This is a genomic window from Streptomyces sp. BB1-1-1, assembly GCF_031597775.1.
Classification (GTDB): domain Bacteria; phylum Actinomycetota; class Actinomycetes; order Streptomycetales; family Streptomycetaceae; genus Streptomyces; species Streptomyces thinghirensis.
In genome coordinates this window covers 1-57671 of the sequence record NZ_CP134203.1, presented here as the reverse complement: position 1 = coordinate 57671, position 57671 = coordinate 1, and the positions used below count along the sequence as shown (strand labels likewise).

General features: G+C 68.6%; 35 protein-coding genes and 1 pseudogene (1 of these 36 running past the window's edge). 17 read left to right on the top strand and 19 right to left on the bottom strand.

Annotation, left to right across the window (positions count from 1 at the left end):
- Window positions 1-3147: the 5' portion of a DNRLRE domain-containing protein gene (locus RI578_RS00185; protein ID WP_310869093.1), read on the bottom strand. Its footprint begins 321 nt before the window's first position; the window shows 3147 of its 3468 coding nt (coding positions 1-3147); the start codon lies at window positions 3145-3147; the stop codon falls past the left edge of the window.
- A 610-nt stretch (window positions 3148-3757) separates the two neighbouring features.
- Here RI578_RS00185 and RI578_RS00180 point away from each other — a divergent pair.
- On the top strand, window positions 3758-10816 hold the full coding sequence (locus tag RI578_RS00180) for a polymorphic toxin-type HINT domain-containing protein (protein WP_310869092.1): 7059 nt from the start codon (window positions 3758-3760) through the stop codon (window positions 10814-10816).
- A 26-nt stretch (window positions 10817-10842) separates the two neighbouring features.
- Window positions 10843-11307: a hypothetical protein gene (locus RI578_RS00175; protein ID WP_310869091.1), complete on the top strand. Its 465-nt coding sequence runs from the start codon at window positions 10843-10845 to the stop codon at window positions 11305-11307.
- A gap of 177 nt (window positions 11308-11484) precedes the next feature.
- On the opposite strand, the gene RI578_RS00170 is transcribed toward RI578_RS00175, so the two are convergent.
- The gene (locus RI578_RS00170; RefSeq protein WP_310869090.1) at window positions 11485-11916 is read right to left on the bottom strand and encodes a tyrosine-type recombinase/integrase; all 432 of its coding nucleotides are present in this window, start codon (window positions 11914-11916) and stop codon (window positions 11485-11487) included.
- Between the two features lie 724 nt (window positions 11917-12640).
- Window positions 12641-12919: a hypothetical protein gene (locus RI578_RS00165; protein ID WP_310869089.1), complete on the bottom strand. Its 279-nt coding sequence runs from the start codon at window positions 12917-12919 to the stop codon at window positions 12641-12643.
- Between the two features lie 296 nt (window positions 12920-13215).
- Between RI578_RS00165 and RI578_RS00160 the strand changes: the two are divergent.
- A pseudogene (locus RI578_RS00160) lies at window positions 13216-13760 on the top strand (transposase); the annotation flags it as partial.
- Window positions 13761-13771: 11 nt separating this feature from the next.
- Entirely contained in the window at window positions 13772-14539 is a 768-nt protein-coding gene (locus tag RI578_RS00155; protein WP_310869088.1) for a transposase, read from the top strand.
- Between the two features lie 84 nt (window positions 14540-14623).
- Here RI578_RS00155 and RI578_RS00150 read toward each other — a convergent pair whose 3' ends face one another.
- The 8 genes from RI578_RS00150 to RI578_RS00115 all read right to left on the bottom strand — a co-directional run bounded on the left by RI578_RS00150 (window position 14624) and on the right by RI578_RS00115 (window position 26144).
- Entirely contained in the window at window positions 14624-14797 is a 174-nt protein-coding gene (locus RI578_RS00150) for a hypothetical protein (RefSeq protein WP_310869087.1), read from the bottom strand.
- A 288-nt stretch (window positions 14798-15085) separates the two neighbouring features.
- Window positions 15086-15712 carry a chorismate mutase gene (locus RI578_RS00145; protein WP_310869086.1) on the bottom strand — a complete coding sequence of 209 codons (627 nt, stop codon included), beginning with the start codon at window positions 15710-15712 and terminating at the stop codon, window positions 15086-15088.
- 98 nt (window positions 15713-15810) lie between these two features.
- Window positions 15811-17130 (bottom strand): TIGR02679 family protein, encoded by a 1320-nt coding sequence (locus RI578_RS00140; protein WP_310869085.1) that lies wholly within the window; start codon window positions 17128-17130, stop codon window positions 15811-15813.
- Window positions 17127-21365, bottom strand: a complete 4239-nt coding sequence (locus tag RI578_RS00135; RefSeq protein ID WP_310869084.1) for a TIGR02680 family protein — start codon at window positions 21363-21365, stop codon at window positions 17127-17129. The genes RI578_RS00140 and RI578_RS00135 overlap by 4 nt, the downstream gene beginning before the upstream one ends.
- Complete coding sequence (locus RI578_RS00130; protein WP_310869083.1) at window positions 21362-22633, bottom strand: TIGR02678 family protein; 1272 nt, start codon at window positions 22631-22633, stop codon at window positions 21362-21364. Before RI578_RS00130 ends, RI578_RS00135 begins: the two co-directional genes overlap by 4 nt.
- Window positions 22634-22635: 2 nt before the next feature.
- On the bottom strand, window positions 22636-24213 hold the full coding sequence (locus RI578_RS00125; RefSeq protein ID WP_310869082.1) for a DUF2397 domain-containing protein: 1578 nt from the start codon (window positions 24211-24213) through the stop codon (window positions 22636-22638).
- A gap of 222 nt (window positions 24214-24435) precedes the next feature.
- Complete coding sequence (locus RI578_RS00120) at window positions 24436-24975, bottom strand: hypothetical protein (protein WP_310869081.1); 540 nt, start codon at window positions 24973-24975, stop codon at window positions 24436-24438.
- Window positions 24972-26144 carry an ImmA/IrrE family metallo-endopeptidase gene (locus tag RI578_RS00115; protein WP_310869080.1) on the bottom strand — a complete coding sequence of 391 codons (1173 nt, stop codon included), beginning with the start codon at window positions 26142-26144 and terminating at the stop codon, window positions 24972-24974. The genes RI578_RS00120 and RI578_RS00115 overlap by 4 nt, the downstream gene beginning before the upstream one ends.
- 564 nt (window positions 26145-26708) lie before the next feature.
- Between RI578_RS00115 and RI578_RS00110 the strand changes: the two genes are divergently transcribed.
- The 5 genes from RI578_RS00110 (at window position 26709) to RI578_RS00090 (ending at window position 36655) form a co-directional block, all read left to right on the top strand.
- Window positions 26709-28610: an ATP-binding protein gene (locus RI578_RS00110; RefSeq protein ID WP_310869079.1), complete on the top strand. Its 1902-nt coding sequence runs from the start codon at window positions 26709-26711 to the stop codon at window positions 28608-28610.
- 72 nt (window positions 28611-28682) lie between these two features.
- Window positions 28683-29852 carry an exonuclease SbcCD subunit D gene (locus RI578_RS00105; RefSeq protein ID WP_310869078.1) on the top strand — a complete coding sequence of 390 codons (1170 nt, stop codon included), beginning with the start codon at window positions 28683-28685 and terminating at the stop codon, window positions 29850-29852.
- Window positions 29853-29893: 41 nt separating this feature from the next.
- Window positions 29894-33247: an SMC family ATPase gene (locus RI578_RS00100; RefSeq protein WP_310869077.1), complete on the top strand. Its 3354-nt coding sequence runs from the start codon at window positions 29894-29896 to the stop codon at window positions 33245-33247.
- Complete coding sequence (locus RI578_RS00095; RefSeq protein WP_310869076.1) at window positions 33244-34278, top strand: hypothetical protein; 1035 nt, start codon at window positions 33244-33246, stop codon at window positions 34276-34278. Before RI578_RS00100 ends, RI578_RS00095 begins: the two co-directional genes overlap by 4 nt.
- A gap of 124 nt (window positions 34279-34402) precedes the next feature.
- Entirely contained in the window at window positions 34403-36655 is a 2253-nt protein-coding gene (locus RI578_RS00090) for a Helicase associated domain protein (protein ID WP_310869075.1), read from the top strand.
- Between the two features lie 433 nt (window positions 36656-37088).
- Here RI578_RS00090 and RI578_RS00080 read toward each other — a convergent pair whose 3' ends face one another.
- Window positions 37089-37361 carry a hypothetical protein gene (locus RI578_RS00080; RefSeq protein ID WP_310869074.1) on the bottom strand — a complete coding sequence of 91 codons (273 nt, stop codon included), beginning with the start codon at window positions 37359-37361 and terminating at the stop codon, window positions 37089-37091.
- Window positions 37362-37784: 423 nt separating this feature from the next.
- On the opposite strand from RI578_RS00080, the gene RI578_RS00075 reads away from it, so the two are divergent.
- Both RI578_RS00075 and RI578_RS00070 read left to right on the top strand, forming a co-directional pair.
- A complete protein-coding gene (locus RI578_RS00075; RefSeq protein WP_310869073.1) occupies window positions 37785-38051 on the top strand; it encodes a hypothetical protein in 267 nt (88 codons plus the stop codon).
- Window positions 38048-38749 (top strand): restriction endonuclease, encoded by a 702-nt coding sequence (locus tag RI578_RS00070; RefSeq protein ID WP_310869072.1) that lies wholly within the window; start codon window positions 38048-38050, stop codon window positions 38747-38749. The genes RI578_RS00075 and RI578_RS00070 overlap by 4 nt, the downstream gene beginning before the upstream one ends.
- A 131-nt stretch (window positions 38750-38880) precedes the next feature.
- On the opposite strand, the gene RI578_RS00065 is transcribed toward RI578_RS00070, so the two are convergent.
- Window positions 38881-40302: a Twin-arginine translocation pathway signal gene (locus tag RI578_RS00065; RefSeq protein ID WP_310869071.1), complete on the bottom strand. Its 1422-nt coding sequence runs from the start codon at window positions 40300-40302 to the stop codon at window positions 38881-38883.
- Window positions 40303-40509: 207 nt separating this feature from the next.
- On the opposite strand from RI578_RS00065, the gene RI578_RS00060 reads away from it, so the two are divergent.
- The 6 genes from RI578_RS00060 (at window position 40510) to RI578_RS00035 (ending at window position 46235) form a co-directional block, all read left to right on the top strand.
- Window positions 40510-40656: a hypothetical protein gene (locus RI578_RS00060; RefSeq protein WP_310869070.1), complete on the top strand. Its 147-nt coding sequence runs from the start codon at window positions 40510-40512 to the stop codon at window positions 40654-40656.
- A gap of 15 nt (window positions 40657-40671) precedes the next feature.
- Window positions 40672-41877 (top strand): JmjC domain-containing protein, encoded by a 1206-nt coding sequence (locus RI578_RS00055; protein WP_310869069.1) that lies wholly within the window; start codon window positions 40672-40674, stop codon window positions 41875-41877.
- Window positions 41874-42785 (top strand): aldo/keto reductase, encoded by a 912-nt coding sequence (locus RI578_RS00050; protein WP_310869068.1) that lies wholly within the window; start codon window positions 41874-41876, stop codon window positions 42783-42785. The genes RI578_RS00055 and RI578_RS00050 overlap by 4 nt, the downstream gene beginning before the upstream one ends.
- Window positions 42763-43617: a hypothetical protein gene (locus RI578_RS00045; protein ID WP_310869067.1), complete on the top strand. Its 855-nt coding sequence runs from the start codon at window positions 42763-42765 to the stop codon at window positions 43615-43617. Before RI578_RS00050 ends, RI578_RS00045 begins: the two co-directional genes overlap by 23 nt.
- A 130-nt stretch (window positions 43618-43747) precedes the next feature.
- Window positions 43748-45016: a hypothetical protein gene (locus RI578_RS00040; RefSeq protein ID WP_310869066.1), complete on the top strand. Its 1269-nt coding sequence runs from the start codon at window positions 43748-43750 to the stop codon at window positions 45014-45016.
- Window positions 45017-45137: 121 nt separating this feature from the next.
- A complete protein-coding gene (locus tag RI578_RS00035; RefSeq protein WP_310869065.1) occupies window positions 45138-46235 on the top strand; it encodes a hypothetical protein in 1098 nt (365 codons plus the stop codon).
- A gap of 77 nt (window positions 46236-46312) precedes the next feature.
- Here the strand turns inward: RI578_RS00035 and RI578_RS00030 are convergent, their stop codons facing one another.
- From RI578_RS00030 to RI578_RS00005, 6 genes are all read right to left on the bottom strand, one after another.
- Complete coding sequence (locus RI578_RS00030) at window positions 46313-47383, bottom strand: restriction endonuclease (RefSeq protein WP_310869064.1); 1071 nt, start codon at window positions 47381-47383, stop codon at window positions 46313-46315.
- Entirely contained in the window at window positions 47383-48066 is a 684-nt protein-coding gene (locus tag RI578_RS00025; protein ID WP_310869063.1) for a hypothetical protein, read from the bottom strand. Before RI578_RS00025 ends, RI578_RS00030 begins: the two co-directional genes overlap by 1 nt.
- Window positions 48063-50906, bottom strand: coding sequence for an RNaseH domain-containing protein (locus RI578_RS00020; RefSeq protein WP_310869062.1), 2844 nt, complete (start codon window positions 50904-50906; stop codon window positions 48063-48065). The genes RI578_RS00025 and RI578_RS00020 overlap by 4 nt, the downstream gene beginning before the upstream one ends.
- On the bottom strand, window positions 50896-54228 hold the full coding sequence (locus RI578_RS00015; protein WP_310869061.1) for a hypothetical protein: 3333 nt from the start codon (window positions 54226-54228) through the stop codon (window positions 50896-50898). Before RI578_RS00015 ends, RI578_RS00020 begins: the two co-directional genes overlap by 11 nt.
- Entirely contained in the window at window positions 54218-55387 is a 1170-nt protein-coding gene (locus RI578_RS00010) for a hypothetical protein (RefSeq protein WP_310869060.1), read from the bottom strand. The genes RI578_RS00015 and RI578_RS00010 overlap by 11 nt, the downstream gene beginning before the upstream one ends.
- A 1139-nt stretch (window positions 55388-56526) precedes the next feature.
- Window positions 56527-57096 (bottom strand): hypothetical protein, encoded by a 570-nt coding sequence (locus RI578_RS00005; RefSeq protein WP_310869059.1) that lies wholly within the window; start codon window positions 57094-57096, stop codon window positions 56527-56529.
- Between the last annotated feature and the right edge of the window lie 575 nt (window positions 57097-57671).

The following is a 57671-nucleotide window of genomic DNA, read 5'->3' as shown; positions in this document are numbered from 1 at the left end:
GGTGCGGTAGATCATGTCGGCGACTCCGTCGCCGGATACGTCTCCGACGGTGACGATGTCCCGCTCGTCCCAGAGGGTTGAGGTGAGCCGGGTGGCGCTGCTGATCGTTGCCCCGTGATACCCGACCAGTGCCCATAGTTCCGTGCCGGCGCGGGCGAAGAAGTCGGTCCTTCCGTCACCGGTGATGTCACCGGCTGCCACGATCTGGTCGATGGACGCGGGTGACGGGGCGCCGGCCGGAAGGATTATCTCTCTTCGTTTGTCGACGTTCACCGCGCCGTAGCCGTCGCCCGGGTAGACCCACAGCTTTCCGCCGACCCTGACGACGAGGTCCTGGAGACCGTCTCCGCCGTAGATGTCACCGTTGTGTGTGATCAGGGAGTCCTTGAAGTGACCGGAGGGTGCGGCGACGAAGCTGGGAAGACCGTCTTCGGAGCCTGGGTCCTTGGCGGGATTGGCTCGGTAGGCGCCAGGCATGGAGTAGTCGAGGTCACCGCTGGCGCGGGTGAGGTCGGGGGTGGCCTGGGACGGATAGAGTGCGAGATTGCCCGCGGCGGTCACGACCATGAGGTCGGCGAGGTCGTCGCCCGTGAAGTCGCCGGCGTTGTCGGCTTCGTCACGTGGGCTGACGTAGAAGAAGTAGAGGGTCGGGGTGGAGGCGTTGCCTGCCGCGTCGACGGCACGGATGTACAGGACGTTGGGTCCGGCTGTCGGGGGCTTGGCGTCTGTGATGGTGGTCGGGGTGGTGACGGCGGTGCCGGCGGTACGGCTCTTGGAGAAGTTGTAGTTGGAGCCGTTGAACGAGTACTCGAAGCGGACGGTGTCGGTGGAGCCGGCGTAGACGGTGAAAGCGCCCGCGGTACCGAACTTCAGTTTCGACCAGTTGGCGTCCTCGGCGTCGTTGCCGAAGCCGTTTTCCGAGCCGTCTGCGTCGGGGAAGTCGGTGGAGGTGACTTTGGGACGCTTGGGTGCGCTGGTGTCCAGGATGAACCGGCAGGGCGTTTTGGCTGGCGAGTAGCCGGATGTGGCGCCCTTGTCGTCGATGCTGCGGACCCGCCAGGAGTACAGGGTGCCGTTGGTCAGTTTGCTGGTGGAGAAGGCGGGCGTGGAGCGCAGGGCGTCGCCGCCGGCACTGCCGGTGGACACCTTGCCTGTGGAGCCGAGCACGTCGCCAGTGGTGCCCCACTTGCCGGTGGGCCAGAGGTCGAAGTCCAGGTAGTCGAGGTTGCTGTCCTTGTCTTTTGCCCGCGCGGTGAAGGTGACGCTGCCAGCGCCCATCCGGACGTACGGCTCGGTGGTGGTGCACTTGGCGTCGGGGGACAGGTCGAGGTTGGTGGGGGACGAAGGGCGGCGGTTGTAGACGAGTTCGAGTGCTGGGCCGTTGTCGCCGTTGGCCTGGAACTTCTTCCAGGCGTATCGGGACTTCTCGTCGCGGGCGCGCAGACCGAAGGTGATTTTGGAGCGGCCGAGGTCGGCGTAGTTCTGTGCGGCCTTCTTCACGTCGAAGGTCTCGTAGGCGTCGCGGCAGCCGGACTTGTAGCCGTGCGCGAAGCTGCGGGTCTGCAGTTTGTTGCCGTCGGTGAGCTTTGGGGCGTTCTTCCAGTTGGTCTTCTTGCTGATCGCTCCGGTGACGTGGACGCTCATCGACCGTGCGCTGCAGGACCAGGAGTACGTCTCCAACAGGCGCAGCTTGGCGCTGCTGATCTTCGCGCCCTTGAGGTTCTTGTCGAAGTTCATGTTGAAGAAGGAGCGCGAAGTGCCCCAGGTGTCGGACTCGAAGCCGACCCGGGCCTCGTGGGTGCCGCCCTTGTTGAAGCCCTTGCCGTTGTAGAAGGTGGCGTTGGGGTGCCGGCTGTAGGCGGTCGTCCAGTTGTCCATGTGCTTGGTGACGGACGGGTCGACGAAGACCGGGTAGGTGGTCTCGGGAGCGTTGAGGAAGTCCAGGTCCGGGGTGATGACCCAGTTGTCGCCCGAAAGGTCGGACTCCACGGTGTTGCCCAGGGAGTCCGGCGATGGCCCGTCGAGCAGTGGGAGCGAGAGCGTTGCCGCTGACCCGGTCTGCGACGGGCCGGGGGTGGGTTCGGCGGGTGCGGTGGTCGGGGCGGTTTCTGAGGGGGTGACCTCTGGTCCGTCGGTGGGTGTGGGCAGGCTTGGGGCTTCGGATTCCCGGTCGGTCTGCTCGTCCGACTCGGAGTCGTTCGTCGCCTCCTCGGCCGGCACCTCTTCCGGTATCCAGGACGCCGAGGCGCTGGGCTCGGGGCTCTCCGAGCCGGTCGGCTGGTCAGTGGCTCCGACCTGTCCGTCGGTGATGGCGGGCTGGCCGGTGGAGTCCCACATCAGCGGGGTGCCGGAGCTGGCCACGTCGTTGCCGTAGAAGGTCTCGGCCGTGAGGACGCCGGACAGCGGGTCGAGGCGGAAGGTCAGGTCTTCGGAGGTGATGCCGTACGAGAGCTGATGCGCCAGCGGGTTGGCCGCGGCCGCCCGGTTCTTGAGGACGAGGAGCTGGGCGAAGCCGTCGTTGTCCGCGGTGAGGACAAGGTCGGCGCCGGGAAAGATCTCCGGGTACAGGGCGCGAGAGCCGTCGATGATGGGTGCTGGAACCGGGCCCGGCCAGGTGAGCTGGATGGCGTACTCGCCGGCATCACCGACGTAGAGCGTGACGAGGTCGCTCGCTCCGGCCGCGGTCGACGCATTCTTTGCCAGTGACACACGCTGAACCCCGGCCCGGGAGGGCCGCTCCGCGTTCTGCTTGCCTGAACCTGCGGTGAACACCATCCGGGTGCTAGTGGCTGTGGTCTCCCAGCCGGCCTCGGTGCGCCGCAGGTCGGTGTTGATCGCGCGCCATGCGCCGTCCTTGTGGACCCGGATCGGTGAGGCGTGGAACCGCGTGGCGAGTTGGCCGTCCGGACGGGCCCAGGTGGTGGAGCGCTCGGTGCGGTCCGCTGTGACCTCGATCTGCTTGCCCGTGCGGGCGGCCTCGACGAAGGCGGCGGACTCGGTGACCGCCTTCGTCCGCTGAGGTGCAGCTTGCTGATCTCCGTCGGAGCGCGTGTAGCCGGCGTAACCGATGCCGGTCGCCGCGATTGCCGTGGCGAGGGCGAACGCCAGGGTGCGGCGTCCGGGCATACGGAACTGACTGGTTGGCATCGTGAGAGGTCCCTTTCCCCATGCCCGGCATACGGATGAACGTGTGCGGGCTCCTCCGGAACGATGTGGCCGGCCATGGCGAAGCGGACCGTTCCGTACGGGGGCGCGGGCATGGCGGGGCGAGCTGATGATGACTCATGAGCCGCCTGTCGTCACCCTGTGGATTCTTGCGCCAGGAACTCGTGCCGGGCGATGTCCGTTCTTCCGGGAGTCACCCTGCTGAGGTTGATGAGCGTCTACCGCGCCGAGAGCGGGTCTCATATCGGCACTAACTCCCCCTGGATTTCGGTATTTGAGCGCTATCAGGCTCAATCAAGTGAGACCGGGTCCATGTCGGTATGTGTCGCTTATCAGGCGGATGACACCCGATCGGCTCCCCTTCGCGAGTGATTCTCACGTTACGAACCGTGACGATGATCACTAATGGTCTGAGCCTCTAGCGTTTCTTCACATCGCTCTCACAGAATTCGCCCGATCTGTTTCGTCCTGCGCGAGGTCCCTCTCCGGCCCCGCTCCAAGTGGTCCGGGGGGACCCTCCGTGTTCGGTCGATCTCGCCTTTCCCGCAGCCTGCGCGCCCGCAGAGCTGTTGTCGCTGCAGCTGGTGCCGCGGTGCTTGTCGGTCTGCTGCCCGCGACGGCGGTGGCCGTGCCGCCGGTCCCGCCAGTCAACGGACCGGGACGCGAAGCGCTGCGCCTTGAGTCACTTGCCGAAGTCGTTCCGGCCGACGGCAACCCGGTCAATCAGGATGTCGAGAGCCTGAAGACCGATGTTCCGCAGGACAGGGAGGCGGCGCCGCCCGGCACCGCCACTCCGCTTCCCGCGTCGACCACGACAGTCACGTTTGCGTCCGGTGCCGCCCGGAGCTCGTTCGCCGCCGAGTCGCAGTCGCTGGGCCAGGTCCCGGTCACGCTCGCCCCTGCCGAGGGGCAGCCCACCCCTACCGGTGCGTGGGGTGTCACGGTGGATGCCCGTACCGACGTCACTACGCAGGGTGTGGATGGTGCGGTCATCCGCGTGGACCCGCCGGACACGGGTGCGGTGCCGGTTTCGCTCTCGCTGGACTACGACACCTTCGAGAACCTCTACGGCGCTGACTGGGGCTCCCGTCTGCGTCTGGTCCAGTTCCCTGCCTGTTACGTGGCCACTCCCGATGTCGAGGAGTGCCAGGCATACACGGAGCTGGAGACGGTCAACGACCCGGACACCAACACGGTCTCCGCGACCATTGATCCGGCCGCCGACGACGCGCTCGCCACGGCGTCCGAAGATACCTCCGCTCAGTCAGCGGGCTCCCGCCTGCTCGGCGCGGAAGGCAGCGGCGACTCCACCGTGATCGGCGCGGTCGATTCCGGAGCCGGCCCCGGTGGCTCGTTCAAGGCGACGCCCCTTGCCTCGACCGGCTCCTGGTCGCATGCCGGCAGCTCCGGGGCCTTCGTCTGGTCCTACCCGCTGACCGTTCCGGCGCCCCCGGCCGGTCCCGCTCCGACGGTCGGGCTCACCTACAACTCGCAGTCCGTGGACGGCCGCACGGGCGTCTCCTCCCCGCAGGCCTCGTGGATCGGCGAGGGCTGGGACTACGACCCCGGCCACATCGAGCGCCGCTACCGCAGCTGCAAGGACGACCGGAGAACCCTTGATGCCGGCGCCCCCAACAACACTGCCAAGACCAACAAGACCTCCGACCTGTGCTGGGTCTCGCACAATGCGGTGATGTCCCTCGCCGGCCGGACCACCGAACTGGTCCGCGTCGGCACTACCAACACCTACCGCCCCGCGTCCGACGACGGCACCCGGATCACGCTCAAGACCGGTGCGGCGAACGGCGACAACGACGGCGAGTACTGGGAGGTGACCACCACCGACGGAACCCTCTACACCTTCGGCCGCCACGAGGTCGGCGGAGGCCACGCCAACACCAACTCCGTCTCCACGGCTCCCGTCTTCGGCAACCACCCCGGTGAACCCTGCCACGCAACCGCCTTCGCCGACTCCCGCTGCGGAGCGGGGAAGCAGCAGGCATGGCGCTGGGGCCTGGACAAGGTCGCCGACGTCCACGGCAACGTGATGGTCGTCAACTGGAAGCAGGAGACGAACTACTACGCCGTCCGCGACAAGCGCAAAACCCCGGAAGGCTACGAGCGCTTCGCCTACCCCACCACCATCGACTACGGAATGCGCTCGGACGACCTGTCCAAGCCCTCCGCGCAGATCAGCTTCGGCGTCAAGCAGCGCTGCCTGAAGTCCACCACCGCCTGTGACGCGGCGAACTTCGCCAAGACCGACGACCCCGGCGCCTACCGCCCCTGGTGGGACACCCCCGGCAACCTCAACTGCAAAGCCACATCCAAGCTCTGCCCCGGCTTCCCGTCCTTCTGGACACAGATGCGCCTGGACACCATCACCACCCTCGGCGCCCGCCCCGGCGTGACCGGCCTCGCCAAAGTCGACGTCTACACCCTCCACCAGTCATTCCCCGCCGACTGGTACGACACCTCCCCAGGACTCTGGCTCAACTCGATCACCCGCACCGGATTCGGCCCCGGCGACACCACCGGCACCGTCCAGTCCAAGGACGGCGTGAGCTTCGCCGAGTACCGCGTCGGCTCCTCCTCACCGCTCCAGTCCCGCCTGCGTGACCGCCAGCTCCCCAACCTCGTCCGCACCGGCCCCAAGGACCAGCGACCCGCCTTCACCCGCCCCCGCATCGGCACCGTCGCCACCGAGGCCGGCGCCGACATCGAGGTCGAGTACACCGGCGGCTGTGCCACCCCGCCTTCTGAGGACAAGGAGAAGGCGAACGGAACCTGCTACCCCGTCCGCTGGTCCCCGGATGGCGACGAGCGGAACCCTCCCAAGCACTGGTTCAACAAGTACGTCGTCGCCTCCGTCGTCGAGACCGATAAGGTCACCAACCACGGCGTGCCGATCGTCACCAAGTACAAGTACACCGGCCCGGCCTGGGCCAAGTCCGATGACGAGTTCCAGCGACCGGCCCTGCGCACGTACAGCGACTGGCAGGGATACCGTCAGGTCGCCGTGACCAAGGGCAGCAAGACCACCTCCAGCAAGACCGGAAACGACGACCCGCAGTCGCAGTCCTACTCCGAGACGCGCTACTTCCTCGGCACCGGCGGTGAGGTCAAGGACACCACCGGCACCTACACCCTGGCCGGCGACGACGGCCGCCAGTACGCGGGCCAGGTCGCCGAAGCCCTCACCTACAAAGACTCAGGCAAGCAACTCGTCAAGCGCACCCTGAACTTCCCCTGGTCCAAGCAGACCGCCTCCCGCGCCCGGGAAGCGGAGGACGGCTCCGCCATGGACCCGCTCCTGGCCCACCGCGTCGGCATCAAGCGCACCGACGACATCCAGTCCCTCGACGACGGATGGCAGTCCAAGCGCACCCTCACCACCGCCGACGACACCTACGGCCTGGCCACCGAGGTCGAAAGCTTCGTCGTCAAACCCGACGGCAACGGCGGCGAAACGCGCTCCGAGCAGGAATGCACCCGCAACACCTACGTCCACAACACCGACGCACACCTGATCGGCCTGATCTCCCAGACCCGCACGATCGCCGTGCCCTGCACCCAGTACGTCGGCGCCAACTACGCCACCCACCTGCTGCGCTCCATCCGCACCAGCTACGACAATCTCGCCTACACCGCCACGCCGATCAAAGGCTCGCCCACCACCGTCGCCGAATCCAACGGCGACGGCGACGCACACAGCATCGTCACCACCACCACGTACGACCCGCTCGGCCGCATCCGCAAGGTCACCAGGCCCAATCAAGGAACGACCGAGAACGTCTACACGCCGGCCGATACCGGGGGCCCTCTCACCGGCCTCAAGACCATCAATGCCCTCGGCCACTCCACCACGACCGCCTTCGACCCCGGCCGCGCCCTCCCCCTCACCGTCACCGACCCCAACGGCCGCGTGACCCGGTACGAGTACGACGACCTCGGACGCCTGCTCAAGGGCTGGTCCCCGACCCGCTCCAGCGGCTCGCAGACCCCCGACGTCCAGATCAGCTACCAACAGGCCGCCGCCACCCCCTCCAGGACCAGCCCTGCCGCTGTCACGACCAAGACGCTTAAGGATGACGGCAGCTACGCCTCCTCGGTCACCATCTACGACGGTCTCCTCCGCCCGGTCCAGACCCAGAACGAGGCCCACGGCCCCGGCCGCATCATCACCGACACCTCCTACGACGACCACGGCCGCACCAGCATCGTCACCAGCGGCTACCTTGCCGCGGACCAGCCGACCACCACTCTGTTCCAGCCCAGGTCCACGACGCTCATTCCCAGCTACGTCAAGACCCAGTACGACGGCATGGGCCGCACCATCCGCCAAGCGACCTACCACGACGGCGACTTCCAGCACGAGACCTTCACGTCGTACGGGCCCAACACCGTCCACGTGAACCCCCCGGGCAACACCTCACCGGCAACTTGGACCACCACGGATGCCCTCGGCCGGGTCACTGAGATCGAGCAGTACACCGACGCCAACCAGTCGGAAACCCGGTCGACCCGCTACGCCTACGACGTCCGCGGCAACCGCTCGGAAGTCACCGACCCGGCCGGCAACAAATGGACGTACAAGTACGACGTCCGCGGCCGCCTAATGGAGGCCGCCGACCCGGACACCGGCATCACCAAGACGACCGCGTACGACGGCGCCGACCGTCCCCTCGCCACCCTCGACGCCAACGGCAAGTCCCTGCACACGACCTACGACGCCCTCGGGCGAGTGACCGCTGTCCGCGAGGGGTCAGCCACGGCCAACCCGATCAAGTCCTTCACGTTCGACGCCGCCGGCGCCCTCGGCATGCCGGTCGCCTCGACCCGCCACACCGCAGACGGCGACTACGTCGACAAGATCACCGGCTACACCACCGACTACCAACCCACCGGGCGGGACATCACCATCCCCGCCAACCCCAAAACCACCGGACTCTCCGGCACATACAGCTACACCTACGGCTACACACCTACCGGCAAGCCTCTCTCGGTCACCTACCCCTCCAAGGGAGGCATCTCCTCCGAGAAGGTAGTCACCCGCTACAACGAGGACGGCCTGCCCGAGTCCACGGCCGGCTCCAGCTGGTACACCGCTGACGTCACCTACTCCCCATTCGGCGAAGTCCTCCGCACCGTCTCCGGCTCCCAGCCCTACCGCGTGTGGACCACCAACTTCATCGACCCGCACACCGGACGCCTCCAGCGCACCGTCGCCGACCGCGAAACCGCTGCACCTCACCGCATCACCGACAGCTACTACTCGTACGACGCCACCGGCACCATCACATCGAATGCCCGCAAGCTGAGCGAAGCCTCCGGCTCCACGTGGGACACGCAGTGCTACACCTACGACGCCCTCGGTGAACTCGTCCACGCCTGGACCTCCAACATCACCCCCACCGGCACAGGCAACGGCTGCAAGACCGCAGGCGGTGCCACCTTCGGCTACCGCACCGACTACGCCGACTCGTCCGGCCCAGTCGCGGACGCCCCGAACGCGGCCACCGACACCTCCAGCCCGGACGCCTCACTGACCAGCACGCTCGCCGCAGCCGCCCCGGCCCCCGGCACGGTGGCAACTTCCGCCACCGCCTACCGCCAGGCATTCAGCTACGACTGGCTCGGAAACCGCTCCACTCTCACCGAGCACAACATCACCGACTCCACCAAAAACATCACCTACCGCTCCGGCTACGGCACCATCGGCGGAAACGGTGCAACCGGAGCGGTCATCACCCAGCCCCACACCCTGGGCTGGGTCTCCACCACCCCCATCGGCACCGGCAGCGCCTACACCTACGACCTGGCCGGCAACACCACCAAACGCGACCTCGCCAACGACACCCAGAGCCTCACCTGGACCGCCGAGAACAAGCCGGCCACTGTGACCACCGGCGCCACCACCGTCGCTTACACCTACGACACCGGCGGCCAACGCCTCCTGGAGAGCTCCAGCGAAGGCTCCACCCTCTACCTCCCTGGCGGGGAACTCACTACCGACACCACCGGAAAGATCACCAAGGCAACCCGCAACTACGCTCACCCCGGCGCCCCGACAGTCGTCCGCACCTCAAACGGCACTACCACTGGCCACACCCGCAACATCCAGCTCACCGACCATCTCGGTACCGCCAACACCACCATCCAGATGGCAGCCAACCAGCCGGTGACCAGGCGAGCCTTCAAACCATTCGGTGAGGCCCGCGGTCCCAAACCGACCTCATGGCCAGACAGGCGTAGCTACCTCGGTACCGGCATCGACGACACCGCCACCGGACTGACGCACATCGGCGCGCGCGAGTACGACCAGACCAACGGCCGCTTCATCAGCGCAGATCCGCTGCTGGACATCACGGACCCGTTGCAGATGAACGGCTACTCCTACGCCAAAAACAGCCCCATCAGCACCAGCGACCCCGACGGCCTGAGGCCGGTCACCGACTGCGACAGAGGCTGCCAGGACGGAAATAGCACCTACCGGGACTGGATGAGGCCGAACGGTGACGGAACCTGGTCCTACGCTCACGAAACCTCCGTTTATACCTATGACGTCGAGGGCGACCTCCACAGCGTCAACCGATTCGGCACCTTCCACCCGAAGATGGGCAAAAGAACCGAGGTCAAGCCGTACAACCTAAAGGCCCAGAACAACGCACTCAAGTTCATGGCCTCCCTCGTCTTCCCCGACGTCGAATCGTGGAAGAATACGCTCACCGGAGAGGCAAGCGGCTCGGACTACGCTGGCGTCGCCACGGATCTCCCCTTCTTGAAAATCTTGAAGCTGGTACCCGATTCGATTGCGAAAAGGGGTAAAGAGGCTGTCGAGAAATGGCTCAAGAAGAAGTCAAAGGAAGAGCCGTCGGGGTGTAAATGCTTCCTTCCCGGCACCCAAGTCCTCATGGCCGACGGCGAGACCGAGAACATCGAGAAGGTTGAGGTCGGCGACCAGGTCGTTGCCACAGACCCGGAAACAGGGGAGACCCGCCTCCGCAAGGTCACCCGCCTGATCGTCACCGAAGACGACAAGCACTTCAACGAACTGACCATCGAAACACCCGATGGGCCCAAGAAGCTCACCGCTACACACGAACACCCCTTCTGGGTCCCTGAGATCGGCGCCTGGGTCGAGGCCCGCAACCTGTCCGCAGGCACGACCCTCAGAACCCCTGACGGCACCACCGTCCGCGTCATCAGCAACCGTGCGTACACCAAGCACGCTCGGACGTACAACCTCACAGTCGAAGACCTGCACACGTACTATGTACTGGCGGGCGCCACACCGGTACTCGTTCACAATTCGAATGGCCTGTGCGGAACCGCAGCGCTGGAAAATGGGGACTGGCAGCACATCGTGGATCGGCACCGGCCTGGCGGTGCGAAGGTCGACGATAAGGCCGGAATCCTCACGGGCAAGGCCAAGCATGTTCGCGGTCGAATAGCGGAGACCATAAATCGAGGGACGCCGAGAGCGAACACGCCGGACCCTGAGACCGGTAGGCCCCGCGCCGGGCAGATATATGAATGGGACTTCGGTGTTCCTGTGGGCAGGGCTGGTCCGGCGAATGGCGGTGGAGAGTTGACAAGCATCCGCGTCATCGTCAACGACGGTAAAGTCGTGACGGCGTTCCCGTTCTAGACGAGCAGCGAAAAGCTGAGGGATCCGTGATTTACTTCTCTTTTGAGCCCCCGGGGTCTGGGTCGTCTTGGCGCGACACCTGGGACAAGGCGTGCAAGGTCAGCCCGGCAGCCATCAGCGAGATCGACCTTTGCTACAAGTACTTCGGGGTGCACGTAGAGCTAGTGGTCGATGGAGTTGAGGTCATATCTGGGCAGGGTTACCTGACCCTTGTGGACTTGGCCTTGTCTCTTCGTCATGCGTTGAATCGCCTTTCTTCGGGAGAAGATTCAGCGATCGGCTTCACAGAGAACGATGAAGTCATTCGACTTCGGCGTGAGGAGAATCGCGTCGTGATTACGTCATCGAAGCATGACTGGCGAGTCTCTGCCGATCACGAAGAGCTCGTAGGTGTATTCGCTGAATTTCTGCGAGAGGCGCACTCGTGTCTGATCGAGTTCATTCCTGGGCTGGCGGTTAATCCAGTGATTCGGGGATTCTCTCCGGAATAATAGATCTCACCCCCTGGAGAATTGGGGGGGGAAGTACGAAGACCCCGCCGGAGATCTCCGACGGCGTCTTCGCGCTGCTTGACGGCAACGTCAGCGGACGACGGCTGCAACAGGTGGGGCGTCAGGGTTTCCGTCCTGGCCGCCGAGAGCATGGCCCAGGGCGTCGATAGCGTGACGCTAGAGTCGGTGTTGTACGTGAGCGTAGCCGCTGGCGGTGATGCCGATGTGGGCGTGACCCAGCAGCTCCTTGATCACGACGAGATCGCCACCCTGTTCCAGGAGCAGGGCGGCGGTCAAATATCGGAGGTCGTGGAAGCGAATGCGGCAGAGCCCGGCTTGGTCGAGGAGGCTGCGGAAGCGGCGTGTGAGGTTGGCCGGGTCGAGAGGCTGTCCGGTCGGCGTGGCGAAGACGAGCCGCTGTCGCTCCAGGCCGATCCGGCCTGTTCTCGCCCCCTGTCCTGCCGCTCCTTGTGCTCCTTCGCTCGCGTTGCTGCTGCTCGTGGTGGAGCTTCGGCGACTGGACGCAGCGGGTGGGGAGGGCGATGCGGCGTTCGGAGGCCCCGGTCTTGGTGGGCAGTGTGGTGAGCCCGCCTTGCCTGGTGCGCCCATTCGCGCTCAGCAGCGGCACTCCGCGTGTCGTCCCTGCCGTTGCGACAGGAATACTGCCGGCACCCCCCACTTCGCGCGTCGCAGCACTCTTCCTGGAGGGATTCGCCCAACCATGACACTCCTTGTCCTTCCCTGTCTGCTGTTGCTCTGGTGCTGGCTCAAGTACGGCCTGCTGCCGCTGCGGTGGCAGAACTCCTACCTCGCTGGCCCCGATGCCCGTTGCAACGCGCGTGCAGGGCTGCCGCCCGGGGCCGCTGGGAGCCCGCGGCCCAGCTCTTCGAGGACGCCGGCCAGGACTGGGAGCGCCGCTCCCTGTACGCACAGCGGTTGGGGGACGTCGCTGCCAGAGGGAGCGACCGTTGGCTGAAGGCATGGGAGGAGGCCCGGCCCGAAGACCCGGACGCCGCGCTCGTGGTGGCTCGCGCCAGAATCTCGTATGCGTGGGAGCTGCGAGGCGGTGCGTACACGGACAGGACGTCGCAAAGCCAGTTCGAGTCATTCCACCGGGAGTTGCTTGCCTCGCAGACGACATCGGGCGGGTTGTGGCCCTATGCCCCGGCGACCCCACACCGCTCGTCGCTGAGCTCTGGAGGGCGCGCGGACTGGGCTACTCCCACGCGGAGACGGACGCGCTGTGGTCGCAGATCACGGGCCTGGCGCCGCATCACTTCGAAGCGCACACCAGTGCCCTCCAGTACTGGACCGCGAAATGGTGAGGCTCGCATCAGCTCGCGCGGGAGTTCGCCGAGAAGTCGGCCGCCGGTGCGCCGCCGGGGAGTCTGCTGGCAGTGCTGCCGGTGATCGCCTGGTATGAGAGCCACGTGGACGAGCTGGGTCGTGTCGGATCTTTCACCCTGATGTACGTGTACTGGTCGACGCAGCGCTCGCCGACGCAGCACTCGCTGAGCCAGATCACCCGAGGCTTGCGGAAGTACGACACCTGTTGGGGTACTTCCTGTACCTGCAGGGCCGGTACAGAGCAGCCAGGGAACAGTTCCGCCATGTCGACGGCTTCACGGAGGCACTCCCGTGGCGGTACTCACGCCTGACGCCGCTGCACTACCGCGCAGTCCGTACGAAGACGGGCCGCATGGCACTCACAGAACGCCGGCGGCGCTGACCGCCAAGCCGCACTGGACGCAGCGTGGCCCGCCCGACCGGGACGTATCGGTCGACTGAAGCCCCGTGCAGGCACACACCAGCACGTCGACGGTCCACCCCTGTGGTGATGCTGGACCGCTGGTGGGTCGAACGGGCCGTTCCCAGCGTTGTGTTCATGATGGATGACACGAGCGAAGGCAGGTCCACGACCTGCTACGCGACAGGACCCGCCGGTTCCATGGCCGCCGAGCGGAGCCAACCGCGGCCGTGGTCGACGCGCAGAGCGTCAAGACCTCGGCAAACGTCGCCGAGACCAGCCAGGGCATCGACGCCGGCAAGAAGATCAAAGGACGCAAGCGACACGTGATCACCGACACGCTCGGTCTCGTCCTGGCCGTCCTGGTCACCGCCGCGAATGTGCACGACACCACCGGCGGCAAGCTCCTGCTCGACGACCTGGCCGCGGCACATCCCAGCGTGACCAAGGTCTGGGCCGACGGCGGTACCAGAACAGCATCTTCAACCACGGAGCCCGGCTGGGCATCGATGTCGAGGTGGTACAGCGGCCACGGGCGAAGAGGTTCGAACCGTTGTCGAAACGGTGGGTGATTGAGCGGACCTTCGGCTGGCTGATGCAGCACCGCCGTCTCGCGCGGGACTACGAAGCCCTCCCCGAAAGAGCGAGGGCGATGATCCACTGGGCGATGGCTAAGGGCTGTCCCGTAAGTGATCTTGCTCTGTGATGATCTTGACTGTGTCAGGTGCGATCACGGCGTCCGAGCCGTCCCTGATAGCCCCGCTTACCGGGCTGAGCCCGCGCGCCTTCGGCAAGTTGGTGACCGCGCTGCGCCGTGAGGGCGCTGGCTCCCCGGTCCAGGGCCGGCCATGGGGACTGCCGCTGGGGGACCGGGTGCTGTTGGTCGTCGCTTACTGGCGCACGAACCTGACGATGCGCCAACTCGCCCCGTTATTTGGCATCTCGAAGTCGGCGGCCGACCGCATCATCGACCAGCTCGGCCCGCTCATCGCATTTCAGTCGCGGCGCCGGTTCGCCAAGGACGCCGTGCTGATCGTCGACGGCACCCTGGTGCCCACCCGGGACCACAGCATCGCTGAACAGTCGAAGAACTATCGCTACTCCACCAACCACCAGGTCGTCATTGACGCGGATACCCGCCTGGTCGTTGTGGTCGGTGAGCCTTTGCCAGGCAATCGCAACGACTGCAGGGCATGGGAGGAATCTGGCGCGAAGGCCGCCGTGGGCAAGACCCTCACGATGGCCGACGGCGGCTATCCGGGCACCGGTCTCCTGATGCCCCACCGCCGCACCCCGGGCGAGGCGTTGCCAGGCTGGAAGCAGGAGCACAATCGCTCGCACAAACAGGTCCGCGCCCGCGTCGAGCACGTCTTCGCCCGCATGAAGACCTGGAAGTTCCTCCGCGACTGCCGCCTCAAGGGCGACGGCGTCCACCACGCCATGCTCGGCATCGCCCGGCTGCACAACCTCGCTCTCACGGGATAACTCCCGCCGCATACGAGACCAGCGAGGTCCAAGAGAGACGGCTCCCTACCTCGCCTGCTCGGAGGTCCTCAGTCGAGACAGAATTCACATGCAGGCCGTGGGAACGGCCAGCCGCTGCGCGCCGTCGGCCGACACCAGCGCGGTCATCATGCGCGCTGCCGCCAAGGCCCGTGGTGGCTCGGTCACTTGCGGGAGCCGTCGGGAGGGAGGCGTGTTCTGCCCGGCCCGGTGCAGCAGGACGCCCTCGTCGCCGCTCACCGCAAGCTTCCGGAGCGAGCACCAGCCACTTCTGCTGCGCCCGGGTAGAGCCCTGCGGCGAGCCGGGGCGGTGATCACCGGACAGGCCCGGCGCCCTGGGGCGGAGGTGCCCTGCGTGTCCACCTGGGCAGAACATGATCAGGTTTGATCTGCTCAGGATTCGCACCAGCGTGGACTCGTCGATCGCATCGCTTCCAGTCCTGCCGTACTCGCCTTTCCCTCCCGCCCGGATCACTCGTTCAGCTCAACGAGAAGACTGGCGAGGGGAAAGGAGGGTCGAACCGTCGCTCAGCGCCGCGTCACCTGGTTGTCGGTGCAGACCGAGCGCAGGGAACGGGCCAGAGCCTTGGTGTGCAGGCCGTCCAGGTGACTGTCGTAGTGGACCTGGGTGGCGGCGAGAGCGAGTTCCGGGCGGCAGAAGAACCCGGCGCGGTCAGAGGCGGTGTCGGCCAGGGCCTGCACGAGCTCCTTGTTGATTCGGTTGATCTCTTGCCGGACGACGCCCAGGTCCGGCCGGGTGGTTGGCGCCTGGTCCGGGTGGGCAGTCCAGCGCTGGTACAGGCCGCGCTGGACGATCTTGTTGGCCTCAATCTGGTCTCGGAAGACTTGACGGACCTCGTCTGGGTCGGCGCCCAGTTGCTGGGCCTGGGCGGCCACGGCGTCGAGGACTTGTTGTTCGCGGGTGGGGTCGTCGATGGGGCTGCCGGTGCCCCACTTGGCGGCCGCGACAAGGTCGGCGGTGGTTATGCGCTCGGCGGACAGAGCGGCGATCGAGTGGAGGGGGAGAGTCGTCTGCTCGGTGGCGGTGGAGGCGGGCGCGCCATCGGCAGCCGAGGAAGGTGGGGCGGCGAACACGACGGCCGCGGTCGCGGCGGCAACGGCGAAGGTGTGCCGCAGGGGGGTGGTGATGCGCATGGTGTACATGAAAGCGCATTCTGGTAAAGGAGCGGTATGAGCGCCCCCAGGCCTGCGGCGACACGAACGGGGGTCTCTACTGCCAGAGTTGGGGGGCGTCACACGGATGTTTCATGACGCAGATCTCGAAGAAGATGGTCTAGCTGTGCTTCTTCGTGGACGGCGAGACCGCGTTGAGCCATCGTGGCCTTGAGTGACGGATCCCAGGGGGTAGGCGCGGGGGCCCCTGCCAGTGGGATAAGGCGGTCGGCGGGCAGCTCTGCAAGCGCGTTGAGGTAGTCGGTGGCATGCATGCGCCAGGGATGAGCTCCCAGCCGGATTACCCGTGCGGCGATGGCGACGCCGGGCCAATCGAAGTCGCCGTGGTAGATGACGTCTGCTCCATCGGCGATGAGTCGTCGCAGTAGTTCCCATCCTGCTGCGGACGGGTTGCCGCTGCCGCACACCAGGATGCCAGGCAGGCCGTAGCGTGCGGCGGCCTGAAGTATCTGAGGGTTCTCGCAGAAGTGCACCGTCGTCCCGGGCACCGTCAGGGCTGCATCCGGGACGGTGCGCAGTTCTTGCAGGGTCAGATGGGTTACCAGCGCAAGGTCACGTCGGGTGCGCATCATCTGGGCCCAGGGGTGCGGTCCGGGCGGGGCGAGCCGCCAGACCATGATGGTGCCCGACAGGGAGTCTGTGCTGACGCCGACCCGTTCCCACAGCAGCCGGCGGCTTGCGGCCGAGTCGGGTGACGGCAGTGAGCAGGCTGCGGCAATGGCCTTGAGGACCAGAATGCCCGTGAGACGGCCCTCGTCGAGTCCGTGGGCGTCGCCGGTCGTGTGCGCGGCGAGCTCGCTCAGCTCCCACTGCTTCACGGCCTCCGCTCCGGTGCCGACCGGGGCGTGAAGAGGGGTGTTTGTGAGGGTGGCGATGGTGCGTACGGCGCCGCTGAGGGCGGTAGAGGCCGCTTCGATGCCGGCGCGGGTGAGGATGCCGGTGCTTCTCAACTCCCCGAGCCAGTCGGCGATCCAGCCCGCCTGGGCCAGGCCTGCACCGGTGAGGTCGCCGTCCAATTGCTGCCAGAGCGCTGTCCACGCTGTCTGCTGTGCCTCTTTGGCCGACGTCCGGTCCTGCAGGGGCCGGCCGGTCAGCTCCGCGACGACGCTGACGAGGCCGCATTGAGCGGCCGATGCCCTCAAGGCCGCGTCCAGTGCTCCCAGTTGGATGCGGCGCAGGCCGGGCTCGAGCCGGGTGCCGAGCAGTCCTCCGAGCCGCTTGACGCCTTCGGCGTCGAGCTGGGCCTGCACAGTGCCGGTGGGGGACAGACGGTTGCGCTCCAGCCGTTTGCGGGCCTCCGCCCACAGCGCGGTGAGGCTGGGGTCGTTGAGGTAGCTGCGGACGGGGGCGGGCAGCTGGGGGAGGGAATGGGTGGTCATGATGCGGCGCGCAGGTGGCGGGTGCGGCCGTCCCAATGGACGTGGGTGGTCACGGCCGCGGTGCCTTCGGCGCGGCGCACTTCGTAGGTGTCCAGAGCGGGAACCTCGGGGAAGAATCCCCACAGGGCGTGGCCGGTCATGACGAAGTCGAGGTCCAGGCGGACCAGAAGCGCCATCAGTTCTCCGATGGTGCGGTGGTCGACTTTGGCGAAGGCGTCGTCCAGGAGGATCAGCCGCAGGGCCCGGCCGGTGTCGGGCAGGCTGCTGAGGTAGGCGTCGGCGGCGGCGAACAGGGTCACGTAGGACACGAAGCGGGTCTCGCCCTGCGAGAGCTTGGCCCGACGGCTGATCTTGCGTTCCTGGCCCGGCTGGGGACCGGTGATGAAGGCGTCCACGACATGCCAGGCCCGGTAGTCGAGAGCCGTGTGCAGGTGGGTGGCGTATCCGGCCTGGGGGTCAGCGCTGTAGGCGGTGTCCACGAGTGCCTTGAGCCGACTGATGAGTTCTTCGGATTCCGCTTCCCGCAGGACATGCACGTCGCGTTTCATCAGTTCCTTGATCCGCGTGATGTGTTCATTGGCCGAATCGGCCAGGCGCCAGCGGATCTTGACGCCGATGCCGTGGCTGGTGGTGATGGGCTGAAGCGAGGTGTTCATCGCCTTGATCAGATCCTCGGCCTCGAGGATGCGGTTGCGGAGTTCTTCGGCCATCCCGCCCAGCACGAAGTTGTGAAAGGCCGTGCGCTCACGCTGGGTCAGCGCGCTGCGTCCGCGGTCGCGTCGATCACGCAATTCGGCTGCGGCATCGGCGATGTGGCGCCGCCCGCCGGCATCCGTCAGTTCCACGACATGGAGTTCGTCCTCGATCGTGACGGTCACGTCGTAGGCGCCCGCGGTGTTGCGTTCCAGTACCGACTGGGCGCGTACCAGCGCTGTGGCATCGGCGGTGCTGTCCGGCCGCTGCACCGCTGCCCGGACCTCGCGCACCGCCGTCAGGACATCGTCCGCACTGACGCTCGCCGACAGCAGCACCGCAGGAGCAACCGTGCCCGGCACCAGGGCCACGGCCAGAGCCGGATGGCTCAGGCGCCGGTGCAACGCCTGGGCTTGCCGGACGAGAGCCGCCCGGGCCTCGTGTGCCTTCTCCCGGGCGCCCTGCGCTTTCTCCTTGGCCGCGGCCACCTGGCCGGTCAGGTCGAGTACCTGGCTATTGGTGCGCTGCAGGACCTCCTTGGTCTGCTTCAGCTCCCGCTCGGCTGCGTCGAGACGGTCGTGCACCTCCTGAGGACTGGATCCGAGGCTCTCCCGCAACGCGGCCAGCGCGGAGGCCTCCCGCGACCAGTCCAGGGCGGCCGACTCGGCGTGCCCCTCTGCCTCACTGCGCCGGTCGCGGACGGTGCGCAGGCGTGCCAGCAGAAGCTGTCGGCGGGCGAGATGCTTCTTGACCGCTTCGCCGGCGCGATCCACATCCCGGCACATGGTCTGCGACTGCTCCGCACAGGCCTGCATGGCCCGCAGACCGTCTACGTCGTCGGGCATTCCCAGGGCCGCACAGACCTCGCGGTGGCTGCGCTGGCGGGCCGTCCAGGCCCGCTGCATCCGCTCTGCCTCCTCCGCGAGCGCTCCTGCCTGCCTGCGTCCGGCGACGGCGTCTGCGCGGGCTGAGGTGGCCTGCAGGCGCAGCGTCGCGAGCTGCACGGAACGTGGAGCCTCCACCAGATGGGCCTCCAGGTCCCGCAGCCTGGTCTCCAGGGCTTCTTGCTGCTCACTGCGTGCCTGGGCCGCCTGCTGCAACTGTTTGAGTAGGACATCGATCTCGGCGAGACGGGCCGCGCGGGCGGCCGCCCGCGCCGTGGCGCCGATGTAGCGGGCGGTTGCGGGCCGGTGACATCCGGTCAGAGGACCGTTGCCCCACGAGCCGCCGGACGACACCCAGGTGGGGTGCCCCGGGCTCAGGGCGATCTGATCCAGGACGGCGTTGACGCGCGCCACTTCTTTGCTGTCGCTCCCGGCCGGGACCAGCAGTGTGCGCAGTGAGCGCAGTGCCGGGGGACCGCCGGTCCCCAGCAGTAGCTGGCCGCTTTCGGCGACCACGTCGCCGTCCTGCGTGAGTACGCCGTACAGCAGCCCCGAGGCCAGCAGAGCGCCCTCCACGCCGGCCCGTACGGGTGCGTCGACCTCGGGACGGAACTCCAGCAGCTGCCACAGTGCCGGTGCACCGGCAGGCGGGCTGTCCAGCCAGTCGGGCACCGCCGGCGGTACATCCCGCTCCCGGCGCAGTTCCCCGGCTTCGGCCAGCAGATGCTCGCGTTGGGCCTGTTCCTGCTGCGCCTGTGCGGCCAGGGCGGCCGTCTGCTGTGCGTGCAGGGCCCGGGCAGGCGCGGCCACCTGGTGGGCGAGGGCGTCCAGGCGGGCCAGTTCACGGTCGGCTTCCGGGCCTGCTGGCACGTCACCGGCCAGGGCTTCGACGTCGTCCAGGAGGGCGGCGACGGCCGTGCTGTGCCAGTCGACGTCGCCCAGCAGGCGCTGCGAGCGCGAGGATGCGGTCCAGGCCCGCCAGTCCACGGCCAGCTTCGCTGCCGCTTCATCGCGGCTGGTTTCCGCCTGCTCGGCTTTGTCTTCGGCCGCGGTGGCGTCTTCGGCGGCGTCTTCGGCCCGGTCCTGTGCGCGCCGTACTTTCTCGAGGGAGGACGCCAGCTCATTGGCCTCACCGGCGCGCGCGGCTGCCTGCTGGGCCCGGGTGGCCGCAGCTGAGCGCAGGGCTGGGATCGCCGCGAGCAGTTCGTCGACACTCGCGGTGATGCGGTCCGGGGCGGGGACGAGGTGCAGTGCCGCCGGGCGGCTGACGGGCTCCGGGTCGGCATCCGCTGTGGTGCGCACCGGTTCCACCACGGGATCCGGCGGCCGCACCTCGATGCCTGCAGCAGCGGGCAGCGGGGTATTGAGGCCTGCGCGGACCAGCAGTTCACCGGCCTGCTGGGCGATCTCGGCCGCCTCGTCCGCCGCGCTCTTGGTGTCCTGGGCCGCTTCGTTGCACGCGTCGACGCCGCGCTGCTCTTCTTCGCGGGCCCCTTCGGCGGTGGCCATGGCGTTGCGGGCGGCCGCTTCCAGAGCCTGCAGGGTGCTGAGGCGTTCGCTGAGCTCCCGGGCAGCCTTGTAGGCGCTCGACTGCCGGATTCCGTCAACGGTTGCTTCCAACTCCTCTCGGTAGCCGTCCAGTTCTCTGCTTTCGGCTACCGCGTCGGCATGGTCGCGGACGAGCTGAACATGTGTCTTCTCCCGTCCGCTGGCCGTCGCGTCGGTGTCCCGGGCGAGAACGGCCGCGGCTTGGGCGCGGTCACTGGCGGCGATACAGACGCCCGTGGCGTAGCGGGTGTAGACCCTGAGGAAGTCGGCGACGTGTCCGTAGGCGGTTTCGAGCCGGGCCAGCGCGGCCCGGGTCTCTTCCAGCCCGTCGAGTTCCTCACCCGCTGTAGCGATGGCCTTGTCGGACAGCGGGGGCAGGGCGTCGGAAAGGATCTGGGGCAGGCGGCCTTCGTCGATGCGATTGCCCACGTCGGGCGAGCGCAGCGTGTGCAGCAGTTGCAGCAGTCCCGTATACCGCTCGCGTCCCTGGTCGCCGTGGAGCCCGAAGACGGCCGTGCGTACCCGGTCCCGGTGGACGTCGGGAGATGAGGTCAGACGGTCCGCTCCGATGACGGCGGCCAGACCTTCCTTCGACAGAGGGACCCGGCTGGTGTCGAGAAGGACCAGGTCCTCATCGACCCGCAGGGGGGTGAGGAAGTACCAGGCCTTTGCTTCCGCGGTGCTGTGTGAGAAGCGGATCAGGGCTCCTGTGGTCACAAACTCTGTGCGCTGTTCACCGTCGGCGTCCTCCACGTCACGCGTGAGCTCCAGCCACACATATCCGAGCCGGTTGGCCTGGCCGTCGCCGCCCGCCCGCATCAGGTCCTCCAGCCGGACCTTGCCGGACCCGGTGGCATCCATGCGACGCCGGTCGGCGTCCAGCACGAACGGCAACAGCATCTCCAGGGCCCTCGACTTGCCCGACCCGTTCGATCCCCGCAGCACCAGGCGGCCGCCGGAGAGATCGAAGCGCTGGTCGAAGTAGAACCAGACGTTGACGATTCCCGCCCGGTTCAGCCGCCACCGGTACGGATGGGCCGTACTGGTGTGCGCTCGGCCGCCCGCGGGGCTGTCGGGTTTGCGCGGGCCGGGAAAGGCGAGGGCACTCACAATGCCTCCCTGAGGAAGGACTCGGTGAACAGCGCGTCGGAAGGCGGGGCGCCGGCGCTGTCGGGCGGTGTATCGGCCAGCCGTCGTGCGGCACGCGTCGGCTGGGCGTGCGGTTCGGGCCGGTAGCGGGACGCTGCCGGGTGCAGCACCAGACCTTCGGGCAGACTGCGGGCCAGCGACATGGATTCCAGCAGGGCCACAACCTCCTTCTGCAGACGCGCCGGATCGGCGATGTACGCACCGGCCCAGGCCCTGGCGTAGCGCGAAGCCAGGCCGTCCAGTTCGCTGCGGACCGTGTCCCACGGCGTCAGGAGGCCTGGGACATCTGCTGCCGCCCCGGGGACGTGGTGACCCGCCGTCGGCCGGGCCAGATCGGTCAGTGCATCGGTCAGCAGCAGCGCTGCCTGGCGCACGGTGCCCGGACCCGGATAGGCCACATCACTGAGGGCCCCTTCGGTGTCGTAGGCCAAAGCTCCCTCCGCCCTGACCTCCAGCGTCAGCCCGAAGTGCTCCTCCAGAAGGCGTGTCAGCTCCGACCGTTCCCGGGAGAGGACATCACGCTCGTCCTCCGGGAGCTCTTCCCGCTTCACCAGCGGGTTCTCCACCAGCCGGCGCCGCAGACTGCGCCGGGGCTCGGACGCCCCGCTCGGCAGCTGAGCCGCCAGGTCGGCCAGGGAGACCACATTGCGCAACGGGCGGGGCAGCACATGCGGCAACAGGGGACGGTGGATCTGCAGCACACCCTCCTCGCGCCGTTCACTCCACGCGGACAGCGATCCGTCGGTCTCGGTCAGCACCCCCCAGTCGATGAGAAGTCCGACGGCCTGGACCAGGCGGCGGTTTTCCGAGGGAGTGTCGCGCAGTTCGACACCGGCCGAGGCGGCATCGGCCCGTACCTGTTCGACCAGCGAGGAGATCAGCAGCCACTCCCCGGTACCGGGCGTGAGCAACGCGGCACAGGCAAGCGAGAACAGCGCATAGGTCTGCGGGGTGAAGGGCGGGCTGTCTCCCCGCTGGACGGGCCGCATTGGACTGTCCGGGCTCGGGGGCGTCTTCACCAGCCGGGCAAAGGAGGTCTCCACGATGAGGTGATAGCTCAGAAGCTTGGCGAAGGTGGACCGCAGCGCGGCGGAATGCCTGCGAACCAAGGCCAGCTGGTCCGGCTGCTGGTGCGACGTCAGCACAGGGCAGGCCAGCAGGGTACGGGCTGCCAGGCGCCGCTCCGCCGCCTCGTGCTGCGCGGTGGAGCCGGGGGGCCTGTTGTCCACGCTCACTGGACGCCTCCTGCGGCCGAGGGCGGCTGCTGGTCCTCTCCCGCGTCGGCAGCGTCGTCTGCCATGCTCTCACCCGCGTCGGCAGCGATTTCGTCCGGCGTGCTCTCGCCCCCTGCATCACCGGGGCTGGCCTCGTCGGCGGCCGAGGCTTTGAGAGCCAGACACACGAAGGTCGTGCCTCCGTCGTCCGATCTGATCACGGTGTCGGTGTCCGACTCCGCGACGTCCACGGCGACGTTGAGATCCACGTCGTCCACGCGCACCGCTTCTGACAGGCTGAGTTCCTTGGCCAGAGCCATGGACACCAGCTCCAGCAGCAGGTCACGGGCCGCAGGAGTGAGATGCGCTCCGTCCAGCACACCGGCAGCGGCGAGTTCGGCTCCGGCTGTCCGCCGGGCCGCGAGTTCCTGGGAGGCCTCTTCCTGCAGACGGGTGATGTCCATGCCCGGGTCGGGCACCCGCGCGGTGCGTCCGCGCGCAGTGCGGTCGCCGCGCTCCCGCAAGGAGACCGGGACATCCACCGGGCCCGCGTCCCACCACGAGGTCGAAGCGGTGTCGCGGGGGTCGGCCTCCTCGGGCCCGAAACTCACATGACGCGCCGGGTAGGCACCGAAGGCGGCCGAGAAGCCGCGGTGCGCCTCTTCGACACTGGCCTGCGCGAACAGGCCGGCCAGGTGCATCAAGTCGCTGCGCCTGGCTCCTCCGGTGCCGCCGGGGGTGAGCATGCGCCGCGCGTTGGTGAGCAGCTGTCCCAGAGCGGACTCGGCCGCGGCCCGCAGCTGCGCCGGGCCCGACAAGCCTCCCTCGCCGCCGCTGTACCAGGCCTGCAGCTCCGCCCAGTCGTTGTACTGCCGTCCGGGCAGACGCTCGACGGGGGCGCCGTCCGCGGAGGCAAGGCCCGGCAGACTGTCGAGGGCGCTGAGAACATGGTCCAGGACCGGCTGGAGGTCTTCCAGGCATTTCAGGACCGCGGGTGAGTGCCGGGAGACGTCAGTGTCGATGAGGTGGACGTATTCCAGCAACAGGCCCTTGAACGACGCGTACTCCTCACCGGCCAGGTCGTAGCGGACCAGCACGGACGACAGATAGGCGTAGAAGTCGCGGATGCTGTCAGCGAAGTACGCCTGGTTGGTGAAGACGGTGGTGACATCGGCCGCCAGGGCCTCGGCGTCGATAGTGCGGGGATGGTGTGCCTGGCGGAGGATCTTCGACAGTAACGCGGCCATGCTGCCGAGCAGTTCGCGGGCCACCTCCCGCGCGCCGTCGCGCATCTGCAGAACCTTGGTGACTTGCCGGTGGACCGTGCCGCCGAGCCGGGTGACTTGGAAACGGGCCCGGGTATAGCGCAGCGCGGCAACCGTGGGGACACGGGGGTCGCGCGCGGACGGCATGAGGTTCTTCCAGCGGACCAGGCTGGCGCAGCGGGCCTCCGCATCCTCCGGGGACAGCGTGATGCCGCGTTTCGCCAGGGCCTCGCTGACCTCCGCGGCGGACAGGTCGGTCAGCAGTGTCTGCGTGAACTGGTCCATGATGGCGAGGTATTCGGCCGCATTATCGACATTGTCGACCGTCACATACCTGAAGAGATCGCGCCGCTCGTCTGACTCGTCTTCGGGGCTGTCTTCGCCCCCGAAGTAGCCTTCCTCCACTCCCGTCCCCTCAGGCTGTTTCTGGGCCGCAGGGGGCCAGGAAGGTACCGATAGTCAGATTAGGGCGGGAAGCCCCTGCTTCCCGGCGATCGATCGACAAAGACCGAAAATGATCGAATTTTGACAGGGGGTCAGTCGGGATGCGGACTAGCGGAGCAAGCTGGAGGGACCGTCCGGTACGGAGAGGCACCGGCCCGCATCCCGCATCTGCCTCAGGAGCTTGTAGGCATCGGTGTGAGTGATGTCGCCCGCGCTGCACCCATGGGCCATCACGTCCTGCGTCTCCAGCGTCGTGATGCCCTGACGCCGGGCGTGATCGCACGCTGCGCGGTCGTCGCTGAGCCAGAAGGAGCTCCTGAAGTTCGGCCAGCGCTGGATGATGTGCAGTGTCTGGGCCTCTCCCAGATGCTGCAAGGGTGCACTGGCGGAGCCGCCGAACGCGGCCCGGCGCACGCGTTCGACCAGGTCGGCCTCGGAATCCTGGATTTCCAGAGGATCCCCGAGCCATCCCGCCGCAGCCACATCGGCGAGCCGGGCGTAGGCGCTCTGGGCCGACCTGCTTGCTTCGTAGGCGACAGCTTCAGTCCACCGTCCGCGCCCGTTGAGGATGCTCTCGAGCAGTCCGAGGGCGTCGGCGGAAGCGAAGTTGCACAGTACGGTGTTGTCGGGAAACCACCATGAGGTCACGGGAAGAAGGCCAGTTCTGCAGGGCTGGCCGCCGGGGCGTCGGGCGGCGGGGGCCCTTCCTGCGCACCGGGGCCCGGATGGAAGAGATCCAGCAGCCGGTCGGAGTCCAGTCCGGTCACGGTGGCGACGAGCCGGATGCTGATGTCACCTTTCACGTAGGCGGAGATGGCCAGTTTGGCCAGGCTGGCGGAGTACCAGCCGTCACCGGCCTGCTGGGCGTACCGCAGGTGCCGGCCGGGGTCTCCCGCGTGCAGTGCCGCCATCCGGGTGGTGGCAGCCGACCACGCGCGGCGCTGTTCGTCGGTGATGATGCCGAGCGCGCGCAGTCGTGTTGCCATCGCGCTCGGGGAGACCTGGTACTCCCAGGACAGGGAGAGCAGTCCCTCTTTGTCCAGGCTCCCTGTGTCGGCGGCGCTCTGCACCAGTTCCTTGTGCGGCATGAGCAGTTCGGCGGCGAACGCGTTGGCCCTGATTTCGGCCTGGCCCTGGTCGATGCTGGGGGCGATGTGTTCGGTCAGGGGGCGGTCGGTGGCGTCGCCGGCCAGGATGTGGCCCAACTCGTGGGCGAGGGTGAAGCGCTGGCGGGTCCACACATCCGTGCGGCCGACCAGCACGAGACGGAAGTCGCCGGTGTCCCACGACAGCCCGTCCAGGCCGTCGGGAAGGTCGGTGGCCGCAGCGATGAGGCCGAAGGCCTTCTCCCACTGTTCGGCGAGCCCTCGCACGGTGACGCCACGCGGGCTGAGGCCGATCACGGCGGAGGCGTCTTCAGCCAGCCGGGACCCCTGCGCGAGCAGATCGGGCTCACTGCGCACCGCGGGGAGCTCCGGCAGAGCCAGGTGGTGTCCCACGCCGGCCAGGGCATCGATGATCTCGGCATGGCGGAGCACCGCCGCCTTGCTGTCGTCCGGCGCTGCCCCGCCGCCCGCGCGGGTGCGGGCGGCCAGCGCGGTGGCCCTGCGCGGTTCGGTGCCGTGCAGCAGCCAGTCGACCGTGGTGTGTCCCTCTTCGGCGATGAGCGCCAGTTCCAGGGAGGTGAAACGGCGTGTGCCGTGGAGGGATTTGTTGAGTTTGTCGGCGGACATTCCTATGCGCCGGGCGAACTCCGCCTGGTGGTCGCCGACGCCGTCGAGTACCTGGCGCACTCGCGCGTTCAACGATTCCGTCATTACTCCACCGTAAGCAGGGGTTGCGAAAATCGCAATGATTTGATCATGGCCTGTCCGGCGGGGGGAGTGCGGTCACGGCGGTGCTCCAAGGCATCGGATGGCGAAGTGGTCGCGTGGAGAACGATCCGCGCCGGTTCGCGTGGCGTCGCCGTTGGTCCCCTGAAGCGTCTGCGGCAAGACCCGCGCCAGGGAAGCCCTCGGCGAAGTCCCTCCCTGCCTCGTCCGGGTCTCGCGTGCACCGCCGCTACAGGTGGCCTCCGTGATCCTTCCTCTCCGAACGGCGCCCCACCCGCCACCGCGGCACCGTGATCGCCTGGCTCTGGGACCCGGCGCAGTGCCGGACGCGCTGCCGCCAACGGCCAGGGGATCGGACGCTGCCGCGCTCGCGCACTGTCCTCGGCCTGCTCCGATTTCTCTCCGTTATCGACAAAACCTCACGCAGCAGGCATCCCGTTAGTTACGGTCTGTACTTGTTAGATAGCGCCCGATGTTTCGGTGCCCCGACCGGTGTCCACCGCCAGTCGGCAGTGCCCGGCACCGTAAGACCGATCCAGGGAACGGCCGATGACCGACTCCGACTCCGAGCCCCACGGCGCTGACAGCACCGTATTCGGCCGTGTCTCCGCACCCGCGACCAGATGGCAGTCCTCTGCAGGCCTCCTGGCCAGCGACGACGCCGCAGAGGAGGTAGGGAAGGTAGCCGGCACCGAGGACTCCACTCCTTTGAAGTTCCACGTTGCTCTTTCCTCTGACGCCTATCTGCAGCTCGACGACGTGGTCAGCACCCGCCGGGAGATCCCCGGGCGGGGCACGGTTGTCACGTCGGGCGTGGTGACCGAGGTGGTTGCCCGCCACGAGGGTGCCGCGTTCGGCTCGGACGTGTTCCTCATCGCCGATGGAATCCTGCCGGCGAACGTGCAGGAGATCGCCGAGGTCACCACCACTCGCGTCGACCCCGAGTGCTATGTCCCACCCCGTCCCGGCGAGGTCGCCATCCGGGCCGCGGGCGCGGCCCGGGACGCCGCGCTGTATTTCGACCGGATGGACGCGCGTGTTCCCGCCGGCATCGGCCGTGACGGCGAACCGATCTATCTCAACCTTGAGTTCCTTGACGGCACCCGCGGCGCCCACGTGTCGATCTCGGGTATCTCAGGGGTGGCAACCAAGACCAGCTTCGCGCTGTTCTTGATGCATTCGCTGTTCACCTCGGGTGCCCTGGGTGCCCGCGCGGTCAACGCCAAGGCCCTGATCTTCTCGGTCAAGGGCGAGGACCTGCTGTTCATCGACCAGCCCAACACCCGCCTCGACGGCGAGCTGAGCGCCACGTACGCCCAACTCGGCCTGCCCGCCCGCCCTTTTGCCTCGGCCGGCTTCTACGCTCCGCCGCTGCCAGGTGACACCACCGGCCGCCCCCACGTCACCGGCAGGACCAGCGGCGTCACCGCGTTCTGGTGGACCCTGGCCGAGTTCTGCGAACGCGAACTGCTGCCCTACGTGTTCGCGGACGTCGAGGACGAGAAGAACCAGTACACGGTCGTCGTGCACCAGGTCACCAGCCAGCTGCGCCGCGACGCCCAGCCCGCAGGCAACGACGGCGCGGTCACCATCGAAGGGAACATCCTCCGCACCTGGCCGGACCTGATCGACTTCATCTGCAACAAGGTCACCGACGACGTCACCCGCTCGGACTGGGCGGGCCCGGCCATCGGCCTGGGCACGGTGAACGCGTTCGTGCGGCGTCTGCGGTCGTCCCAGCGGCCGCTCGGGCCCCTGCTGCGCGGCGACCTGAGCACGGTCACCGAACACCCCGTTTCGCACTCCATCGACACCTCGCAGCAGCAGGTCACCGTGGTGGACCTGCACAACCTGCCGGAACGGGCCCAGCGGTTCGTCGTCGGTGTCGTGCTGGCCGCGGAGACCGCCCGCAAGGAGCAAGCCGGCCCGGGCGGGCTGCTGTTCACGATGGTCGACGAACTCAACAAGTACGCCCCTCGCGAGGGATCCTCCCCGATCAAGGACGTACTGCTGGACATCGCCGAACGCGGCCGCTCACTCGGCATCATCCTCATCGGCGCCCAGCAGACTGCCTCCGAGGTGGAACGGCGCATCGTGTCGAACTCCTCGATCAAGATCGTCGGCCGGCTCGACGCTGCCGAGGCCAGCCGCCCCGAGTACGGCTTCCTGCCCACCTCGCAGCGCCAGCGGGCCACGCTCGCCAGGCCCGGCACCATGTTCATCTCCCAACCGGAGATCCCAGTGCCCTTGGCCGTCGAATTTCCCTTCCCCGCCTGGGCCACCCGGCTCTCCGAGGTCGCCGACCCCACCTTCACCACCGGCACCCGCGCAGCCGGCCAGGCCACCGGCAGCGCGACACGACCGAACCCGTTCAGCAGGTTGCCCCAGCCAGAGAGCGATCCGTGGCCCGACGACACCGACGACGGCGCCATCGACGAGCCACCCTACTGACGTCTGCCACCTCCTCGGCGCACCAACGCGCCACGCTGCTCTGCTTCAGCCACCCGAAAAGGACCCCGCCTCGTGAAGTTCCTTCACACCTCCGACTGGCACATCGGCAAAACCCTCAAGGGTCGCAGTCGGCTCGAGGAGCAGTCACGCGTCCTGCGAGAAATCACCAAGATCGCGATCGACAACGACGTCGACGCCGTCCTCATAGCCGGCGACATCTACGAAAACGCCGCACCGACCGCGGACGCCCAGAGGCTGATCGTGTACACCCTGCTGCACCTGGCCAAGCAGGGCATCGAGGTCATCGTCATCGCCGGCAACCACGACCACGGCGCCACCTTCGAGGCCTACAGGCCGCTGATGAACGTCGCCGGCATCCACGTCTACGGACAGGCCAGAGCGGCCTCCAAGGGCGGCGTGCACACCTTCCGCGCCAAGTCCACCAACGAGCCCGTCAATGTCGCCGTCCTGCCGTTCCTCTCCCAGCGCTACGCCGTCCGGGCCGCGGAGATCATCGCCAACACCCCGTCGCAGAACGTCGGCGCCTACGACCAGCTCGTCCGTGACGTCCTGGCCAACCTGACCGGGGCGTTCACCCCGGACGCCGTCAACATCATCATGGCCCACCTGACCTGCACCGGCGGCACCTTCGGCGGGGGCGAGCGATCCGCCCAATCCATCATGGAATACCACGTGCCGGCCGCCATCTTCCCCGTCGACGCCCACTACGTGGCCCTGGGCCACCTGCACCGCCGACAGCAGATCCCCGCAGCCTGCCCGGTGCACTACAGCGGCTCTCCCTACGTCATCGACTTCGGCGAGCAGAACAACACCAACGTCGTCTGCCTCGTCGAGGCCACCCCCGGCACCCCCGCCCAGATCACCGACATCCCCGTCACGGCCGGCCGCGGACTGCGAACCGTCGAGGGAACCGTCGCCCAGCTGACCGCCGATCCCGCCGGCTACGGCGAGGACTACCTGCGGCTCGTGGTCACCCAGCCCGCCTACGCCGGCATGCGGGAGGACCTGTACGAAGCCCTCCCCAACGCCTTGCAGATCCTCATCCACCCCGATCACGCGAGCACCGGCGCCACGGCGGGGATCGGCGTTCACCAGCCGGTCAGGACACCTGCGCAGCTGTTTGCCGACTACTGCCACAGCGTCGGCGTCAGCGACGACCGGGTCACGGATTTGTTCAACCAGCTGCACGATGACCTGACCCGCTCGACCGCCCGTTCCTGACACCACAGGCCTGCCTCCGCCCGCGCAAAGGAGTCCCACAGATGCGTCCCGTTCGCCTGGAGCTCAACGGCTTCGCCGGCTTCCGCGCACCCACCGTGGTCGACTTCACCGACACCGACTACTTCGCCCTCGTGGGCCCCACCGGTTCAGGCAAGTCCACCATCCTCGACGCGCTGACCTTCGCCCTGTACGGCTCGGCGTACCGGTGGGGACGCAGCAACGCCATCGCCTACGCGCTCGCCCCCACGAGCAACCGGTGCACGGTCTCGCTCACCTTCGACGTCGGCTCGCAGCGCTACCGGGTCGCCCGCGAGGTCCGCCGCAGCGGCCAGACCATCCAGCAGAAGTCCGTCAGCCTGGTGCAGTTCACCGACCCCACCGTCACCGCGGTCGAGGCAGACGGGCCGCAGCCCGAAGTACTGGCCGGGGAGATCAAGGAACTCAACCCCGCCATCGAGCAGTTGCTCGGCCTGTCCTTCGACGACTTCTGCCAGTGCGTCGTCCTGCCCCAGGGCGACTTCGCCCGCTTCCTGTCCGCCAATGCCAGCGCACGGCAGCAGATCCTCCTCAAACTCCTCGGCGCCGCCCAGTACGAAGGCATCGGCAAGCGCGCCGGCGCCCAGGCCGACCAAGCAGCCAACGAAGCTGAGGTCCTCAACAACCAGCTGAGCCGGCACGCCGACGCTACCCCCGAAGCCGAGGCCGCCGCACAGGCGCGTGTCGAGGCCCTTGAACAGCTGGCCGTCACCGTCGACCAACTCGTGCCCCAGATCACCGCAGCACACACCCGCGCGCACGAGGCCGCCGCCCGAGCCGACACGCTGCGCGACGAGGCCACTCTGCTGACCTCCATCCGCACCCCCGACGGCATCGAAGAGCTGCAACGTCAGGCCACCCAGGCACATGCAGCGGCCCGGCAGGCCCGTGACGCCGCCGACGCGGCCGCCCAGACCCTCTCCGACGCCACCAAAGAGGCCCAGTCCGGGCCCCAGCGCACCGACCTGACCCCCGCCCGCGACCGGTACGCCGAGAGGGCAGCCCTGGCGGGGCGCCGCGACGGCGTCATCGCCGATGCGGAGCGCGCCCAGGGGGAGGTGACGCAGCGCGAAGAGCAGCTGAAGGCGTCGAAGGACGCCGTCGACGAGGCACGCCGCGTCGCCGAGGAGACCCGTGAGCGTCGCGACCACGCTCGACAGACGCACGAAAAGCTGCAGCGTCGCCACCAACTGCTGGTGGCCGTCCGCACCCCGGACGGCGTCACCGACTTGACCAGCCGCTCGGCCGCTCATGCCGACGAAGTCGAAGCCGCCGCCGGGCAGCTGGCCGCGGCCCGGGCCCGGCACGAGCAGGCTGCCCGTGCGCTGGCCGCCGCCGGCGATGGCAGCCGTCTCACGGACGCGCACCAGACGCTCGACCAACTCATCGACGTCATCGGCATGCTCACCGACGCCACCGGCGAACTGGACGCCTGTGCCGAGGCGACCAGCCGGACCGCGGAGGCGGTGGCCGGCGCGCAGGCGCGCCTGAACGCGGCCACGTCCGCGCTCGAGCAGGCCCAAGCCCTCGCTGGTGCCGCCCAGCTGCGACCCCAGCTTCAGGTGGGCCATGACTGCCCGGTCTGCGAGCAGAACGTCACCACCCTCCCGCCGCCGCTGTCCGACCCCGCGCTTCACGCAGCCGAGGAGGCGCGGGCCGCGGCCGCAGAAGAACACCGTGACCTGCTGGCCCAACACGAGGAAGCCAAAACGAAGGCTGCCGACAAACAGCGGACCGTCGACCAACTCACCACCCAGCGCTCCCTGCTCGACACGAGGCTGGCCACGCTGCTGCCCGGTCGCCCCGCCGGTGCCGACCGTGACTGCACCGCCGACCGCGGCCAACTCGACGAACTCACTGCATCCCGCGACCAGTTGACCGCTGATGAGCAGCAGGCCCGCGACGCGCTGCAGACGGCCCAAACCGCGCAGGATTCCGCCACGTCGGCGGCGACCGCGCTGCAGCGAGAACTCGACCGGGCCCGCAACGCCCTGCACTCGACACTGGGCACGGTGGCCGCCCTCGATCCGCCAGCAGCCGACACCGACGACCTGACCGCTGACTGGGCTGGCCTGGAGGCCTGGGCCCGCACCCAGACCGCCACCACAGAACGCGATCTTGAAGCCGCCGCAGCCAAAACCACCGAAGCCGAAAAGGCCCACTCGGACGCGACCATTGCGCGGGAGGCAGCCGACCGGGCGCAGTCCGACGCCCAAAGCGCTCTCACCGCAGCCGTTCGGAACGCCGTAACCGCCAACCTTGAAAAGACGAAGCTGACCGACCGCCTGAGCGAACTCGATAAGTTTCTGGACCAGGCGCCTGCGGAAGACGAACTGCCGGCCCTGTTCGAGGAATGCGCCCGCCTCGAGGCGGCCGTGACGACAGCCGCCGCTGATGCCGGCCACACACGAGAGACAGCCAAGGCAGCGGCGGCCGAACAGGAGCAGTGGCAAGAGCGCACCGCGAAAGCCCGGTCCGTGTTGACCACCAGCCGTGATGCGGTGGCGGCGCTGAATCCACCGAGTCTCGATACCGACGACCTCGCCGTCGCCTGGTCCACCCTGACCGGCTGGGCCAGCCGGTCGGTCAGCGACCGTCAGGCCGCCACCGTGTGTGCAGAATCCGACGCCCAGACCGCCCAGGCCGAAGCCGACCAGTTCCTGGCCCGCCTGGAGACACTCCTGCGCGACAACGACCTGGATCCCCACGGCCTCGGCGACGCCCCAGCGCGTGCCGCACAGGCCCCGCGGATAGTCGCGGTCACCGCCGAACGCGCCCGCAGCCAGGTCGAAACGATCCAACGCAGCCGTGCCGACGCTGCCTCGATACGAGACAAGATCGACGACGCCCGCACCCGGCAACAGGTGGCCGCCGAGCTCGCCCGGCTGATGCGGTCCAACAAGTTCCCCCAGTGGCTCGCCAACTCAGCCCTCGACACCCTGGTCGCCGGCGCCTCCAAGTCGCTGCGCCAACTGTCAGGCGACCGCTTCGACTTCAGCCACCAAAAGGGCGAGTTCTACGTCATCGACCACTTCGACGCCGACTCGCCGCGCTCGGTGCGCACCCTTTCCGGCGGCGAAACCTTCCAGGCCAGCCTGGCCCTCGCACTGGCCCTCTCCGACCAACTGGCCGGACTGGGTGGCGCCACGAAACTAGAATCAATCTTCCTCGACGAAGGGTTCGGCACCCTCGACACCGATTCGCTCCAGACCGTCGCCGACACCCTGGAAAACCTTGCCCAGGGAGAGCGGATGGTTGGAGTGATCACCCACGTCACTGCACTCGCCGAACAGATCCCCGTCCAGTTCCACGTCCAGCGTGACACCCGCACCTCCACCGTCACCCGGCAGGGCACATGACCAGCGCAGCACAGGCCTCCCGCCTGCGGTTCCACGTCGACGGCTGGGACCCCACCTACGGCTCCAGCGTCGAGAACGCCGAGAACGGCATCGAAGACTCGACAGCCAAGGTCACCCCCCACATCGAACTCGCCCCAGCCGACTGGAAGCCCATCTCGCCCTCACAAGTATCCGCCCCAGGCGCAGTCCTTTTCATCGACGGCGTCCGCCGCGTCGAAGCCCGTATCTGGATCGAGCAGCCCCCATCCGCCGAACCGGCCACAAGCACCAGCAACACAGCCCGGCACGCCCTGATGGCGCTATGCGCCTCCTACGCAGCGGGCACTGTCTGCTGCTGCCCCGGCCACGGCGCCCATCTGCTGACCATCGACTACCGACGTGGTCTGTTCACCACCGCCACCAACGCCGCCGACGTGCCCACCGCAGCCGGAACCTACAAGGCCCACATCACCCCCGACGACCAGGACCAGAACCTCGCCGTGCTGCTCTCGACGGCGCTGCAACGCCAACTCGCCGATCTCGAGGTCCTCGTCGCCACCCATGCCCGCACCGCCCTGTCCGACCATGGCGTCCCCGAAGGCTCGGACCTACTGGTCGTGGACGGCCCGCTGCGCGGCCGCACCCACCTGCCGCGCGCACTGGGATTCATCAAGTCCCACCGCACCGCCTACCTGCCGCCCGACCTCCACGCCATGATCTCCACCCTGGCCCCCGGCGAGCGCAGCCCGGTGTTCCTGATGGGCACTTCCTGGGACCGCCACGCCTGGTACCTCCGGCTGCCGTGCACACCCGGTGCCCCGTGGGCCGGGGTAGTGCGGCTGGAATGCGCCGCCGACATCTCTGCGACCGAGGCGATCGAAATGGCAAACCTCTCCCAGGTCATCCTGCCGCGATACGCCAGCATCGAGTACAAAGACACCCGGGCCCCGCAGAACCTAGTGCCAGTCGCCGGACTGGAGAGAGAACTACGCCGCCACCTGGGCAACCCCGTCCTACTCAGCCGCGCCCTCCGCATAGCATCGGCAGGCTGAGCCGCAGACGCCCGCCAGCTCCACGTCCGCAAAACCACCAGCCCGCCCACACTGTCGAAAAGATCTTCCTGCAACGCCCCCAATGACCGCCTCACCAGTTTCATCTCCCGGAGCGGCGTCCCACATGGCCACAGCACCCATCGAACTACGCCCCCACCAAAGGGAAGCCGTCTCCGCGACCACCCGCATCCTCGGCGAGCACCCCCGCGCGAGCGTGATCGCTGCATGCGGCACCGGCAAGACCCTCATCGCCGCCCGCACGACCGCCCGCATCGCCCGGCGCGGCCGTGCTCTGGTGCTGCTGCCGACGCTGGACCTGCTGTCGCAGACAATCCGCTCCTGGCACATGGCCGGCCGCAAGGGCACCACCGTGGCGGTGTGCTCGGCCCGCCAGGCCCTCGACCACGAGCCGCTCGGCGCCGACATCCCCCTCACCACGGACCCCGCCGAACTCACCACCCTCATCGCCGCACCCCGCCCGGGGCCGATCACCGCATACGCCACCTACGCTTCCTTGCCCGCCGTGATCGCCGCCCACCGCGACCACCACCTGCCCCCCTGGGACCTAGTAGTCGTCGACGAAGCCCACCGCACCGCCGGCCGCCTCGGCAAGGCCTGGGCCGCCGTCCACCACGACGACCAGATCCCCGCCGCCCGCCGCCTCTACCTGACCGCCACCCCCCGCATCTGGGACCCCGCAGAAAACCCAGACGACGACACTGACGCAGTGGCGTCTATGGACGACGAGACCCTCTTCGGCCCCGTCGCCTACCGGCTGACCCTCTCCGACGCCATCGACCTCGGTCTGCTCGCCGACTACCAAATCCTCGTCCCCGTGGTCACCGACGAAGACCTCCGCGACTGGCTGGCCACCGGACCCGGCGCTGGCGTCGACGGACTACGCCTGGCAGGCCGCCAGGTCGCCGCTCTGCGCGCCATCCACGACCACCAGCTGCGCCGCATCCTGACCTTCCACCACCGCGTCGCCGACGCCCGCGCCTTCGCCACCACACTGGCCGACACAGCCGCCACTCTCTCCGCCGACCTGCGTCCGCAAGGACTATGGGCGGACTGGGTCAGCGGCAGCCATTCCCCTCAAGTCCGCCGCCGCCTCCTGCTCGAGTTCGCCGCCCACACTGGCCCCCACGCCCCCTCCGTGCTGTCCAACGCCCGTGTCCTGGGGGAGGGCATCGACGTGCCCGCCATCGACGCCGTCGTCTTCGCCGAGCCCAAAAACAGCCCCGTCGACACCGTCCAGGCCGTTGGCCGCGCCCTGCGCCAGCAACCCGGCGCCCGCAAGAAGGCCACCCTCGTGGTCCCCGTCTACCTCACCCCCGGCGAAGACCCCGACGACCTCCTCGGCGCCGACGCCTACACCCCGCTGTGGCATACCATCCAGGCCCTGCGCGCCCACGACGACCGCCTCGAAGCGCGCCTGGCCGACCCCCGCACCCACCGGCCCACCATGCCCCCGCACGACCCCGACGCCTGGCTGCACTTCGACCGCCCCACCCAGGCCGAGGAAGTCGCCCTCGCCCTCTCCCTACGGGTTCTGGCCCCCAAGAGCGCCGAATGGCGCCGCGGCCTCACCGCGGCACGTCGCTACCACCGCACCCACCACCACCTCGACGTCCCCCAGAACTACGAAGACTCCACGGGGTACGCCCTGGGCCGCTGGCTCACCTGGCAACGCCACCTCCACACCGCCGGCAGCCTCGATGCGGCTCGCACCCAGGCACTCGAACGCCTCGGCATCATCTGGGACCCCCGCCAACAGGCCTTCGACCGGGGCCTTGCCCACGCCACCGCATACGCTGCCCACCACGGCCACCTCGCGGTTCCAATCGACCATGTCCACGACGACTTCCCCCTCGGCCGCTGGCTGGCCACGCAACGCACCCGCGCCGACCACCTCAGCGACGAACGCACCGCCGCCCTCACCTCCCTGGACCAGTGGTGGAACCCGCCCTGGCCGATCACCTGGCAACGCGCCTATCACGCCGCCCGCCAGCAAGCGGAAAGGGAAACGACCGCCTCATCGGTACAAGAGTGGCTCACGGCCCAGCAGGCTCGGGCCGACGTCCTGCACCCCGAGCAGTGCCGCCTCCTCAAGGGCCTGGGACTCGACCTGCCGGATGCGCCCGTTCCTTACAGTGAGGACAGCCAGTTGTCGGCACGTGAGCGCGCGTTCCAGCGCGGACTGGCTGCCGCACGAGCTTTCCGTGAGCGGGAGGGCCATCTCAACGTTCCCCAGCGGCACATCGAAGAGATCGAAGGCGACCACGTACGCCTGGGACAGTGGCTGAGCAACCTGCGCCGCCGCCGCTCCAGCCTCAGCCCGCAGCGGCAGGCTGCCTTGGCAGAGCTGGGTGTGTAACCGTCGTCGCTCTCGTGGCCGGGGCGGCGTCCATCGCATGGCTCTCCTCAAGCAGCATGCGGACCTGAAGAATGAGTTCTACGAGCATGTCCGCGTCGAGACCCAGCAGGTCCCGGAGACTGAATAGCGGCTACGGGAGACCGTCACCAGGCTCAGGAAAGGCCTGGCCAACAAGGAGGCGGAGCTCGACGAGCTCCGCCATGGTGACCAACCTGGCGCTCGCCAGCGCCGTCCTCATTCATGAGCAGGGCCCACTGCCGCCTTCGGCCCCTGGCACCCCGGACAACGTCATCTCGCTTCCTGCTGGCCCGGGGAGAGTCGAACAAGCGGCTGAGCACAGATATCCGTACGGGGTGGTGCATGACAGAGTCGTCCGCGACTGAGGACGTTCAGTGGTACGTCTCCTCTTTTCGAGGAGGGGAGACGTCCGCGGTCAGGCGGCGGACTGCAGGACGGTGTGGTCGGCAGCGAGCGCTCGGAGGCGGGCGGCCACGGTCTGCGGGCTGAGTGCCGAGAGGACCCACAGGGCACTGAGGCGGCAGCCGGAGGACCAGATAGGGGCTGTCGGTGGCCGGAACGGTGTCACGGTGATGGCCTGGGCCGCGAACGGAGCCTCATCGAGATAGGCCATGTCGCCGATCCCGCACAGATACGCGCGGGCGCTCGTCTGGAGCGGCTCGTGCCGCGCCCCCATTTTCCCCGCCATCACAGCTTCTTACGGAAATGGCTCGAACCGTCACTGTCTGCCCGTGAGGTCGGCCACCCTGCACGAGACATTCCTGTTCGCCTCGCGGAGCCCGCGCCCGGCCTGAATGCCCTCGTGAGCGCCTTGTACGGAGGTCAACTGCCGGTGCGCCCGCCGACCGGATGTGCGTACACGGCCCGGCAGCTGCAGGTGCGGGCCGCCGGGGAGGAGCACGCCTCGTCTGTCCTGAACTCACCTCAGAATCAGTGCTGTTGAGGGCGTCCCGTTGATCGACTGTCAGTGGCCGCCGCCAGCATGGGGGTGCTGCGGGAAAAACCACGACCACCTTGGGGGAACCACATGCCATTTGTCCGGCCGTACGTGCGCTCTGACGGAACGCCGGTACGCGGACACTCCCGATGGGCGCCGGGCGCCCGCCGGGAGATGACCATCTTCGCTGTCTTCGGCCTGGCCGTACTGGGACTCGGCAACACCTCGACCGCGAACGGAACAGACAGCGGATCGCCCACGCCGTCGGCGATCTACCCGGTCCGCTTCGACGACGTCACCGCCGACGCCTCACGGGCAGCTGTTCCACGTCCGACGGTGTCGTACCCGATCAAGTTCGACACCCCTGAGCCGCGGAAGGCGGCGCCTACACCCAGCGTGTCGTACCCGATCGACCTCTCTGCCCTGGGAGGTGGGCGATGACCCGGCGTCCACCGGCCAGGCGACAGGCGACCCCGCGGCCCGGCCGCCGACGCAGCCAGCAGGACCTACCCGTCACCGTCCTGGCCGTGGTCGCGATCGCAGCGGCCGGCCTGGTGGTGATGGTCGTCAACTGGCTGCTCGCGCACTGGTGGCTGCTGCTCATCGTCGCCGTCGTCGCCGTTCTGGGCGGCATCGGGTGGTGGCAGGAGCGGACCCAGCGCGTGCAGTGGGCGCGTGCCAGAGCGCGGGCCCTGCGCTACGGGCTGGCCCAGCTGGACGCGCTGGGCCACCGCCAGTTCGAATACGCCATCCGCGACCTGATGAACCGGGACGGCTGCACCGACGCCGTCCAGGTCGGCGGGCAGGGCGATCTGGGAGCAGATGTGAAGGCGACCGACCCGCAGGGCCGGCGCTGGGTGATCCAGTGCAAGCATCGCCGACACGGTGAGCGAGGCGCCGCTGTGGGCACCCCGGAGCTGCAGGTCCTCAACGGAACGGGACGCCCGGTCCACAAGGCGGATGTCGTGGTGATGGTGACGAACGGCAGGATCACCCAACCCGGCCGCGTCTTTGCCCGGCAGCAGCGGCTGCACCTCGTCGACCGCCAGCTGCTCGGTTCCTGGGCTGCCGGTTCGCGGCCGTTGTGGGAGCTGCTGCCCGTGCTTCCCCCACCCCGTAAACCCGCACAGCTCTCCTGAACCTCATCTGTCCCTGCCGTCGGCCATCCCCGCAGCCAGAATCCGCGAGAACAGCAACTCTGCCCAACTGGCGTAACCCAAAACGCAGTTACGGGCCCGGTCGCGGTGTTGTGTGCACGCTTTGGTCCACGTCAGCTGGTGAGAGCCTGCCCGTGGGCGTCGATAGGTGGGGGAAGCGTCCGTAGCCGTTCGGCCAGGGCGCTCGCGTCTGCGCCGGTATGGCTGGTGAGCATGCCGGTCAGGCGGGAGAGCCGGGCGCGGGCGGTGGAGCGGAGCCGGGCGGCGGGGACGCGGTCGAGGACGTCGTGCGCCCGCTGGGCCGCGTCCCGGGCAGTGCCGGAAGTCTCGGCCTGGGCCAGGACGAGGGAAGCTGCGGCCCAGCCGGGGGTGCCGCTCGGGCATGCGGCGAGCGAGGATTCCGCACAGGCGCGGGCGTCGTTGGGCCGGCCGAGCGCCAGGTAGGCCTCTGCCTGGTGCAGGGCGAGTTCGGCAGCGTCGAAGCCGAACCGGCCCGGCGCCTCGGGCTCGTCAGCGGTGTCGAGTTCGTTCATTGCCGTGGCGAGGGCGTGGTCGGCGTCGTCACCGCGGCCGGCGGCTGCGAAGGCGGGCAGCAGCGCCCACGCATGCAGCTGCGCCCGGACGCGCCCGGGTGCAGCAGCGGCGGCTCCGCGTTCGGCGTGCTCGACGGCTGCCTCCACGCGCCCAGAAGTACGGGTGACCATGCTCTGTGCGCCCCACGCCCATGCCTCAAGCCTGCGGTCGCCCGTCCGCGCCCCGTGCGCTGCGGCGGTGTCGAGGTGGACGCGGGCGCCGCTGACGTCGTCCAGGTGGTAGGCGAGGTTGCCCAGGAGGGCGGATAGCCATCCCACTTGCCGCCGCACGTCCTCGGTGGCCGGACCGGATTTCAGCGCGGGTGTCAGGAGCTTGCGGACGTCGCGGACCTGCTCGAACAGCACGTGCGGGGGATGCTTGCTGTAGTTCAGCGCGTAGTGCTCGACGGCCGCTTCGGCCAGATCGACGACAAGCGGACTGCCTTCGGGGCTGGCCAGGAGAGCCAGGTGCAGGCTCTCGCGTACCGCTGGCAGTCCCGCGTCCGTGGTCATCCGCATCGGCTCCTGTTCGTGCGGGCCGTGCCCGTCGTCGGCGGCGGTGTGAACTCGACCGTACCGGAACATGCCCGGCCCGGATGCCCACCCGTAGCGGTCCAGCCCAAGTTGCTCAGGACGGGCGCCGTAGGCACGGCACAGCATCACGGTGTACTCGTCGTCCGGCCACCGGCCCGCGTCGTGCTCCCAGCGGCACAGCATCGCGTCCGTCAGGCCGCGTGGCCGAAGCCCTGCGTCGACGTAGAGCGCGGCGACCTGCTCGATAGCGTCCGCGCGTGACCAGCCCAGCGCCAGACGCCAGGCTTCCAAAGCGGTGACCTCCACCAGCGCGGTGCGGATCTCGGTGACGGTCCGCTCGACAGTGTGATGCTCGCGCTGGCAGCGCATCCTGATGCGCTGCGCGGCACGCTGGATGGCGGCTCGGCGGGCGCGGGTGACGGTGGCCATGCGATCCCCCCGGGGCGGGCACGGACGAGTGGGCCATGCCGTGCTCACGGTATCCGCTCGGCTGCGCTCCGGGCACATGGCGAACATTGTCCGTAACGGGCAATACCCGGCTCGCAGTTGAGCAATGACGGGCCGTCAGCCGACCGGCAAAGGTGGTGGAGCGGCCACTTTCCCAGCCGCTTCCCCGACATCCAGGAGGGCAGCACCATGCCGACGAACACCAGCTCGACCCCCGCCGCAGCGGGGGAGTCCGCCGGTCTGATCCGCGGCCGGCGGGCCATCGCCGCAGCCCGCGGCCGCGGAGCGACCCCGTCCGACGGCGGCGGCACCGGCCGGTCCGACGGCAACGACTGACGGGCCGAGCCGGCGATGACGCGACTGCGCATCGCGGAGCGTCTGGGCCAGGACGACTTCCTGGGCCAGACGCTGCACCGCGACTACCGACACGTTCCCGGCGCCCTATCGAGGGCCGAACTCGGCGCCCTGTTCTCCTTCGATGTCGTCAACGACATCGTGGCCCAGCACCGGCTCCAGCCACCCCGCCTGCGCCTCGCCCGCGACGGCGACATGCTTCCCCCGCACCGGTACACGACGGCCGTCACCACCCGCCGCTCCACGGTGTGGCAGCGCGTACACCCGGCCGAGCTGCACCAGCGGCTCGCCGAGGGCGCCTCCCTCGTCATCGACCAGATTGACCACCTGCACGAACCGATCGGCGACCTCGCCGCCGAACTGGAAGGCTGGCTGCGGGCGCCCGTACAGGTCAACCTCTACGCCTCCTGGACGGCCACGGAAGGGTTCGGCACCCACTGGGACGACCACGACGTCCTTGTGGTGCAAGTAGAGGGCGCCAAGCGGTGGCGCCTGTTCGGGCCCACCCGCCACATGCCGCTGCACCGGGATGTCGCCGACCCCGAGCCACCGCCCGACGATCCGGTCGCCGAACTGGTCATGCGGCCGGGCGACGCGCTGTATCTGCCGCGCGGCTGGTGGCACGCCGTCACCGCAGACCAGGACACGCACTCCCTGCACTTGACGTGCGGCATCACCCCGCCGCACACCGGCAGCCGACTGCTGGACTGGCTCGCCGACGAACTCCTCGCTTCCGAAACCTTCCGCGTTGACCTTCCCCTGCACGCCGGGCAAGCGGCACAGGCCCAGTTCCTTGCCCTGCTCGGCAAGGAGGTCGCCACCGCACTTGAGGACCCGCACCTGCTCGACCGGTACGCCGCGGCCCAGGACGCAGCGGACGTAGGCCGCCTGCGGCCGTCCCTGCCCCACCTGGCCACCGTTCCCGCCGATGCGGGTCTGCGGGTGCGGCTGACGACCGGCCGGGCCCGGGCCACCGCGGTCACCGTGGACGGCGAGGACCTGGTGCGCATCCAGGGCGCCGGTCAGGAGGTCGACGCCGCGGCCGCGGCCGCGCCCCTGTTTCACCGGCTCCTTCAGGCCGGGTGGCACCAGCTCGGCGACCTCGCCGAGGTGGCAGGCGTGCCCGTGTCCGATGCGGCCGCCCTCGTCACCGAGCTGGTCGCGGCGCAGATGGCGACCGTCCATGCCGGGGGAGATTCGTGACTGCCTCCCTGGCGCTGGGCACCTACCGGATTCCCGGTGACGAGCTGGCCACCGCCGCCCGGCGAGCGGCCAGCTGCCCGTCCGGCTGGATCGACACCGCCCCCAACTACTGCCAGGGCCGGGCCCACCGGCTGCTGGCCCCCGTCCTCGCCGACCACCCCCAGCTGCACATCGCAACGAAGGCCGGATTCCTCACCGAGGCGGCCGCGCACGCCGCCTGCACCGCCGGCGTCATCCCCACAGCGAAGGTCCGGCACAGCATGGCTCCCGGCTTCGTCCGCTGGCAGACCGCCCGCAGCCGCACCGAGCTGGGCCGCGACCGGCTGGATGCGGTGTTCCTGCACAACCCCGAGCGCTACCAGGGCGACCGTCACGACCTGGCCGGGGAGCTGCGTGCGGCGTTCGCCGTCCTCGAAGAAGCCGCGTACGCCCAAGAGGTGGCCGCCTACGGCGTGGCCACGTGGAGCGGCTTCGCCCAGGACGCGTTCACCGTGCCGCTGCTGGACCGACTGGCCCGCGAGGCGGCCGGAACCCCTGAACACCACCTGCGTGTCCTTCAGCTGCCCGTCAGCCTGGTCATGGACACCCACCTGGGTGAGGCCCTGGGCGGCCACGGGCCGATCACCCAGGCGGCTGACCGCGGATGGGAGGTCCACGCCTCCGCCCCGCTGCACGGCGGGGAACTCCTCACCCTGGCCACCTCCGAGATCGCTGCCCTCCTCAAAGAGGGCGCCAGCGTGGCCGCCGCGTGCCTGGCGGCCGCCGCCTCATGCCCGGGCGTCGGAAAGGTGCTCCTGGCCACCGGCCGGACGGCACACTGGGATGACGCGCTCGCCGTGGCCGGCGCACCCGTCATCCCTCCCTCCACGCTCAGGATGGTCCTCGATGTACTCGCCGCCCCCCTCTGACGACGACGCCAAGCGCATGCCGGCCGCGTTCGCACACGCGGCCAACGCGCTCGGCGCCGCTGTCCACGGTCCGCAGGTCTGGGGCTGGCACGGCCGCACCCTCAGCCGCCGCGCCGACCATCCCGAGCATGGCGCATGCTGGCTGCGCCTGCTGTCCATGCCCGAACAGAAGGCAGGAGGGAAGCTCTGGGAGGGCACTGAGCGAGCCCACGCCGCCTTCCCCGCCGTCCGTAAACCCGCACTCCACGCACTGCACGACCACACCGACGACGGATACGCCTACCGCGCCGAGCTGACCGCATACGTCGACGAACCCGTACTGTCCCGAGACCCAGTCCTGCGCCACGAACTCGACCTGACCGACGCGTGGTTCACTACGATCCGCAAGACTTTGTCGACCATCGCCACGGTCCTCACCGACCGCACGGCCGTACGACAGGAATGGATCTCCCGCGCCGTCCCCGAGTACACCGGCCAACCGGCACCTCATATCCAGCACTGGGAATGCGCGCACGGCGACTTCCATGCCGCCAACCTCACCCACGGCGCCACCCTGCTCGATTGGGAGGGCTGGGGCCTGGCGCCCCGCGGTTACGACATGGCTATGTTTTACGCCTACGCCCAACTCGCCCCCGGCACGGCCACACGCATTCACCACGAGTGGGTCTCGCCCCTGACCAGCACCGCTGGCCGCGCGGCTCTCCTGGTGGTCTGCGCCGAACTGCTGCAGTCCGCATCCCGTGGCGACCACCCTGACCTGACGCCCAAGCTGCGGGCACTGGTTGAGGGGTGTGCGGCTCCTGCGGCGGGCAGTGGTCGCGTGCGGAGTTAGCCTTCCGGGCAGGTCGTGCGGCGCAGCAGGCTCCGGTGCTTGTGAATGCTTCGCCTCCATGGCGTGGCTTTAGACTGTTCCCTGACAACCTGTCACGGCATATGACGGAAGACGACAAAGCGGAGACTGGGTGCTGACGACGGCTGAGATCGTGCTGGGCCTTTCGCGTCACCTGAGCGCCTACGGGGCCAGCCAGCCGAAAGCGGACCTGGGGCAGCTCGAGTTCGCGGGGAAGATCATCGAGTTGGCTATCCGGGTCCGCGGCAGCGGAGTGAGCTCCCCGGACCGGATTGCTGCGCTCGGGCTGGACGCTGGCATCCCCAAGCGGGAGACGCAAAGAGAGCTCCTGCCGGCACTTGAGACCCTTGGCCTCATCGACCTCGAACGCGACTCCGACCGTGTTGTCCAGGCTGTGTCTGAACGCATCCCACCGCTGCCGGAGCTGTTTGTCCAGGCCGACGCCATCCTGGGGATCGCCATGCCCGAGCCGCTGGAGCGGATGGCCATGGAGGTCCTGCGGCAGACAACGCTTATGCCCATCACTCTCGACACTGCCCTGGAGACGTGCGCCCCGCTGGGCCCCGAGGACCTCGCCCGCCGCGCCATCGAGGACCTGCAGTCCCTGCATCTGTGCGCACTCCAGCGCAGCGCCGACGGGGACGAGGTGCTCTTCAACCCGAATGTATGGGCAGTCGACAAGGACCACTCCCACGCAGCCATCCAGGCGGAGAACGGTGCCGTACGTGCGGCTCTCAGCGGCCTGCTGGAGGAGGTGTCCGCGACCGCCGGGCTCCCGGAGGACGAGGTGACCTCGGCAGACAGGAAGTGGATCGACTTTGCCGTCTCCCAGGGGCTGCTGCTGCGCTCGTTGGTGACCACCGCCTTGGGCCAGGAACGGTCCTTTCTGTTCTCACCCCACATGGGACGCTCCGCCTTCGACGCACCCACCGGGGCAGACCCCTCCGGCAACGTCCGCCAGCTCATCGGCTCCATGATGTTCGCCAACCGCTATGCGAGCAACCAGCTCTTCGCCCCCACCGCCTTCCTGAGGAAACTGATCCGAGAGGGCGAGGCCGGTGACGCGTCCAACATCAGTACCGACTACTCCATGCTTGAGACCGCAGGCATCGTCCGGGTCGAGCCCGCCTACAGCTACTACAAGTTCGTCCTGCTCCAGGCGGACGTCGCCGAACAGGCCGTCACCTACCTGGAGAACACCGGCTCCAGCGGTACGGCATCAGGCGGACTGCGCGGCCAGCGCAGCTACCTCCAGCCCGAGATCGAGAGGGCTCGCCGCCTCGTCCAGCCCTCCAAGGAAGCCATCCCCAGCCCCAGCGCATCACAGGACATCCTCGCCGCGCTCCGACAGGAAATGGGACGACGCCGCTATGACCGGTAAGGCCGGGGCTTTGAAAGGTGACCTCTTGGAACGCCGGTTCGCCCGCGCCGAGTTCGCCGAGGGCTCTCTCGTGCGCGTACGCCACCCCGTCGCCCACCTGGTTGCCGGACGCACCCGCACCGTGACCGACGTCGACGTTCTCTCCATCGACTTCGATGCCCGCCTGCGCCCCCACATCGGCATCAGCGAGTGCAAGTCCACCCGAGGACAAAGCGGCGAGCAGGACCGCCTGCTGTGGCTGCGAGGACTCCAGGAGCTCCTCGCCGCGGACCGCGCCACACTCGTGCGGGAGACCGTCACCGAAGCGGGCCGGGATGTCGCCCGCCGCATTGAGGTCGACCTCATCGGCACGGCCGAGCTGACCCGACGCGAGCAGGTACTGCAGCACCTGCCCGAGCACTTCGGTGTCATCGGCGACACGCCTTTCAAGGAACAGAGCGCCGAGGCGGACCGGCAGCTGAAGAAGATCGGCGACCTCCCGTCCGGTCTCGTCGCCTTCCTCCGCCACGACGCTCTCCTGGCCGCTCCCCACCGCACACTCGGGGCCCTGATCACACTCGATGAGCTCTTGAGGAGCGGCACCGTTCTACCCGCCCCTCTTGCCCCGCTTCTGGCCGGCCACGCCCTCCAGGCCCTCCTCGCGGCAGCCCTGCGCGCCGGGGGCCGGATCGATACCGTCGGGTCCGAGGGCACCAGGCAGGAGATCGAGCAGGGCCTGGGCACAGGAGATCCCCACGACCGCCAGCTTCTGCGCGTGGCGGAGATGGCAGACACGCTTCTGCGTCAGGAGCTGGCTGCGCTTCACCGGGCGTATCGGACGTCCGGAGCTGCTGCGATCGAACGTCCTGTTCCCTCGGTGCGGTCAGCGATCTCCCAGACCCCTGCCTGGCTGGTGACGTTCATGGACCTGTCCGAACGTCTGCGACGCAGAAGTCCCATCGCCCGCCACCTGCCTCAGACCATCGACCTTGCGGTCTTCGATGCTCTGCTCGGCGCAGACGCCTGGCGAGCCCCTGCATTCGATCACCTGTTCTCTCTGGAGCATCGTCAGGCTCTTGCCATCGCCGTGACATGCGTTGAGCGCGCCGCGCCCGCGCTGGCCTCTTACGTGCTCCCCGTGCTGGACCTGCCCTACAACCGGACGGCAACCTCCGCCCTCGGTACCGGTGAGACGAGCAGCACGCCGCACGAGCTGCGCCTCGACGCCGCCGACGAATAGGGAGATGCATCCCGGCCAAGCTCAGCCCTGCCGGGTCCAGGCCGTGCCGCACAGCCGCAATCAGCCCGCCGACCCCGTCACCCAGGCAGCCACAGCCCGGTGTCGTTGCTGCGCATGGCGGTCAACCAAGAGTGCACCGCCTCGCCGTTCACCTCCTGGACGGGGTAGTTGCGCGTCCGTACCACCTCCCGGGCGCCGGGCGACCAGTCGACGGTGGCCACGAGCATGCCCGTACGGGCATGCTCCCAGGCGACATCGGCGGCCAGGGCCTTGACCACCACCTTGCTGATCTTGCGCCGTTCCCGCTTGCACTGCACGATCATCAGCGGTGGGTTCTGCCCCCCGCCCGCGGTGCCTGACTCCCAGACCCTGATGTCCACCCCGTTGTCGTTGCGACCCGGACCGAGTTCGACCTCGAAACCTGCCCTGTGGAAGTACTCCGCCACCAGCGCTTCGAACTTCCGCCAGTGAATAGCCGCCAGATCCTCATACCGGCTGGCCAGATAGGTCACGAACCGCTGATCGAAAAACTGCCCGTAGGACGCGGTCACCGAGTCGGAAGTGAACAAGTCAGCCAGATCCAGGACATCGTTCCATTCGACAGTACGAACCCATTGTCGCCACGGGTCGGAGGCATTCTTGAAGTCCTCCTCGCGGAACACCAGGTCGACCGCATCAGCCAGCACGTCCCCATGCAGGCTACGGGCTGTGTCCCGTAGCAGCGCGCGCGTAGCCGGCGAGTGAACCTCCATCGACGTCACCAGGAGCTGAGCACCGCGTTCTTGCAGAACATCCAGCGACTCCAACTGGTGCGGCGGGACCGACTCGAGCACCGCATCGATGAAACCGAGAGCCTGCCAGACCAACTTTTTATCATGCAGCCGATCCCGCAGGAGGTACTGGATGGGCCGCATGGCCTGCAGCGCACCAGGCTGGACGAACGAGTCCGCAACGCAGCGATTCATGATCTCAAAGGCCTCGCTGCGCATCCGCACGCCAGCCTCGCCCGGTGGATACAAGTGCGCATAGCCGTGGCGTTGCAGACAGTCCAGGATGTCGGTCTCTGCGATGGCCAGTCCCGCCCGGTAGCCAACCATCTCGGTCAGCCGCTCAGCCACGATGCGCCGATCGGCGCGAAAGGCCCCCATCAGCTCTCCTCCGGGGAAGAGGGATCACAGGAGCGTTGCCGCGCCATGGCCAGGTACGCCAGCCCGGCCGGGGTGAGACGGTACTGCCAGGCACTGGCGTCCTCGAGGTAGCCGTGCCCGTGCGGGCCGAGCCGGCGGGCCGCCACCCGCCCGATGTCGATCTTCGCGATGGTCTGCTCGGGGGCGGAGGCGACGGCTTCGAGTGCCGCCTGCAGCCACTCGGGCAGCAGCGACCGGTCGGGAGCCGGCTCGTCGGACGGCTCTCTCAGGGCCCGCCCGGCGGCCCGCCCGTTGCGGGTGAGGCGGACCTGGGTATGCCAGACCGGGCCGCCGGGTGAGTCCTGCGCCACCCGCCTGAGCTCGATCAGCCCCCTGCGCTGCAGAGCGGCCAGCGTGGCACCGGCGCCCGCATCGAGCACTTCACGCTGGCCCAGCTGCTGCTGGACCGGCGTGGCTTCGGCAGCCGGGTGATCGACGCCGTAGGTGATCCACCGCCACTGCTCGGCCGGCTGCCTCTCCCGGGTGGCGTGCCAACGCCGCCTCTGGGCCTCCTCGTTGTCCCGGTCGATCGCGTACAGCACCTCGAGATAGATCTGCTGACGCGTATTCAGGCCCTTGGCAAGGCCGCCTGCACCGCCCGACAGCCCGCCGGGGGGTGCAGGGGGTGCAGGCGGCGGCGTCACGAGGATTCCGACTGCTGGATCGGCTCGAGCTGGTGGGAGGGCAGCAGCACGCTGCCGAGCTTGTGGGCCAGGTGCAGTTCGATGGGCAGCATCAAAGGGTCGGCGAAGTGCGCGGCCGCGAAGCGCCTCTGGTGCGCCAGCGCCGCCCACGCCGCGGGCGAGTCGTCGCTTTGCTTGACCGCCACGAGCAGTTCCAGCAGCTGCGGATTCCACACGTCCTTCAAGGTGTCGCGCTTCCAGCCTTCCTTGTCCTTGCTGACCTTGCCCCAGTGCGGCTCGAGCCGGGAGCCGCTCGGACTGCCCGGCCCGGCGGTGGAGGGCTTGTCGGCGGTGGCGAAGAACAACCGGTCGTTGTCCTTGCTTGCCCACAGCCCTGCGCCCACACCCGCCTGCACGTCCGGCCCGCCCTTGCCGAACGCGAAGTGCTGGGCGGTCTCGTCACGGACGTTGGTCCGCAGCCGGATGTGCCGCAGCCCCTTGCAGTCGTCTGCCGCCAGCGGCCGGTCGGGATGGAAGGCGAGCCGGTCGGCGGCCAGGTGCGGATTGGTCAGCGCCGGGCACAGCGAGCGGATGTTCTGGGCCAGGGTGAACAAGGCGAGATCGCCGCCGTCACAGGACTCGGCCACACAGTCGGCGAAGAAGTCCTGCACCTCCGGCTTGTCGAAGGTACGCGGCCGGTGCCAGCCGGCCAGCTGGATGGCCGCCCGGTGATAGGGAAGCCAGCCGGAGTAGGGTAGACGTACCAGGGCGTGGGGCCGATCGGGAACGGTGGCCACAGCCAGCGGCATGACGGCCTTGAAGTCGCCGGTGCGGCGCACCACCCACAGGCCCAGGCAGGCCACGTCGGTCAACTCGTGGGCCTTGGTGCCTTGCTGGGCCGGCGGCCTGACCAAGCCTGTCTGCCGGATCAGCAAGTCACTGACCGCCCTGCGGGTGCGCTCCCTCCGGCTGCTCGCCGACTCCTTCTCCTTCTGCTCTGCGTCGTCGTCGGGGCCGTCCTCCGTCTCCTCGCTCGCGGAGGGCGGCAGCAGGTTCTGGGTAACGGCCTCACACAGCGCCGCCCCGGCCCGGACCACCATCTTCGGGTCGTGGTCCACGGATGCGAAACCGTCGGCGCCGCGCATCTCCACCAGGACGAAGCGGGCCGTCGTTCCAGCCTCGGGATGCCCGAGGCCGCGGCTGACCTGCTGCTGGCGGCTGACACCGGCAGCCTTGAGACGGTCGTTGCGGCGCTTGATGTCCGCATCCAGCTCCAGGTCGTCGGCGATCTCGCCCACCGGCTCAACGCGCAGCAGCACCTCGAGTTCTGCGGTGGTGAACCGCTGCCGCCAGGCCTGCACCCGTTCGGGCTGGCCGGCCACGTCCACCGGCAGATCCAGCGCGAACACCACCGCGTTCAGTGCCTCGTCGCGCATGGTGGTGGTGTCGCACCACAGCACGATCTCGATCCGCGACCCTGCAGCCCCGGCCAGCGCGCTCCGGTCGATGCGCAGCAGATCCGCGGCAGCGGGCCGCGTGCGGGACGGGATCGGGACGCGTTCACACGGAGCGTCCACCTCCGCGAAGTCTGCCAGGGCGGGCACCAGCTGGCTGAAGATGCGCCACTTGTCCTTGGCGGAGATACCGTCGCCGACCGCGTGCCCGGTGTTTTTTCCCAGCCCGGGCCGGTAGGGGACACCCGCGACGGGAGGCCTGGGGCGGCCCTCACCGTCAGGCCCTGGCTCGAGGAAGGCCAGCGGGTCACGGGCCACCTCAGCGGGAACGGGCAGAAACGGGAAGGAACCCAGACGCGACAGTGTGGGCACCAAGTCGTCGGCCCACCCCATGAAGCCCTGCTTCTTTCCGGCCGGGCCGGGATGCCAGGCCATGGAAGCGAGCCCGAACGGGCTGCTGGTATCCGACCAGGGGGAGGGGGACAAAAGATGCACGCCGATGTTCCGCTTCGGATCGAAGACGTTGTACCGGGCCCACCGGCGCATCCCGACCCGCACGTGCAGCCGCGGCTGCGCCGCCGTCTCCAAGCCCCTGGTTTGCACCGACAGCCGCAACGTGTAGGACCACGGGTAACGCACACCGTTCGAACTCTCGTACACATGCGGCGGCCAGGACACCAGCTCCGCCCCGTCACGGGCAGCCGTCCGCCGCCACGACGACGTGTGCACCGCCTCGGCCACTGCCTCGGACTCAGCCTCCTCGTCCTCCTGTTCAGCCGCCTGGAGGTCACCGCCTACCTCGTCCGCAGCCATGCCGGCATCCGGTGCGCCGGCCTTGCCGTGGACGACCTTCCAACCACTCGTGCACAGGTGCGCGGCCAGCGCGTGCGGCACCAGCGTGTAGTCGGAACTCTCCGGCTCATCACCCAGCCCGACGTTCAGGGTCTTGCGGGTGAAATGGAGGTCCTCGCCGCGGAAGTCGTCCAGGATGCGGGCCAGCGCGGTGATGTCGATGACCTGCCGGCGCGAGCGCCGCTCGGCCAGCTGGTTGCGGTGCATCGCGGCGGCCATCAGGCCGCCCTTGACGAACTCCACCAACTGGGTGCGGTCCGGAGTTTTCCCGCCCGCGGCCGCCGACCAGGCCAGCCACATCTCGCCTCGCCGCGCGCGGGCATCATGGGTGAGGACCTGCGGCATCAGTGCGGCGATCGCACTGTTGACAGCCCACAGCGGAATGGCCCGCACTTCCTCCTCCGCCTCACCCTCGGCCGTGGTGGGCTTGAAGATCTGCTCACGCAGCGGCCGCGCCCAGGCCGCCGGGAACTCACACGTCCAGTACTGCGCCAGCGCATGGCCGGCGAAGGACTTCAGACGAAAGGAGAGGGGCTGTAAGAAATCATAGCGCACGGTGTTGCCTCACCAGGGTGTGCAGGGATTGACGAAGGGGCCGGTACAGCGGTCCGGCGACTTGCCCGTACGGCCCGTCGAGGGCTTCATCGAGGGCGTCGAGCATGCCTACCAGCGTGCTGTCGTCGCGGGTGGGGTCGAAGGCGGCATCGCAGAAGTACACACGCGCCGTGGCGCCGCCGCGCAGCATCCGGCCGATGATCTGGTTCAGCGGAGCGATGTTCGTCCAGTCCATGGCACGCCGCTGTGCCGAGCCGACATCGGTCAGCGCATACCGCAAGGACGCCTCCAGCAGGTCGAGCCAGGTGCGGCGGGCCAGCTCGCGGAACATCCCCGCCCGCTCGCCCAGCGCCGTCTCGGGGCCGGCCGACGGCACGCCGCCGCGGATCTCCTGCACAGCCCACCGGTTCATCGTCTGCACGTGATAGCTGAGGTCTTCGGGATGCAAGTGGGGACGGACCAGATAGAACGCGGCTCCCAGCGCGGCGACGTGGTCGTCGTTGAGGATGTTGTGCCCGCGCTCGATGGCCAGCTGAGGCGCGATGAGGATCCAGGCGTCCTGCTGCTTGGCCATCGCGTGTACGTTGCCGCGGGCGATGGTCTGCCCGCTCCAGTGATGGCTGCCGGAGTCGTCGTCGGGCACCATCTGCAGGATCTGATCGGCCCATTCGGGCCGCATCCTGATCAGATGCCGCAGCACTTCCTCGGCCTCCCGGTAGCTGCCCACCAGCAACAGGACACGCTGGCGCCCCTCGGGCAGGCTGTCGCGGATCTCCTCCAGCCGGCTCTTGCGCGGCCCGCGCAGCCCGAGCCGTCTGCCGCACAGCCCGGCCAGCAGTTCCCTGAGCGCCTCCATCCGCTCCGGGCCCTGCTGGCCCGACACTCGCACCATGTACGCGGCTCCGCTGGAGGCCTGCGCCTTGACCGGCAGATAGTCCAGCACGATCCGCTCATGCAGGGGCACCTTGTCACCGGTGCGGGAGGCCAGGATGCCCGCGACGGGCACCTGCACGTCGTAGCGTGGCGAGTTCCCAGCCCAGCTGGTCGCCGACAGCAGTAGGCACGCCGGCCCCGCATCTGCGTCACCGCCCGCCCCGCTGTGTGTTTCCCGGTATAGGTGCGGCAGGTTGAGCAGCAGCCAGCGGCCGATGCCCGAGCAGCGGAAGAACGACAGGGTGCCGATCTGCTCCGCCGCGCCCTCACTCTCGCGGTACTGGAAGCCCAGCAGGTTGCCCATGGGCGATTCCGGCACCAGCGGCAGGTACTCCGCCGGCGGGCGGTGCACGAGGCTGGAGCCCATCGCCTCCAGCCCGGTCTCCATCTCCACTTCCCAGCAGGCACGGGTCAGCAGAGCGAGCTTCTCGGCGAGCAACGCGACGATCATGGTGACCTGGAACCGCACCGCCAGCCGCTCCAGCGCCTGGTCCCCGCTCAGCACCACGTCGTCCTGCCCGCGCAACCACTCCACCAAGTCCTGCGTGACCAGGCCCGGTGGCTGATACCCGCGCGCCGTCAGATCACGCAGGAACGCGCAGGAGGCATCCGCCCCCAGGTAGCGTCCGGCGGGAGCATCCAGCCACTCCACGAAGACGTTCATCCAGCGCTTGCGGCACTCCTCGTCCGAGTCCCACATGGCCGGCTGCCCGCGCCGCTTCGCCTCACCCTCCGCCAAGGGACGCGGTCGGCGGGCAATCTCGCTCGCCAGCCGCATCGCCAGCCGCAACTCGTTGAAGTAGCCCTGGCTCAGCCACTCGCGCACATGGGCGTGCTCCGCCAGCAGACTGCGCAGATGGGTCACCAGCAGACCGGCCGTGCTGATGTCGACGGACCAGTCCCGCACCGGCTCGCTGAACAGGTGCTGACCGCGGGTATGCCGCATGTGCCGCTCGAACAACGGCCGCACCTCATCCAGCCAGGCATCCTCACCCGGGCCGGCCAGCGACTGCGAGGGACTGAACGCCTGGTCCCACTGGATCTGCACCCGGTCGGCCTCGTCCACCACGAAGGCATCGCTGCGCTGCCAGGCCAGCTCCAGATACCGCATGTCGTGCTGCGACAGCTGCTCGGGCACCCGGCAATGCATCAGGCTGGCGGGCGTGGCCACCCACACGGTGGCGTCCACCAGCTCCCGCGCCGCCTCGTGCCGCCCGCACACCGGCAGCAGCGAGCATCCCACAGCGGGCTCCCGCTGCTGCCTGTCCGTCCCTTCGCTGCTCCACGGCCGCAGCCGGTGCGAGCAGGGCGCGTCCTTCAGCGCCAGCGGCTCGGTCAGCTCGGCCACGCCCTGCAACACACACGAGGTGGAGATCCACCGCAGCCGCGGATCCTCCAGCAACGCCAGACCCCGCGCATGCACGTCCACGGGACGGTGCACCTGCTGCAGGTGCCGGCCCCGGTTGGCCGCTCCCAGGATCGGCGCCGCACGCACCCCGTACCGGCACAGCGCGGTGACCATGTCCAAAACAGCCACGACATCCCCGAGGACCACCGTCAGGGTGTGCCGCCGCTGCGGCTCGGCGCCTGCCCACACGGCCGCGACGGTGATCAGGGTGGTCTTGCCGACGGCCGGCATGCCCACCACGTGCACCACATCCTGAAGCGGCAGTCTCTTCGACGCGCGCATCCGGCCGTCCTGCTGCCGCACCAGCAGATACAGGTCATCGATCCGGCGGCGCCAGTTGCGCTGCTCACCCAGCTGCGCGTCCACCGCATCCATGCGATCGGCCGTCGCGGTCAGTGCCGACCAGCGCAACGTCACCGGCTTGCGCCGCCTGCCAGCACGATGGCGCTGTGCCGGCTGCGGCACCATCCCCTCCGGGATGACCACACCGGCATCCCCCCGCGCCATGCGGTATCGCACACCCTCCTGTGCCAGGCGCACTCGCCGCAGACGATGCTGCGGCAGCACGGCCAGCGCCTGTGCGTACACCTGGCTGCGCTGGGAGGCCACCGACACCGACACCCGCCGCTCCGGGGGCTGCTGCGGGTCCTTCACGTCGAACAGGCGCAACATCTCCGGCAGCGCCTGGTACGCCTCCAGCCTCTTGTTCCACGCATGCTTGCTCTTCAGCTCGCCCACCAGCCACCGCAGTGACGACGTCATAGCCACCGCACGCTGTCGGCGCGTACGGAAGTCGTAACCGCCCATCAACGCCCAGGCATCCGCCGCGGCCGCACCCGCAGCCCACGCCTCAAGCGCGGACAGCCCCAGTTCCACCGACGCCACCAGCCGCACATCCACACGCCCCAGGCCGCGGCTCTTGGCCGTCCGACGCAGCTGATGCCCCAGCCCCTCGTACCAGCCGCTCCGGTCACGCGCCACAGACAACCTCCCCCACAGGGCCCACGTCCGGGCACGAGGCGACCAGCGCCCGGTCGGAGACCACCTCGATCTCCGGCTGCGCCCGCAGCGCCGCACTGTGCCGCTCAAGAATCTTCAGGTAACTGCGGTTGCTGCGCAGCCGATCGTGTGGAACGACCAGATACCCCTTGCGGTAGGCGTACGGATCACCCGCCCCCCAGCGGGGGAACGTCTTGATGCGTCTGGCCAGCAGATAAGGACTGTGCCAATCCTTCACATCCACCCCGACGCTGTAGCCGTCCGGCCACAACGCCACCAGGTCCAGCGAGTCCAGCTTCGGGTACAGCACCACCCGCGCTCCTCGTGCGGCCAGCCGCTGTGCCAGATCCAGCTCCGGATGTCCCGGCAGGGCCACGAACCGCACAAGCTCCGGCTCCAGCCGCCGGGCCCCCTCCGCCTCCACCCAGACCGGCCCGGGAAGATCGTGCCGCTGCCCGCACCGCCATACCCGGCACCGCACCAAGCCGTCCGCCCGCGGAACGATCCACTGCTCGCACCCTCCGCATACCGCCACGCGCCCGCTCACCGCCAGCTCCACCGGTACCGGCCCGTACGACTCTTCCATCCAGGTCGCCCACTGCGGCACATCCAGCACCGCATTCTTCGCCGCCAAAAACGCATCCGGCCCCAGCACCGCGTGCGAGGTGACGAACAGCCGCCACCGCGCATACAGCTCCGGCCGCCCCAGCAGGGCAGCGGTGTCCTTGATGTGCTTCACCAGGGCGCTCTCGTGCACCTCGGACACCACGTCCTTGGCGGCAACTGCCCACTCCAGACAGAACTCGCTCGGCTCGCCGCCGATCAGAAGCCGCTCACCCCGCACCTGTGCGTCGGGGTCGAACTCCAGCGGCCAGGCATCCACCGACTGCTCGGCGCACCACACCCCTACCAGATCCTGCACGCCGACCGGGGCGGCCCTGCCCGCCCGAACACACAAGGCAGCCAGCCGGTCCAACCCGAGCTGCAGACTCCTGTGGTACGGCTGCTGAAGCTGACGCACCCCCGCCCAACCCCGCATGCCAACCAGCCCGGATGCCACCAGGCTCAAGACCACCTCACTCGCACGGACCGCACTGGCACGCCCGGAGAACACCGGCCCCGTCTGTTGTGTCTGACTCACGCCCCAAACGGTAGAGGCCACCACTGACAGTCATCTGACGAACCGGCCAGTAACCTCATGTGACCAGCAACAGCCTTACCAGGCCAGCCCCCAACCGCCTCACCCGTCACCGCCATCCCACTCAGCCATCCGCGCCAGCAGCAGACGAAGACGGTCCGCCCGCCCGGGCTCCCACGCTGGCAGCAACATCCCGGTCGCAGGATCCAGCTGCCCACGCCACTGCGCCACACGGTCCCGCACCGACGTCTGCCACCCGTCCCACCCAGCCCCCGGCCGACTGCTGATCACCTCCACCCGCAGCGGATGCCCCAGCCTCTCCAACCGGCCTGTCAGCACCGTCACCTGAGCCTCCGTCCACGCCAAAACCCGCCGCCGACCCAGAGCCCGCTCCAACACGGCGGCACCCTCAGCCGGCGAACACGCACCCGCAGGAACGCCAGGGCCACCCACCCCAGCGAACCGCACCACCACCTCCACCAGCCTGCGCCCGTTCCCGTCCACAGCGCTCACAACAGCAGCAGCCGCCGGCCGCACCCGACCCGACGCCGTCCGCCCCCCACTCACCGCCTCCACCCACACCACCGCAAGCAGAGGATCACCCAGCACCCCCCGCGCCCAACGCCTCAGCTCCCCGCGCCGCTCCCGCAACAGCGCCTGGAAACCCGCCACTTCCCGCATCCGCCAGCACATCGGACACAACCGCTCTCCCTCCCGCACCGCAAGAGAGCGATCACAGCACGCACCACACTGCTGACACACATGCGCCATCAATCTGCGCCGCCGAGCAGAAGCCTCCAACTGCCCAGCGGACGACGCCGTGGGGCGACTCGCCTCCACGCGGTACAGCCCCACCGAGCCCCGCCGCCCCTGACGGTAGGAGCGCACGCGAGCATCAGCCGGCCCCCCAGGCACCCGGGGAAGATCCCCCGACGCCAGCTGACTCTTCGACATCAGAAACCAGGGCACCTGCGCCCAGTCCTCATACTCTGCCAGCACACCCATGCCCAAGCCTCCAACCCGCACAGTCCGTAACAGAATCACAGGAAGCGAAGTTAGCCTGCAATCCAGATGGGAGCAACTACCAAAAGCCGCCCTGAGCAGCACATTTGAAGTTTACAAACTAAAAAAAGACACGCCGGTCACCCAAGCACCCGCCTCAAACCGGCCCGCAACACATCACCCACAGTCACGATTTGATCAGCCAGTCGCTCATACTCCGCCAACGCCACCTCACCACCAGGCTCCGGCCGCCGCCGGACAATCCCCGGATACCGATCACGCCAGTCCCGAAGCGCAGCAACCGCCTCAGCGGACACCGACCAGCACCCTGCCCGCACCTGCCACGCCAACCCAGCCGGAAGACGAAACGACACAGCCTCCGGATAGCCCCCATCCCGGGCCCCCGGCCACCGCCCCATCCCAGCAAACTCCTCGCCAGCCTCCGGCCACACCCTGCACCACCCTCGAACCTCCACCTCCCGACGCACCCCAAAAACGGCAAGCGCATCCACTGTGTCCAGCACCTCACCCGCATCCCGCAAGCGCGCCACCTCCCTGCGCCAACCGGCCCGTACCACCGCGGCCTCGCTCCGACTCAAGCCCCTCACATCCCACCGGGCACTGCCCGCCAGCGCCCGCCGAAGCTCGCGGTGCCTCTCAACCACCTCCCGGAGCTCAACCCGCGTACCCAAAGCCACCTTGACCGTCATCAGCGTCGTGCCCTCACCACTCACCACCCCAGCCTCCCAGCACCTCACCACACAGACACAACAAATCCCCGCGCCAGCCAGCAGAAACCACCCCGACGATCGCTCAGTTCGAACGGTGGGAAGGCCCTCAACTTGATTCCTGTCCTGCCGCCAGGCAGGACGCATCTTTTTGCCGCGCAGGCCGTCAGGCCTGCTAACTACCACAGAAACCAACCAAGTTGGCCCGCCAGGGCCAACACAACAATCACCTGACACACAGTCGTGCCGTCAGGCACGTAGTCGGGGGAGAGGGCAACCCAAATATCTGTGCAACCACCCAGTTTTGACATCACCGGCGCCGCCAGGCGCCGGCTCTTCCCCCAGTGAGGGGGAAAGGCCCTCAACTCGGTTCCTGTCCTGCCGCCAGGCAGGACGCATCCTTTTGCCGCGCAGGCCGTCAGGCCTGCTAACTACCACAGAAACCAACCAAGTTGGCCCGCCAGGGCCAACACAATCACCTGACACACAGTCGTGCCGTCAGGCACGACGACAGTCCTTGACGGGCCGTCAGGCCCGTAGTTGGCCGTCAGGCCAAC

Bases quoted from the DNA above. Each gene is read 5' to 3' on its own strand.
- RI578_RS00095 (WP_310869076.1), top strand. From the start codon at position 33,244: ATGACCAGCGCAGCACAGGCCTCCCGCCTGCGGTTCCACGTCGACGGC.
- RI578_RS00170 (WP_310869090.1), bottom strand. From the start codon at position 11,916: ATGGGCGCACCAGGCAAGGCGGGCTCACCACACTGCCCACCAAGACCG.
- RI578_RS00045 (WP_310869067.1), top strand. From the start codon at position 42,763: ATGTACTCGCCGCCCCCCTCTGACGACGACGCCAAGCGCATGCCGGCC.
- RI578_RS00100 (WP_310869077.1), top strand. From the start codon at position 29,894: ATGCGTCCCGTTCGCCTGGAGCTCAACGGCTTCGCCGGCTTCCGCGCA.
- RI578_RS00140 (WP_310869085.1), bottom strand. From the start codon at position 17,130: ATGACCACCCATTCCCTCCCCCAGCTGCCCGCCCCCGTCCGCAGCTAC.
- RI578_RS00005 (WP_310869059.1), bottom strand. From the start codon at position 57,096: ATGACGGTCAAGGTGGCTTTGGGTACGCGGGTTGAGCTCCGGGAGGTG.
- RI578_RS00075 (WP_310869073.1), top strand. From the start codon at position 37,785: ATGACCATCTTCGCTGTCTTCGGCCTGGCCGTACTGGGACTCGGCAAC.
- RI578_RS00055 (WP_310869069.1), top strand. From the start codon at position 40,672: ATGACGCGACTGCGCATCGCGGAGCGTCTGGGCCAGGACGACTTCCTG.
- RI578_RS00060 (WP_310869070.1), top strand. From the start codon at position 40,510: ATGCCGACGAACACCAGCTCGACCCCCGCCGCAGCGGGGGAGTCCGCC.
- RI578_RS00080 (WP_310869074.1), bottom strand. From the start codon at position 37,361: ATGGCGGGGAAAATGGGGGCGCGGCACGAGCCGCTCCAGACGAGCGCC.
- RI578_RS00090 (WP_310869075.1), top strand. From the start codon at position 34,403: ATGGCCACAGCACCCATCGAACTACGCCCCCACCAAAGGGAAGCCGTC.
- RI578_RS00030 (WP_310869064.1), bottom strand. From the start codon at position 47,383: ATGGGGGCCTTTCGCGCCGATCGGCGCATCGTGGCTGAGCGGCTGACC.
- RI578_RS00165 (WP_310869089.1), bottom strand. From the start codon at position 12,919: ATGGCGGAACTGTTCCCTGGCTGCTCTGTACCGGCCCTGCAGGTACAG.
- RI578_RS00110 (WP_310869079.1), top strand. From the start codon at position 26,709: ATGACCGACTCCGACTCCGAGCCCCACGGCGCTGACAGCACCGTATTC.
- RI578_RS00065 (WP_310869071.1), bottom strand. From the start codon at position 40,302: ATGGCCACCGTCACCCGCGCCCGCCGAGCCGCCATCCAGCGTGCCGCG.
- RI578_RS00070 (WP_310869072.1), top strand. From the start codon at position 38,048: ATGACCCGGCGTCCACCGGCCAGGCGACAGGCGACCCCGCGGCCCGGC.
- RI578_RS00145 (WP_310869086.1), bottom strand. From the start codon at position 15,712: ATGCGCATCACCACCCCCCTGCGGCACACCTTCGCCGTTGCCGCCGCG.
- RI578_RS00115 (WP_310869080.1), bottom strand. From the start codon at position 26,144: ATGACGGAATCGTTGAACGCGCGAGTGCGCCAGGTACTCGACGGCGTC.